General features: G+C 45.4%; 53 protein-coding genes and 1 tRNA gene (1 of these 54 running past the window's edge). 8 read left to right on the plus strand and 46 right to left on the minus strand.

Annotated features, from left to right (window positions below):
• Positions 1-84: 84 nt before the first annotated feature.
• The 3 genes from glmM to cdaA are packed head-to-tail and all read right to left on the minus strand — an operon-like array spanning position 85 to position 3130.
• Positions 85-1440, minus strand: a complete 1356-nt coding sequence (gene glmM, locus QOS07_RS02000) for a phosphoglucosamine mutase (RefSeq protein ID WP_283587337.1) — start codon at positions 1438-1440, stop codon at positions 85-87.
• Between the two features lie 12 nt (positions 1441-1452).
• Positions 1453-2292 carry a CdaR family protein gene (locus QOS07_RS02005; RefSeq protein WP_283587338.1) on the minus strand — a complete coding sequence of 280 codons (840 nt, stop codon included), beginning with the start codon at positions 2290-2292 and terminating at the stop codon, positions 1453-1455.
• Positions 2279-3130, minus strand: a complete 852-nt coding sequence (cdaA, locus tag QOS07_RS02010; RefSeq protein WP_283587339.1) for a diadenylate cyclase CdaA — start codon at positions 3128-3130, stop codon at positions 2279-2281. Before cdaA ends, QOS07_RS02005 begins: the two co-directional genes overlap by 14 nt.
• 103 nt (positions 3131-3233) lie before the next feature.
• Between cdaA and QOS07_RS02015 the strand changes: the two genes are divergently transcribed.
• Complete coding sequence (locus QOS07_RS02015; RefSeq protein WP_283587340.1) at positions 3234-3896, plus strand: DUF1361 domain-containing protein; 663 nt, start codon at positions 3234-3236, stop codon at positions 3894-3896.
• An 88-nt stretch (positions 3897-3984) separates the two neighbouring features.
• Here QOS07_RS02015 and rbsK read toward each other — a convergent pair whose 3' ends face one another.
• Together rbsK and murB are read right to left on the minus strand one after the other, a co-directional pair.
• On the minus strand, positions 3985-4905 hold the full coding sequence (gene rbsK, locus QOS07_RS02020) for a ribokinase (protein WP_283587341.1): 921 nt from the start codon (positions 4903-4905) through the stop codon (positions 3985-3987).
• Between the two features lie 189 nt (positions 4906-5094).
• Positions 5095-5991 carry a UDP-N-acetylmuramate dehydrogenase gene (murB, locus tag QOS07_RS02025; RefSeq protein WP_283587342.1) on the minus strand — a complete coding sequence of 299 codons (897 nt, stop codon included), beginning with the start codon at positions 5989-5991 and terminating at the stop codon, positions 5095-5097.
• Positions 5992-6114: 123 nt separating this feature from the next.
• Here murB and QOS07_RS02030 point away from each other — a divergent pair, with 123 nt between their 5' ends.
• Entirely contained in the window at positions 6115-6651 is a 537-nt protein-coding gene (locus QOS07_RS02030; RefSeq protein WP_283587343.1) for a 3'-5' exonuclease, read from the plus strand.
• 9 nt (positions 6652-6660) lie between these two features.
• Positions 6661-7080, plus strand: coding sequence for a PAS domain-containing protein (locus QOS07_RS02035; RefSeq protein WP_283587344.1), 420 nt, complete (start codon positions 6661-6663; stop codon positions 7078-7080).
• 97 nt (positions 7081-7177) lie between these two features.
• Here QOS07_RS02035 and QOS07_RS02040 read toward each other — a convergent pair whose 3' ends face one another.
• From QOS07_RS02040 to QOS07_RS02055, 4 genes are all read right to left on the minus strand, one after another.
• Positions 7178-7663 (minus strand): GNAT family N-acetyltransferase, encoded by a 486-nt coding sequence (locus tag QOS07_RS02040; RefSeq protein WP_283587345.1) that lies wholly within the window; start codon positions 7661-7663, stop codon positions 7178-7180.
• On the minus strand, positions 7664-8122 hold the full coding sequence (gene tsaE / locus QOS07_RS02045; RefSeq protein ID WP_283587423.1) for a tRNA (adenosine(37)-N6)-threonylcarbamoyltransferase complex ATPase subunit type 1 TsaE: 459 nt from the start codon (positions 8120-8122) through the stop codon (positions 7664-7666).
• Between the two features lie 138 nt (positions 8123-8260).
• Positions 8261-9232, minus strand: coding sequence for a phosphate acetyltransferase (gene pta / locus QOS07_RS02050; protein WP_283587346.1), 972 nt, complete (start codon positions 9230-9232; stop codon positions 8261-8263).
• 26 nt (positions 9233-9258) lie between these two features.
• Positions 9259-9981, minus strand: a complete 723-nt coding sequence (locus tag QOS07_RS02055) for a uracil-DNA glycosylase (protein ID WP_283587347.1) — start codon at positions 9979-9981, stop codon at positions 9259-9261.
• A gap of 151 nt (positions 9982-10132) precedes the next feature.
• Here QOS07_RS02055 and QOS07_RS02060 point away from each other — a divergent pair, with 151 nt between their 5' ends.
• Entirely contained in the window at positions 10133-10678 is a 546-nt protein-coding gene (locus tag QOS07_RS02060; protein WP_283587348.1) for an LURP-one-related/scramblase family protein, read from the plus strand.
• A 145-nt stretch (positions 10679-10823) separates the two neighbouring features.
• Here the strand turns inward: QOS07_RS02060 and QOS07_RS02065 are convergent, their stop codons facing one another.
• Positions 10824-11687 (minus strand): LysR family transcriptional regulator, encoded by an 864-nt coding sequence (locus QOS07_RS02065; protein ID WP_283587349.1) that lies wholly within the window; start codon positions 11685-11687, stop codon positions 10824-10826.
• Positions 11688-12042: 355 nt separating this feature from the next.
• Between QOS07_RS02065 and QOS07_RS02070 the strand changes: the two genes are divergently transcribed.
• Positions 12043-12891 carry an LCP family protein gene (locus tag QOS07_RS02070; protein ID WP_283587350.1) on the plus strand — a complete coding sequence of 283 codons (849 nt, stop codon included), beginning with the start codon at positions 12043-12045 and terminating at the stop codon, positions 12889-12891.
• 194 nt (positions 12892-13085) lie between these two features.
• On the opposite strand, the gene smpB is transcribed toward QOS07_RS02070, so the two are convergent.
• The 11 genes from smpB to gap form a co-directional block, all read right to left on the minus strand.
• Entirely contained in the window at positions 13086-13559 is a 474-nt protein-coding gene (smpB, locus tag QOS07_RS02075) for an SsrA-binding protein SmpB (protein ID WP_283587351.1), read from the minus strand.
• A 14-nt stretch (positions 13560-13573) separates the two neighbouring features.
• Positions 13574-15943 carry a ribonuclease R gene (rnr, locus tag QOS07_RS02080; protein WP_283587352.1) on the minus strand — a complete coding sequence of 790 codons (2370 nt, stop codon included), beginning with the start codon at positions 15941-15943 and terminating at the stop codon, positions 13574-13576.
• Between the two features lie 125 nt (positions 15944-16068).
• Positions 16069-16308, minus strand: coding sequence for a preprotein translocase subunit SecG (secG, locus tag QOS07_RS02085; RefSeq protein ID WP_283587353.1), 240 nt, complete (start codon positions 16306-16308; stop codon positions 16069-16071).
• A 65-nt stretch (positions 16309-16373) separates the two neighbouring features.
• Positions 16374-17915: a ClC family H(+)/Cl(-) exchange transporter gene (locus QOS07_RS02090; protein ID WP_283587354.1), complete on the minus strand. Its 1542-nt coding sequence runs from the start codon at positions 17913-17915 to the stop codon at positions 16374-16376.
• A gap of 251 nt (positions 17916-18166) precedes the next feature.
• Positions 18167-19549: an amino acid permease gene (locus QOS07_RS02095; protein ID WP_283587355.1), complete on the minus strand. Its 1383-nt coding sequence runs from the start codon at positions 19547-19549 to the stop codon at positions 18167-18169.
• 189 nt (positions 19550-19738) lie between these two features.
• Positions 19739-21460: a phosphoenolpyruvate--protein phosphotransferase gene (ptsP, locus tag QOS07_RS02100; protein WP_283587356.1), complete on the minus strand. Its 1722-nt coding sequence runs from the start codon at positions 21458-21460 to the stop codon at positions 19739-19741.
• A 346-nt stretch (positions 21461-21806) separates the two neighbouring features.
• Positions 21807-22424 (minus strand): hypothetical protein, encoded by a 618-nt coding sequence (locus tag QOS07_RS02105; protein WP_283587357.1) that lies wholly within the window; start codon positions 22422-22424, stop codon positions 21807-21809.
• A 163-nt stretch (positions 22425-22587) separates the two neighbouring features.
• Positions 22588-23910 (minus strand): phosphopyruvate hydratase, encoded by a 1323-nt coding sequence (eno, locus tag QOS07_RS02110; RefSeq protein WP_283587358.1) that lies wholly within the window; start codon positions 23908-23910, stop codon positions 22588-22590.
• A gap of 90 nt (positions 23911-24000) precedes the next feature.
• Entirely contained in the window at positions 24001-24753 is a 753-nt protein-coding gene (gene tpiA / locus QOS07_RS02115) for a triose-phosphate isomerase (RefSeq protein WP_283587359.1), read from the minus strand.
• A 59-nt stretch (positions 24754-24812) separates the two neighbouring features.
• A complete protein-coding gene (locus tag QOS07_RS02120) occupies positions 24813-26018 on the minus strand; it encodes a phosphoglycerate kinase (RefSeq protein WP_283587360.1) in 1206 nt (401 codons plus the stop codon).
• A gap of 84 nt (positions 26019-26102) precedes the next feature.
• Positions 26103-27116, minus strand: a complete 1014-nt coding sequence (gene gap, locus QOS07_RS02125) for a type I glyceraldehyde-3-phosphate dehydrogenase (protein WP_062814087.1) — start codon at positions 27114-27116, stop codon at positions 26103-26105.
• 241 nt (positions 27117-27357) lie between these two features.
• On the opposite strand from gap, the gene QOS07_RS02130 reads away from it, so the two are divergent.
• Positions 27358-27429: transfer RNA gene (locus tag QOS07_RS02130), tRNA-Arg, on the plus strand.
• Between the two features lie 108 nt (positions 27430-27537).
• Here QOS07_RS02130 and QOS07_RS02135 read toward each other — a convergent pair.
• Positions 27538-27669 carry a hypothetical protein gene (locus tag QOS07_RS02135; RefSeq protein ID WP_261313294.1) on the minus strand — a complete coding sequence of 44 codons (132 nt, stop codon included), beginning with the start codon at positions 27667-27669 and terminating at the stop codon, positions 27538-27540.
• Between the two features lie 701 nt (positions 27670-28370).
• Here QOS07_RS02135 and clpP point away from each other — a divergent pair.
• On the plus strand, positions 28371-28964 hold the full coding sequence (gene clpP, locus QOS07_RS02140; RefSeq protein WP_283587361.1) for an ATP-dependent Clp endopeptidase proteolytic subunit ClpP: 594 nt from the start codon (positions 28371-28373) through the stop codon (positions 28962-28964).
• A gap of 75 nt (positions 28965-29039) precedes the next feature.
• On the opposite strand, the gene whiA is transcribed toward clpP, so the two are convergent.
• The 19 genes from whiA to QOS07_RS02235 all read right to left on the minus strand — a co-directional run bounded on the left by whiA (position 29040) and on the right by QOS07_RS02235 (position 51878).
• On the minus strand, positions 29040-29978 hold the full coding sequence (gene whiA, locus QOS07_RS02145; protein ID WP_283587362.1) for a DNA-binding protein WhiA: 939 nt from the start codon (positions 29976-29978) through the stop codon (positions 29040-29042).
• A 14-nt stretch (positions 29979-29992) separates the two neighbouring features.
• Entirely contained in the window at positions 29993-30979 is a 987-nt protein-coding gene (locus tag QOS07_RS02150) for a gluconeogenesis factor YvcK family protein (RefSeq protein ID WP_283587363.1), read from the minus strand.
• Positions 30980-30993: 14 nt separating this feature from the next.
• Positions 30994-31869, minus strand: coding sequence for an RNase adapter RapZ (rapZ, locus tag QOS07_RS02155; protein ID WP_283587364.1), 876 nt, complete (start codon positions 31867-31869; stop codon positions 30994-30996).
• Between the two features lie 65 nt (positions 31870-31934).
• The gene (locus tag QOS07_RS02160; RefSeq protein WP_283587365.1) at positions 31935-32456 is read right to left on the minus strand and encodes a DUF523 domain-containing protein; all 522 of its coding nucleotides are present in this window, start codon (positions 32454-32456) and stop codon (positions 31935-31937) included.
• A 174-nt stretch (positions 32457-32630) separates the two neighbouring features.
• Positions 32631-35495, minus strand: a complete 2865-nt coding sequence (gene uvrA / locus QOS07_RS02165) for an excinuclease ABC subunit UvrA (RefSeq protein WP_283587366.1) — start codon at positions 35493-35495, stop codon at positions 32631-32633.
• A 15-nt stretch (positions 35496-35510) separates the two neighbouring features.
• On the minus strand, positions 35511-37556 hold the full coding sequence (uvrB, locus tag QOS07_RS02170; RefSeq protein ID WP_283587367.1) for an excinuclease ABC subunit UvrB: 2046 nt from the start codon (positions 37554-37556) through the stop codon (positions 35511-35513).
• A 257-nt stretch (positions 37557-37813) separates the two neighbouring features.
• Positions 37814-39541, minus strand: coding sequence for a phospho-sugar mutase (locus tag QOS07_RS02175; protein ID WP_283587368.1), 1728 nt, complete (start codon positions 39539-39541; stop codon positions 37814-37816).
• Positions 39542-39703: 162 nt separating this feature from the next.
• Positions 39704-40633, minus strand: coding sequence for a thioredoxin-disulfide reductase (gene trxB, locus QOS07_RS02180; protein WP_283587369.1), 930 nt, complete (start codon positions 40631-40633; stop codon positions 39704-39706).
• A 303-nt stretch (positions 40634-40936) separates the two neighbouring features.
• Positions 40937-41848, minus strand: a complete 912-nt coding sequence (gene galU, locus QOS07_RS02185) for a UTP--glucose-1-phosphate uridylyltransferase GalU (protein WP_283587370.1) — start codon at positions 41846-41848, stop codon at positions 40937-40939.
• Positions 41849-41900: 52 nt separating this feature from the next.
• On the minus strand, positions 41901-42917 hold the full coding sequence (locus tag QOS07_RS02190; protein WP_283587371.1) for an NAD(P)H-dependent glycerol-3-phosphate dehydrogenase: 1017 nt from the start codon (positions 42915-42917) through the stop codon (positions 41901-41903).
• A gap of 24 nt (positions 42918-42941) precedes the next feature.
• Positions 42942-43748, minus strand: a complete 807-nt coding sequence (gene lgt / locus QOS07_RS02195; RefSeq protein WP_283587372.1) for a prolipoprotein diacylglyceryl transferase — start codon at positions 43746-43748, stop codon at positions 42942-42944.
• The gene (gene hprK / locus QOS07_RS02200; protein WP_283587373.1) at positions 43748-44707 is read right to left on the minus strand and encodes an HPr(Ser) kinase/phosphatase; all 960 of its coding nucleotides are present in this window, start codon (positions 44705-44707) and stop codon (positions 43748-43750) included. Before hprK ends, lgt begins: the two co-directional genes overlap by 1 nt.
• A gap of 3 nt (positions 44708-44710) precedes the next feature.
• The gene (locus tag QOS07_RS02205; RefSeq protein ID WP_283587374.1) at positions 44711-45067 is read right to left on the minus strand and encodes a phage holin family protein; all 357 of its coding nucleotides are present in this window, start codon (positions 45065-45067) and stop codon (positions 44711-44713) included.
• Entirely contained in the window at positions 45067-45408 is a 342-nt protein-coding gene (locus tag QOS07_RS02210) for a PspC domain-containing protein (protein ID WP_283587375.1), read from the minus strand. The genes QOS07_RS02205 and QOS07_RS02210 overlap by 1 nt, the downstream gene beginning before the upstream one ends.
• Before the next feature lie 56 nt (positions 45409-45464).
• A protein-coding gene (gene prfB, locus QOS07_RS02215) for a peptide chain release factor 2 (protein ID WP_408613251.1) occupies positions 45465-46581 on the minus strand; the annotation gives its coding sequence in 2 pieces (ribosomal slippage) (positions 45465-46508 and positions 46510-46581; 1116 coding nt in all).
• Positions 46582-46669: 88 nt separating this feature from the next.
• A complete protein-coding gene (secA, locus tag QOS07_RS02220) occupies positions 46670-49033 on the minus strand; it encodes a preprotein translocase subunit SecA (protein WP_283587377.1) in 2364 nt (787 codons plus the stop codon).
• Positions 49034-49216: 183 nt separating this feature from the next.
• On the minus strand, positions 49217-49756 hold the full coding sequence (gene hpf, locus QOS07_RS02225) for a ribosome hibernation-promoting factor, HPF/YfiA family (RefSeq protein WP_283587378.1): 540 nt from the start codon (positions 49754-49756) through the stop codon (positions 49217-49219).
• Between the two features lie 132 nt (positions 49757-49888).
• Positions 49889-50566: a ComF family protein gene (locus QOS07_RS02230; RefSeq protein ID WP_283587379.1), complete on the minus strand. Its 678-nt coding sequence runs from the start codon at positions 50564-50566 to the stop codon at positions 49889-49891.
• The gene (locus tag QOS07_RS02235; RefSeq protein WP_283587424.1) at positions 50547-51878 is read right to left on the minus strand and encodes a DEAD/DEAH box helicase; all 1332 of its coding nucleotides are present in this window, start codon (positions 51876-51878) and stop codon (positions 50547-50549) included. The genes QOS07_RS02230 and QOS07_RS02235 overlap by 20 nt, the downstream gene beginning before the upstream one ends.
• 62 nt (positions 51879-51940) lie before the next feature.
• Here QOS07_RS02235 and QOS07_RS02240 point away from each other — a divergent pair, with 62 nt between their 5' ends.
• Positions 51941-52585 carry a YigZ family protein gene (locus tag QOS07_RS02240; RefSeq protein ID WP_283587380.1) on the plus strand — a complete coding sequence of 215 codons (645 nt, stop codon included), beginning with the start codon at positions 51941-51943 and terminating at the stop codon, positions 52583-52585.
• Between the two features lie 66 nt (positions 52586-52651).
• Here QOS07_RS02240 and QOS07_RS02245 read toward each other — a convergent pair whose 3' ends face one another.
• The 5 genes from QOS07_RS02245 to QOS07_RS02265 form a co-directional block, all read right to left on the minus strand.
• Positions 52652-52912 carry a hypothetical protein gene (locus QOS07_RS02245; protein WP_283587381.1) on the minus strand — a complete coding sequence of 87 codons (261 nt, stop codon included), beginning with the start codon at positions 52910-52912 and terminating at the stop codon, positions 52652-52654.
• 12 nt (positions 52913-52924) lie between these two features.
• Complete coding sequence (locus tag QOS07_RS02250) at positions 52925-54763, minus strand: APC family permease (RefSeq protein ID WP_283587382.1); 1839 nt, start codon at positions 54761-54763, stop codon at positions 52925-52927.
• Between the two features lie 403 nt (positions 54764-55166).
• Positions 55167-56789: a chaperonin GroEL gene (groL, locus tag QOS07_RS02255; protein WP_283587383.1), complete on the minus strand. Its 1623-nt coding sequence runs from the start codon at positions 56787-56789 to the stop codon at positions 55167-55169.
• Positions 56790-56847: 58 nt separating this feature from the next.
• Positions 56848-57132: a co-chaperone GroES gene (gene groES, locus QOS07_RS02260; RefSeq protein ID WP_265891344.1), complete on the minus strand. Its 285-nt coding sequence runs from the start codon at positions 57130-57132 to the stop codon at positions 56848-56850.
• Positions 57133-57435: 303 nt separating this feature from the next.
• On the minus strand, positions 57436-57671 hold the 3' end of the coding sequence (locus QOS07_RS02265; protein WP_283587384.1) for a redox-sensing transcriptional repressor Rex. It continues 406 nt past the right edge of the window; only the last 236 of its 642 coding nucleotides appear in the window; the start codon falls outside the window, past its right edge — the gene reads right to left on this strand; the stop codon is at positions 57436-57438.

Genomic DNA, 57671 nt, shown 5'->3' on the forward strand with positions numbered 1-57671 from the left:
ACTGGCGAACACCAATTGAAGTCTTTTTGCTTAATTTGCGTCACTAAATTTGTTCAAGTTATTTATTGCAATCTGCCATCTTAATTATTGAACCTCAAGTTCAGCGCGGGCAACGTCACCAATTTTTTCAACATACTGGTGGACCAGCTTCTCAGTTGGTGCTTCAGCCATGATCCGCAACAGTGGTTCCGTCCCACTTGGCCGAACGAGTACCCGTCCATTTCCGGCCATCTCATCTTCAACTTCGGCGATTACGGCCTTTAACTTTTCGTTATTCATTGCACTAGCCTTATCAGCCACCTTGATATTGAGCAATTCTTGTGGGTAGGTTGTAACGTCACTTGCTAGTTCTGCTAGTGACTTACCCGTTTCCTTAATTACTGATAGCAATTGCAATGAAGTAAGCATCCCGTCACCGGTGGTATTGTGGTCTAAGAAAATAATGTGACCGGATTGTTCACCACCAAGGTTGTAACCATTCTTCAACATTTCTTCAACAACATACCGGTCACCGACCTTGGTCTTGACACTCTTCATTCCATGAGCTTCCAGGGCCTTGTACATGCCAAGGTTACTCATTACCGTCGTTACAACTGTGTCCTTCTTCAGGATTCCCTTACTGTCCATGTACTTACCGCAAATGTACATAATCTTATCACCGTCGACGATGTTTCCATCCGCGTCAACCGCAATGCAACGGTCGCCATCACCATCAAAGGCAATCCCTAAGTCAGCACCATTATCAACTACGGCTTTTTGCAGGCTGGCAGGGTGGGTTGAACCACAGTCCAGGTTGGTGTTTAAGCCGTTTGGTTGAGCGTGAATTGGTACAAAGTCCACATTCATGTCGGCAAACAGGTTAGAAACAAAGCCGCTAGTAGCACCGTTGGCAGCATCAACAACTACCTTTAACCCGCTAAGGTCGGTAGAAACGGTTTGTTCCAGGAATGAAGTATACTTAAGCGCACCTTCGTGGTAATCAACAACGGTCCCTAATCCTTCATCGGATGGCCGGGGAAGCGTATCTTCCTTGGCATCCAGTAACTGTTCAATTTCATATTCAAGGTCATCGGAAAGCTTGAAGCCATCACCACCAAAATACTTAATCCCATTGTATTTGATTGGGTTATGACTGGCAGTAATCATTACCCCTGCATCAGCTTCCTGTGCCCGAACCAGGTAGGCAACACCGGGAGTAGTAACAACCCCCAGCCGGAGTACTTCGATTCCGACAGAAAGCAACCCAGCAACTAACGCGTTTTCCAGCATTTGCCCAGAGATCCGAGTATCACGGGAGACTAACACTTGTGGCCGCTTGCGGTCGGAGTGGCGGGTCAAAACATAACCACCAGCACGACCAACCCGGAAGGCCAACTCAGGACTGAGGTCTTGGTTTGCAACCCCACGAACACCATCTGTACCAAAATATTTAAGCTTCATTATTTTTCTCCTTTAATTACTTGATGAGTTTTCACTACTATCACTGATATAACTATCTGCAGTTTGACTATTTCGACTAGCGCTAGAAGACGAGCTAGACGAGGAGTCGGAATCATCGCTTGATGAATCACTATTACCACGGCCAATTGGAATCGTAACGTTAGTGGTCTTTGGCAGGATCACCACGTTCAACGTTTGCCCATTCTTATCAACGGCTTGTAACGTTACCTGACGCGTTAAGTCGCCCTTGGCGTCATTTGGAATAGCAACAAAGGCCACTACCCGACTAACGCGATTAACCTCCTCCTTTGATCCCGTAACTTGGACGATATCGGTATCAAGGCGTGGTCGACCGATCGTGTAGCCATTATCAAGATCATGTGTTGACAGCCGGACACTGACCCGCATGTTAATGGTCTTCCGCGGCTGGATATTTACATTAATATACCGTGGTGTTGTCACCGCATGCAATTCCGAGTTTAAGCCGCTAGTTTTTATCGGAACCCGGTGCTTACCAGGGCCAAGGCTATTCAGGTCGGCGTATACCCGGAAGTTCTGGGTGTTACTCGTCGTGGTGACTAGCGCTGACGGTCCACTGACTTGAACCTTCACATTTTGCGGGTAACCAGTAACCACATACTTTTCATTATCAATCGTAATGTTCAGTGGCATTTGAATATTAGCGGTCTTATTCGACATCAATGCACTATTCCGGCTGCTGTCACGGGTGTTTTGACGTAAGAAACCATCCTTACTCCCGTTAACATAAATAAATAGAAAAATTGCCAAAACCAGGGCTACTACCCGAAGAACCCATTTACGGCTAAAAAAGCCATCACTATTTTTGTTCATGACGACCACCTCCGCAACGCCCAAGTTTTGAAATAAACTCAGTTAGTAGGTTACCCCGTTGTTGTGGCTCGTGCTTGTAAAGCTGTGAACGGAGGAACTTTAAGTAGTCATTTTGTGACATGTTCCGGATTAATTCATTATCCTTCGTAATCGAAACTTCACCGGTTTCTTCAGAAATGACAATTGTTAATGCATCAGTCACTTCACTAATCCCAACGGCAGCCCGGTGCCGGGTCCCTAGTTCTTTTGGAATCAGTTTACTGTCTGACAGCGGCAAGTAGGCCGCAGCAACCGCAATCCGGTTATCCTTGATGATTACCGCCCCATCATGGAGTGGCGTATTGGGGATAAAGGTATTGATTAAAAGTGCTCCTGAAATATCAGCATCCAGTGGGATCCCAGTTTCGATGTACTCCTCGAGTCCCGTATTCATCTGGATACTAATTAAGGCCCCAATCCGTCGTTTCGACATGTATTGGATTGCCTGGTCAAGTTGTTTGATCATTTCCTCTTCCGTTTCATTCGCCGTCTGATGGGCCGTGAAGAACGAACCACGTCCTAAGTGCTCCAGTCCCCGCCGAATTTCTGGTTGGAAGATAACCACAATTGCAATTACCCCCCAGTTGATTACTTGGTCCATCAACCAGGAAACGGTGCTTAACCCGATGTACCAACTAACTACCTTTACCAGGATAATTATTAAGATACCACGGAAAAGTTGTACTGCCCGCGTCCCGCGAATTAAAATCAAGAGTTCATAAATTAAAAACCAGATAACGAGGATATCAATCAGGCGAATCAGGTTTTGCCACGTAAGAAGTGAAACAATAAACTGCATAGCATTCACCATCCTCTAAATTCACGTTCATATTATATCATTTTAAATAGTAAAAATCTGTTATCCTTGTAGTATCGACTATTTTTAAAGGAAGTTGGTATTCATGAATAACCGCTTATTCCGTTGGTTGATCCGCTTATACTTTTGGATTTTAATCTTGCTACTAGCTATTTTTGTCAAAGCACCATATGATTTTATGGCCTTTAATACCTTTCTTGGGTACCTACCAATTGAAATTGGTTTTCAACTACGACGGTTCAATGACCGCCGTGCGTTAGCTTTTTGGCTACTGTTATTGCTATGGCTCATTTTTTACCCTAATGCGCCATACGTTGTGACCGACCTAATGCACCTTTCATGGCTCCAACCGCACACAAGTGTCAATGGTATCTTGAAGTCTGATCCAGTCATTTGGCTGATATTTGCGATGATGATTATTTGTGCCTTTACCTGCTTAGTATTGGGAACGCTAAGTTTAGAACAGACGGCAAGGCAGCTAACCATGCTTACAACCCCTCACCATCCCTGGATAAAGAATTGTTGGATTGTTCTTTTTAGCTTAACGGTCGGAGTTGGCATTTACATCGGACGTTTCCTTCGTCTTCACTCAATCTACTTATTATTTACCCCGTCCTGGTTTTTCAACCAGCTTCTTGGAATCTGGTCAATTAAAATGATTGAATTTGTCTTAATCATGGCCGTCATGCAGCTTATTATTTACTTACTGTTAAAACTATTTCAACATGCTAGCACTGAGGTGTTGTAACACTAAAGAAGGGCCCGTGGCAAAACCGAGTTTTGTCACGGGCCCTTCTAACTTCGAATATTACAGAGATATCACGCGCCACCTTGCTTTATTCAGCTAATGCCGCTTTAACCTTTTCAGCAGTTGGGATTGATGGCATTGTCCCCATCTGCTGAACAGTTAAGCTGGAAGCACGTTGAGCATAAACCAAGGCATCAGCCACGTTGCTCAAGTCAACCTTCATTTGTGAACTTAATGTACCGATGAAAGTATCACCGGCAGCAGTGGTATCAACTGCTTTAACCTTGAACGCTGGCACTAATCCATGTGCAGTTGGTGTTGCGTAGAAGACCCCCTTGGAGCCAAGGGTGATCAGCAAGTGCTTTACCCCCCGTGAACGGAAGTATTCAGCACTCTTCAGCATTGACTCTTCATCCGCAATCTCGATTCCGGTCAGTAAGGCACATTCACTCTCGTTTGGCGTAATTACGTCAGTGTAGTGCAGTAATTCAGGGATAATATCATGTGCTGGAGCGGGGTTCAAAATGGTAGTTACATCATGTTCCTTTGCCATCTTAAATGCCTCAAGGGTAACTTCTTGTGGCGTTTCAAACTGGCTAATTAAGAAATCAGCATCATCCAACACATCATCAATTCCGTCTAATACATCAGTGGTCATTGCCTGGTTAGCACCACCATAAATCATGATGTCGTTTTGACCGCTTGCGTCAAGGGTAACTGCGGCAGTACCAGTACCATGGTACTGGTCAATCATAATGTGGTGAATATCAATGCCGTTTTCCTTCAGCGCTTCACGCATGTATTCACCTTCATTGTCAGAACCAACCGCACCAATAAAGGAAGTTTTAGCGCCAGAACGGGCTGCTGCAACTGCTTGGTTGGCACCCTTACCACCAGGAGCAGAACTCTTACTTTTGGCAGAAATCGTTTCACCTGGTTGTGCGAAACGTTCAACGTGGTATGTGGTATCGACATTAATACTACCTAAAACTACTACTTTATTACTCATGTTTGTTTCTCCTTAGTAAATCGGTTTATCTATAATTTTATTTTACCATATGATAAAAACGATTACAAAGCTTATTGTAGCAATAAGTAAAACGTTTTGATTAAATTTAAAAAATAAAAGTAGCCAGCATCTTAGTGGCTACTTTTATTTTGCTTAGCAATCAACGGAAAAGTCCCGCAATTACCAACTTTATTTATCCCGGCCAATAATTCGCACTTCAGTCTGCAGACTTACGCCAAACTTTTTCTTCACTGTCTCTTGAACATGGTGAATGACATTAACATAATCCGTTGCCGTCCCATGGTCAATATTAACAATAAAGCCCGCATGCTTAGTCGAAACCTGGGCTCCACCAGAAGTATAACCCTGCAGGCCAGCATCATGAATTAACTTTCCAGCATAATAGCCAGTAGGCCGCTTAAAGACACTCCCGCATGATGGCAAATCGAGCGGCTGCTTAGCTGCCCGGCGCGCATTCAACTCATCCATTTTTGCCGCAATTTCGTCCTGGTCGCCAGGCTGAAGACTAAAGGTTGCGTCAAGGACCACGCCATGATTTTCCTGAATACTGCTATGACGGTAACCAAAATCGAGTTCTTCGTTAGTAAACTCCTTAACTGTCCCATCGGGTAAAAGGACGGTCGCCTTACTAAGTGCAAACTTAGTCTCACCACCATATGCACCAGCATTCATAAAGACTGCTCCACCAATACTTCCCGGGATCCCGGCCGCAAATTCCAACCCTGTCAGGCCATGGTCACGAGCAACAATCGTTGTATTAATATAGGCAGCTCCTGCCTGGGCGGTCACATCGTTATCATTAACAGTAATTTGGTTCATCCGGGTTAAAATTAAGGTCAGTCCCGCAATTCCGCCATCACGAACAATTAAGTTACTAGCGTTGCCCAGAACTGTCAGTGGCAACTGGTTAGTTCCGGCAAAAGTCACCAACTGTTGCACCTCATTAACATTCTTTGGAAAGGCTAGCCAGTCAGCTGGACCACCAGTATGCGTATACGTATAGTTACTCAGCGGTTCATTTTGCTTAATTTCAATTTCAGGAAATTCTGTTATCAAGTTAACCATGTTGTCTTCCTCATCTTCTTAAACTTATTTTTACCTACCATGACATTGTATCATTTAATTGCAAAAGGCGGTGGCGATTTGTACAATAAAGCTATCGTAAACTATCAGAAGGTGGTGTCCTTAATGAATTTTGTCGCAATGGATTTTGAAACGGCTAGCGGTAAACGTTATAGTGCTTGTTCACTGGCACTTACAATTGTCAGGAACGGCCAAATTGCTGATGAATTCTACAGTCTGATTAATCCACAGACCGACTTTTTCTGGCGGAACATTCAAATCCATGGCATCCACGAAAGTGACGTTGCTAATGCGCCAACCTTTCCTGAGGTCTGGGAACACATCAAGCAGTTCTATACGCCAGACAAATTGGTAATTGCACATAACAACCGTTTTGACAACAGCGTTCTTAAAAATACGCTTGAACACTATGGAATTGAACCTCCAGCATACCAAACACTCGATACGCTGGCTAGTAGTCGCCGGCTTCTTCCGGGACTGACTAACTATAAGTTAAACACTGTTTGCGATGCTCTCCATATTGACCTTCACCACCACCATAATGCGCTTGATGACGCTCAGGCCTGTGCCAATATTCTTCTCTACCAGGACCAACGTTTTGGTAGTCAGCAACTCAAGCCTTTTATTAAGTTAGTCGGTTAGGAGGACAACATGGAAACTATCCCATTACACGGCGGTCAATTGACGCTTGAAGAATTAAACACTATTTTCACTACTATCCCCGTTGAGTTTGACTTTATTGACGCTGATGACATTATCCGCTGGTCATCAGCTAATCACCACCGCCTTTTTAAGCGTACTGATGCTGATCTCGGGAAACACGTTTTAGAAGTCCACCCCGGACACAGCCAGGGACGAGTTAAAAAGGTTCTCCAGGAGATGCATAGTGGTCAACGAAATTCCATTAAGATTCTCATTCACTACCACCAGCAACCAGTAAGCATCTGTTTTTACTCCCTGCACAATGACAAGGGTGAGTACATCGGCTGTATCGAAGTTACCCAGGCTGTGGCTGAGTTTCAGGAAAAAGGATCATTCTTACGAAATATTAAGCAAATTTTCCACCGGTGATAAGTAAGGGCCCGTGACAAAACCAAGTTTTATCACGAGCCCTTGTTTTTGCTCCGAATATTACACAGTAATTGTGAAAAAACGATTCCCGATTGCTTTATTGCTGATATTCCATTTCGAGCACCGTTCGACCATTTTCTTCTTGGCGGCCAGTTTCTACAAAGTCCAGCTTACGGTAAAGGTTAATTGCAGCAAAATTGGTATCAAAAACCGTCAGTACTAGTTTTTCCAGGCTACTATAATTCTCAAACCAGTACTCAGCTTCATCAACAAGCAGCTGACCGATTCCATTATGCCAGTATTTTTTGGCAACCACTACACCAAGTTCACCCACCGTTGGCTGTTTATCAAGCACCATTACCGTTACAATTCCTACCAGCTGATCCCCTAACATGGCCAACATGATTACACAGTCATCAAAGGCATTAATCATGTCAATATTACGCTGCTCCTGTTCCAGGGTTACCTCTGCCAAGTGGGGAATGAGGATTGCATCGCTTTCCGTGGCTGATTTACGCAGAAAAGTTAACACCTGGCTAGCATCATCGGCAGTTGCCAATTTAATCGTTACTTCGTCTGCCATTTAACCCACCACCGTGGAAACAAGCTGGTCAAAGTGGTCCCCATGAGGTTCAAACTCCAGCACCCGTTTGCTCTCATCATCTGTTCGCCGGAAGTGAATCGCTAAGAAGTCCGCCGGTAATTCATCAGCCACAAATTCTGCCCATTCAACTACGCTAACTCCATCACTGTCAAAGTACTCTTCAAGGCCCAAGTCCTCGGCACCACCGTTTTCCAACCGGTAAGCATCCATATGGTAAAGGGGCAAGCGGCCATCATGGTACTCATGAATAATAGTAAAGGTTGGGCTCTTGATAATGTCAGGAATTTCCAGCCCCTTGGCCAGTCCCTTCGTAAAGGTTGTTTTCCCCGCACCCAGGTCACCGTCAAGTACCAGTACATCACCGGCTGCTAATTGTTGGCCAATTTTTTGACCTAACGCAATCGTTGCATCCCGGCTGTCCATTTCAACCGTCTTCATTTCCATCGCAATCACCTCTGCAAATGTATTAGCTGTTTTTATTGTAGCCTATCTAATCCGGAAAACAAAGTAAGGGTAAAAGAGGGTCGCCAAACCTTCCTTTATCCTTACTCATTTAAAACGATCGTATCTTAAACGCTAAGCCCGTGCCGCCGTAATTAATGCGACATCGTAAACGTCATCTTCGTTGCATCCCCGCGACAGGTCAGCAATTGGAGCATTTAATCCTTGCAGAATTGGGCCAACTGCCGTGAAGCCGCCGAACCGTTGTGCAATCTTGTAACCAATGTTACCAGCTTCCAGGCTTGGGAAGACAAAGACATTTGCGTGACCAGCAACCTTGGAACCAGGGGCCTTTAATTCACCAACTTCTGGTACAAATGCTGCATCAAATTGCAATTCACCATCAGCGGCCAGGTCTGGTGCCAATTCATGAACCTTTTCTGCTGCGTCGGCAACCTTCGTTACCATGTCACCCTTGGCAGAACCCTTAGTTGAGAAGCTAAGCAATGCAACCTTTGGGTCAATCCCAAATAACTTAGCTGTTTCGGCACTTTGAACCGCAACTTCGGCCATCGTTGGCGCATCCAGCTCAATGTTAATCGCACAATCCGCAAAGATGTACCGTTGATCGCCCTTAATCATCAGGAAAGCGCCACTAATCCGGTGGGAACCCGGCTTGGTCTTTACAATTTGTAAGGCAGGACGAACCGTAGCCCCAGTAGAGTGGACCGCACCTGAAACCATCCCATCAGCCTTGCCCATGTAAACTAACATGGTACCGAAGTATGAAACATCCTTCAGCATTTCAGTTACTTGTTCAGGAGTATTCTTGCCCTTCCGCCGTTCGAGTAATGCGTCAAACATTGCCTTCTTATCTTCTTCCGGATATTCGGCTGGGTCGAGGATCGACAGGCTAGAAATGTCCCAGCCATTGTCGGTAGCGGTCTTTTCAATTTCAGCCCGCTTACCAAGTAAGATTGGCTTAATCAGGCCATCATTTTGCAGGCGAACCGCAGCACCGAGCACCCGTTTGTCTTCACCTTCTGGGAAAACAATCGTCTTGTTTTGTCCCTTTACCTTGGCAGCAATTTCGTCAAATAATTCCATAATGCAAGTACCTCCTCAATTGATCACTAAGCATTCTTTGGCAGCGCGTTAGCTGGACCTTCATCAGCTACCGGGTTTGCCGGTAGTTGCCAATCAATTGGCTGCTCTCCCATGGCGCGAAGTGCTTCGTTTGTCTTCGAAAATGGTCGTGAACCAAAGAAACCACGGTTAGCTGATAACGGGCTCGGGTGAGCTGATTCTAGGATAATATTTGTCTTAGTATTGATCAGCTTCTTTTTATCCCGGGCTGCCCGTCCCCAAAGGATAAAGACAACTGGTTTAGGACGTTCAGACAAGGCATGAATTGCCGCATCCGTTAACTGTTCCCAACCATGACCGCGGTGGGAAAATGCTTGCCCTGCCCGGACAGTAAGAACCGAGTTTAGCAAGAGAACTCCCTGGTCAGCCCAGTGCTTTAGGTAGCCGTGATTTACCGGTTTGAAGCCCACGTCGCTTTGCAATTCTTTATAAATATTTTGCAAAGATGGTGGTACCGCCACTCCTGGTAATACGGAGAAACTACATCCGTGTGCCTGTTGTGGACCATGGTATGGGTCCTGTCCTAAAATAACCACCTTTACTTCACTAAAGGGTGTCCACTCAAATGCTTCAAAAATATGATGCATCTCCGGATAAATTGTCCGGTGAGTATACTCTTCCTTTAAAAAATCATGAAGCTGTGAATAATAAGAACTTTCAAACTGGGGTTTTAAGACATCCCACCAGTCATTGTGGATTAATTGTTTCATCAGTATTATGCACCTCGTTTTTTATTTTATCATATCTACATTAGCGGTAACAGTAGATTTGAAAACGCTTTTTGGCAATAAGATAATTAGGCATTTAGTCTCCAAACTGGTAAAATGGTTTTAACATTAATTCGGGAATGGTGGTGAGTTCGTGCGTAAATTATACCTTCGTGATCATTCAACCGACCTGCATGGGACAACAGTCGTTCGTGATGAACAGGGGCGTTCCTGTTACCTGTTGGTTGGGAAGTGGGGAATGCATCATGATGTATTATCACTATATGCCATTAATGGTGACCTGCTAGCGGAGGTTAAACAGCTTTCGCTTGGTATTCTGCCCAAGTTTGCTCTGTACCAGCAGCGGCAACGTGTAGGAATTGTTGGTAAGTCATTTGGCTTTGTCCGCCAGGTTGTTTATATCCGGGGACTCAACTGGATTATTGTTGGCTCACCGCTAGGCAGCCGCTACCGGGTATTCGGTGCCGGCAAATTAGTCTTTGCGTTAAAGCCCGTCCAATTTTCAGGGTCATACTGTCATGAACTCCGGGTTACTAACAAGGACGATGAACCGTTGGCAATTCTGGTTGCTAGTGTTCTCGACCACTGGTCACGTAACGGCCAGATTGACAGTAGCAAGGTCCAGTTTAGGAACCGCTCGCTAGCAGATGACCTAGGGATGGGGTTTCGCGTTAAATAATTAATAATCGTGGGAGTTAAAACTTTGTAGCTTAATACGAAGCTAGCCTCCGTGAACCCCACGAATTCAAACAAGGTCCAGGGTTTGGCTGTTTGTCAGACTCTGGACCTTATTTATGTATCGCCGCCATTTGCCTTTGACTTGCTTATGCTTCTTTCGTTAACAGGTTAATAAAGCGCTTAGTGACCGGCTTTAACTTAGCCCCCTTTTGCCAAACCACCTGGATTGACGAATTCCACGCCTGGTAGTTAATGGGAGTGATTGGCAGCCGGGCATAACTCTTTGCAATTAAACGTGGAACAATTGCGATCCCCATCCCATTATTTGCCCACATCAGAGCAGTTCGGGCATCGTCACACTTCACACTGTAAAAGGGTTCCACCCCGTGCTGGGCAAATGTCTGGTTAAAGATGGATTCAAACCGCCGGTATAAGATTAGTGGCTGCTGGTCAAAGTCAGTGATTGAAAATTCATTATCGGGAAAATTAAACCGCTCGTGGTCGCCCACTGCAACCAACTTATCGTGGTACAGGGTACGGGCTGTCAGTCCCCGCATATTAAATGGTGTTCGAACAATCGCAATATCAATCAAGTTGCTATTGACCTGGTCAATTAGCTGCATGGTATTACCCTCGCTAATTTCAAAATTTACCCGGGGATAATCGGCAGTTAATTGACGAAGTGCTGGAGTAGGTACTAACGCCCCGGTAGATGAGATCAACCCTAAGTGAATCGTACCTAACCGGCCCGTTTTTTCCTGGTCCAGTGCTTCAATTGCTGCTTGCCGAGTCTTGACCATTTCTTGCGCATAGGCCTGAAAGGTTTTCCCTGCCGGTGTTAAGTCAATCCCGTATGAATTTCGCGTAAAAAGTTTAACCCCTAGTTCCTTTTCCAGTTGTTTCATCTGGTATGACAGTGGCGGTTGTGCCATGTAAAGGCGTTTTGCTGCTGATGTAATTTGACGTTCTTGGGCAACAACCAGGAACTCTTGTAATTGTTTAAGGTTCATTTTTTTACCAGATATCTAATTTTTTTATTTCTCCAATTATAAAATAGTATTTTCTTAATTACAAAGGTCCGGTTAGACTAGTTGTGTATCCCATAAAGATTGGAAGATTTTGATGAAAAAAGAAGTACAAAAGATTTTGATGAAAAAAGAAGTACAAACTCGTACTGGCCTTAACCACTAGCCACCTAAAATACATCTATGGCGTTATATTATCGCAGTTATCGTCTTAATAATTGCCTGCTTTCTTGGTCGCGAATACTACCTCTGGCATTCAACCGTTAAGCAAATTAGTAGTTCAACTAATCCCACTGCCGCTAAGCTGATCAACCAGCGCAAGCCGTTCAGCATTCTGGTAATGGGAACCGATGTCGGCGCCCTGGGGCGGGGAACTTCCTACGCCGGAAACACCGATACAATGGAGTTAATTACCGTTAACCCCCACCAGCAGAAAATTACCATGGTTGCCATCCCCCGTGACACTCTGGTTAAAGTAACCACTAAGGATGGGAGCCGTTTTGTTAAAATCAATGCCGCCTACGCAATCGCCGGATCACGGCAAGTTAAAAAGCAGGTCAGCGAACTTCTGGGCGTCCCGGTTACTTTTTATGCACTCACTAATATGGGAACCCTCCGGAAGGTTGTTAACGCGGTCGGCGGCGTCAATGTTAAAAATCCATTTGCCTTTACGTATGAAGGCCACCACTTTCGGAAAGGGTGGCAACACCTCGATGGTAATGAAGCACTGAAATACTCACGAATGCGTTACGATGACCCCAATAACGACTACGGGAGGCAAAAACGGGGGCAGCAGGTTATCCAGTCGGTTATCTCCTCCTTCAAGCAACGGGGGTCGGTTAAGGCGGCCAATGAAATCGTTGCTGCTGCAAAAGATGGTGTACGGACTGACCTCCCCCTTAATAACGTCACTACGATCTACCTTAACTACCATTCAGCGATGAATAAAACCGTTAAGGACCACCTTCAGGGTAAGGATGCTCAGATTGACGGAACCGATTTTCAAATTGCCACTGCTCCTGAGATCAACCGGGTTTCACGTGAACTACGACAATCACTTGGTTTAACGCCGGAAAAGGTTACCAACAATGAAACCAAGATGAATAAGCAGCAAACAAGCTGGAATGGTTATAATCACATTAACTACCAGCTGCCTGACGGTGCCCAATATAATGTTCTCGTAAAATAATCCCGATATTCTCAGGTAGACGCTCCCCCACTCGGCAGAAAATTTTTACAAAGGTATCGCGTGAGACGAATTGAGGCCCAGTGTTCGGCATTTATTTACCAGACACTGGGCCTCATTTTTTCTGCGGAAGCTGTCAGGGCTTACTTCACGTTGAATTACGAAGTTAAACTGCCTCTTATCTCCTGCTTATGTTTTTAATAATGTTTCATTACCCGTTCAATTTCACGGTTTTGTTCACGGCGCTTAATTGCTTCCCGCTTATCGTACTGGTGCTTCCCCTTTGCAACTCCCATTAAGACTTTGGCATAGCCATGCTTGATATACATTTTTAATGGAACTAAGGTCACACCCTTATCTTGCAGTGCGCCCGTCAACCGGTTAATTTCCTTTTTATGGAGTAGAAGTTTCCGGTTGCGTAAGGGATCCTGGTTGAAGATATTTCCATTATCGTATTCGCTAATATGGACGTTCATCAACCATGCTTCACCATTCCGAATCTGGGCAAAACCATCTTTTAAGTTTACCCGGTGGGCCCGTACCGACTTAATTTCTGTCCCCGTCAGTACCAGTCCAGCCTCCACCGTGTCCGTCACGAAATAATCGTGACGGGCCTTTTTATTTTGGGCAATTAAATTCTCGTTTTTCTTTTGTTGGGATTTCTTGGCCATTTTATCCCTCCATTTTAATGGCGACGACGGCGTCCCTCTGAGTGGTGGTCACGCGAATTATTATGGTGACGGGTTTGCCCACGGTTAATTTGCCGACTATTAACATGACCATTATGTTGGTTCCGGTCATGGCGCTTAACATGACCATGGTTCCCCTGCCGACGGTTGCCGCCACCATGACGCCGGTTATCATCATGTGGTACCCGGATCTTAGTTGTTGGTGCGTCTTCAGGGTTGACCATCTCAAAGTCAACTTCCCGCAGGTCCTTATCAACCCGCTTTAACCGTACCTTCACCGGTTGACCAATTTGGAAAATCCGGTGGGTCCGCCGACCGATTAAGGCCATGTGTTTTTCAGAGTATTCGTAGTAGTCATCATTCATCACGGAGATGTGAATCAACCCTTCACAGGTGTTCTCCAGTTGGACAAACAAGCCGAACTTCATGACTGAACTGACGACTGCATCAAAGGTTTCGCCAACATGGTCACTCATGTATTCCGCCTTCTTCATACTGTCAACGTCACGTTCCGTGTCGATCCCTCGCCGTTCAGTAACGGAAGTGTGTTCAGCAATTTCTGGCAGTTTTTTCCGCCAGGCAGCCTTAGCATGCTCTCCCTTACCGTTCTTGGCGTACCACTTAATTAAGCGGTGAACCGTATCATCAGGGTACCGCCGAATTGGTGAGGTGAAGTGGGTGTAGTACTTAGCACCCAGTCCAAAGTGCCCCAACTCCTCGTCAGAGTACTTTGCCTGTTGCATACTCCGCAGCATCATAACCTGCACCATTTGTTCTTCCGGCTTTCCGGCAACATCCTTGAGGACCTTTTGTAACATCTTCGGTTTTACATTATTAATATCACCATGGACGTCAATTCCAAAGACATTTAAGAAGTCAACAAAGGACTTAATCCGGTCTTTATCCGGTGTTTCGTGAATCCGGTAGAGGAATGGGACGTGTTCATTAAAGTAGTGTTCCGCCACCGTTTCGTTTGCTGCTAACATGAATGATTCAATCATCCGTTCAGCTGTTCCCCGTTCACGTAATTGAATGTCAATTGGGTGACCGGTATCATCAACAATAATCTTGGCCTCGGGTGCTTCAAAATCAATGGCCCCACGACGTTTCCGGCTCTTTAACAGGATTTTATGAAGTTCGCCCATGGTTTCAAACATTGGCACCAGGTCTTTATACTGGTTAATCGTCTTTTCATCATGAGCTTCCAAAATCCGGTTAACCGCCTTGTAGGTCATCCGTGCATGTGACTTCATCACACTAGGGAAGATAGCGTGCTTTACTACCCGCCCCTGTTCATCAATTTCCATCTCACAACTCATTGACAGCCGCTCTTCACCAGGGTTCAATGAACAGATACCGTTGGATAGCCGCTTTGGCAGCATTGGCACCACCCGGTCAGTCAGGTAAACGGAGGTGCCACGTTTAAATGCTTCCTTGTCTAATGGCGTTCCTGGTTGAACGTAGTGACTGACATCAGCAATGTGGACACCTAAGTGGTAATGACCGTTGTCCATCTTCCACGCAACAACCGCGTCATCAAGGTCCTTGGACTCGATGGCATCAATCGTTACCAGGGGTTGGTTGGTAATATCCTTTCGTCCCTTCTTTTCTTCGGGAAGGACGTGCAACGGAATCTTATTTGCTTGGTCCATTACTTCCTTAGGGAATTCATGTGGCACATCATGGGCATAGATCACCGAAAGAATATCAATTCCCGGTTCGTCCTTGTTTCCGATTACCTCTGTCACAGCCCCCGTCATCGCTTCAGGTGAGTCATCACTTGGGTAACTTTCTACGGTTGCCGTCACTACTTCTCCGTCAAGTGGCTTTAACCCTTTGCCAGTAACAAAGAAGCGGTACTTGGCGAGCTTCTTATCTTTTAGAAGGACCTCACCGATGTAGTTGCCAACCGTTTCCTGCTTGAATTCACCGACTACTCGGTCATAATTATGCTCAATAATTTTGGTAACTTGTGCTTCGGGGCCCTGTCCCGCTGCTGGATCCCCAGCTCGTAGCACCTTAACTTCAACCTGGTCCCCATTCAGTGCGTGCATCGTGTGGTCCGGATTGACATACATATCTGGAAGGTCTGGGTCGTATTCAACGAAGCCGAAGCCCTTATCATTACCATGGAAAGTACCAGTAATTGGCGCTTGCTCAATGATCGCCTCGAATTCACCCTTATCGGTTACCCGCACCTTTTTGTCACGCTCTAGCTGGGCAAGCACCTGGATAATTGGTGTAAATTGATCTGCATTGTCCATCCCTAGAGAGTAGGCAATCCGTTCTGCAGAATAGCTGACGCCAGCATTTTTAGTTAAAAATTCTAATACCTTATCTTGTAATTTTGATCTATCAGTTGTCATTTCCTACCTCAAATCAGTTACTTAATTATTAATTTAACCCCACATTTTTAGTTAAGCAGCCTAAAATAAACCACTTAATAAAAATGCCCCCTGCTAGCTTCGCTTCAGGGGGCAAACTTAAAACTCTAATGTGATGATACATAAACTAACGCTAATGCCAAAATGAAGAACAGCGCCCCACAGATTGTCGTAACAATTTGCATGACTGCTTCAAAGCCACGGGCCTTGCGCCGGGAGAACAAGTCACCAGCACCACCAGTTAAGGCAGACATCGCGTCATTATCGTTCTTGGCTGGTTGCATCATTACGCACGCAATCAGCACAACACATACTATTAGAAAGATTGTCATTAAAGTATTATACAAGGAAATTTCCTCCTAATTTATACCCGCTATATCTTTAATATCATATCATAGATAAGCACTGATTTCTATATATCTGCATAATGTGCGGCCGTCATTAGCTCCGACTGGATTTGTGACGTTTTCGGTTTGCATGCCTGAATTACTAGCGTATCACCAGCACTGAGCACTGTCTTACCATTTGGGATAATCCGTTGTTCTCCCCGATAAATGGTAGTCACAATGCTGTTATCCGGCCACTGGAAATCAGCAATTTTCATCCCGTCCAGTTTGGAACCAGCATAGATGGTCACTAAAATTTCAATATCATTCTGGTGCGACACCTTTCGCTTACCAATGAAATTGTTAAACATTGCAGTATAGACCGGCTCACCATGAAGGCCATCCACCACTAGGTAGGCAACCATCGCGACGATCGCTAACGGCATTAAGTGAGCCAGTGAGCCAACCATCTCCGTAATTAGCAAAATTGCCGTAAAGGGAGCCTTACTAATGCAGGCGAAATAACCTGCCATGGAGTAAATGATAAAGTTTGGTAAATAACGGGCTGGAAGTAAGCCGAGCTTAACCATCAGTGCGCAGTAAACAGCACCAAAGGCCGCCCCTAACGTGAGAATTGGCAGGAAAATCCCCCCTGGCAGTTGTGAGCTATAACTGACCATCGAAAAAACAAACCGCAGGATAAATACACCCGCAAAAATTGTCAGTGAAAATGGCAAACTAGTCAGGTGGGTAATTAAAATGTTCCCACCACCCAGGGTAATCGGCCAGTACCATGCGATTGGTATTACTAGCAAGAACGGCAGGACCGGATAGGCAAAGGCCGGGAGCCACTTAATTTTGGCCGTCCAACTATCCAAGTGCAAGATCACAATTTGGTACAAGCGACCGAGCAAACCCAGAAGCAAACCCAACAGCAACAAGTGCCAGTACAAGTTTGTCGGTAACATGTGCTGGTAGTGGACACCCAACACCGGATGCAGGCCGAAGAAGGTCAAGGAAACCATGTTTGAGCAGAGAGCACTGACGAAGGTTGCCAACCAGATCACTGGTGAGAAATTATGGTAGACTTCCTCCAGAATGAAAATCGTGCTGGCAATGGGGGCATTAAAAGCAGCAGATAAGCCCGCGGCTGCCCCACTGGCAATTCCTATCCGACGGTTTAACTGGCCAGCGTGAAAGGTTTCGGCCACCCCCTGGCCAACTGTTGCTCCTAACTGAATGGAAGGTCCTTCACGACCAAGGTACAAGCCAGAACCAATTGCTAGAATCCCGCCAAAGAACTTCCGCCACAGGACCGGCCACCATTTTTCCTCAAACTGGCCGGTCAGTTGTCCTTCAACCTGTGGAATCCCAGACCCCTTGATGTTGGGGTAACTTTGCGTTAGCCACCCAAGGGCCAGTGCTAAAATTACCGAACCGATTGCCCACCAAATCAAACCGGTCGGGTGCTGGTGAAAGTACCGAAAGCAAGCCGTAACTAGGGTAAGTGAATGCTGGATTGCTAGTCGGAATAGACTAACCACTAACCCTGTTAGTAACCCAATTAAGATTGCCCTTAGGACTTGAACAAGCTGGTTGTGCTGGTAGGTAAAACTATCCTTGCGCATAAGAAAAAATCCTTTCAAATAATCTAAAGCTATGAGCAATTGTACTACAAAAATAATTTGGACACACATTTGAAGGATCAAATCCAAAAGGAACTGGACGTTGCAGAATACTGGTTAAATAAGTGAAAAAATTGATCTTTCCCGCATATCTTCTAAAAAACAAGGGCTCGTGACAAAACTAAGTTTCATCACGAGTCCTTGTTTCAGTTCCGAATATTACAGAAATATCGCGTGCCACAATCCCTTGGCAGTTAGGCCCGTTCACGGCTGAAACCGTGGCGGATTAAGTAAATAATTACCGCTAAAATTAATACCACTGCACCAACAATAACAGATACACGGGTGTCAGGGTTAATAAACATAAAGATAACAATGACAATCAACATAATGAATGCAAAGTAGTTAGAGAACGGATAGAGCGGCAATTTAAATGGGTGCTTAGCCATCAAGTCAGGATTGTTGTGCCGGAAACGCAATTCGGCCATCAGGATAACAAACCATGGAATCATCCCCGGTAAAACAGAGGAACTGAAGACAATCACAAACATGTTTGCCGTTGACTTGCTGTAAACTGAAGCAATAATATCAATGATAAACCCGATGAGGATCCCGCCAGAGATACCAAGAATCGCGGCATGAGGGACAACCCGCTTTGACAGGCGCCCAAAGATACTTGGTGCATCCCCTTCATGAGCCAGCTTAAACAGCATCCGACTTGAACTGTAAATTCCAGAATTGGCACCAGATAGGGCTGCTGTCAAAACAACAAAATTAATAATTGATGCCGCAGCTGTAATCCCGACCTTGGCAAATGTCGAAACAAATGGTGAACCAACACTGCTAAGCTTGTTCCATGGATAGATAGTCACAATAACAAAAATTGCACCGATGTAGAAAATTAAGATCCGGAATAATACCGACTTAACGGATTTAACAATTGCTTGCTGTGGGTTGGCAACTTCACCAGCAGAAATCCCCAGCAACTCAATTCCTTCGTATGAACCAACAATAATGGACATCGAGAAGAAGAAACCGGAAACGCCACCGGTAAAGAACCCACCATGGGCCCAGAGGTTGCTAAAGCCGGTCGGGTGACCACCATTCCCAAAGCCAAAGAAGATCACCATAAAGCCTAAAATGATCATAAAGATAATCGTAATAACCTTAATCATCGCAAACCAGAATTCCAATGACCCGTAAGCCTTGGCACTTGCTAAGTTGGCAAGAACAAGGAAGGCAATAATTACTAGTCCGGCAATCCATGTCTGCATATGTGGCCACCAATACTTAAGGTATTCAGTAGCCGCTACCACTTCTGACATTCCAACAACAATGTATTCAAAAACATTTGCCCACTTGGCAAGGTACCCAGCCAGTGGGTGAACATACTCGGTTGCATAGTCCGCAAACGACCCTGTTCCCGGGTTAACGTAAATCATTTCCCCCAGGGCCCGCATGACAATGTACAAAATTAACCCTACAAATGCATAGGCAAGTAAGACAGATGGACCAGTCCACTTAATTGTTGAGGTTGCCCCCATAAAGAGTCCAACCCCAATTGCGCCACCAAGCGAAATCATTTCCATTTGTCCGGCTGTCATCGAACGCCGTAACGCTGGTGCTGACTTCTTCATAACTAATCAGATTCCCTTCTCTTTATCTTTTATCAGTTTCAAAGTATATTATAAAAATGCAAATTTTTCCATATATTTTCTAATCTTTTTTTAATTTTGCGGTTAATTAACTGCTGATACTTAATATTTTTAATATAAAAAAGCTAGTCACATCAGATAATCCGTGACTAGCTAAATAATAATTATTAACTATTTAATTTTTAGCTTATCTCTTACTAAGTCCTGAACTTCTTCGACGGTAACGCAGTCATTAATTGCAGTTGCAGCTAATTGTGCACACTTACTGGTATCTAGCTTTCCCATCAGTGAACGGGTGCGAAGAATTGATGAAGCCGACATTGAATATTCATCGAGCCCCATCCCCATTAAAAGCGGAAGTGCCAATTTGTCACCAGCCATTTCACCACACATGGCAACCTTAGTGTGGTGACGGTGTCCAGCATCAATAACATGCTTGATCAAGCTGAGAAAGGCCGGATTGAGGGGCTGATAAAGGTAAGAAACCTCATCGTTCCCCCGATCGGCCGCAAAATTGTACTGAATGAGGTCGTTAGTGCCAATACTAAAGAAATCAACTTCTTTAGCCAGTTGGTCGGCATTGATTGCTGCCAGGGGAACCTCAATCATCATTCCTAACTTAATGCCGTCACCAAGGCCAGGACGCTCTTTTTGTAGTTCTGCCTTGCAATCATTAAAAATCTTCTTGGCGGCCCTTAATTCTGCTACCGTCCCAATCATTGGGAACATAATCGACAGCGGTCCATATTCCGACGCCCTAATCAACGCTCGCAACTGGACCCGGAAAATTTCTGGATGCTTTAAGCAGATCCGAATAGCACGGTAACCAAGGAAGGGGTTCATTTCACGGGGAAGTGGTAGGTATGGCAAAGGCTTGTCGCCGCCGATATCCAATGTCCGCACCACTACCGGCTTTCCTTGCATCCCAACTAATGCCTGCCGGTAAGCACGGTACTGCTCATCCTCGGTTGGCATATGGTCACTACCCATGTACAGAAATTCTGACCGAAAGAGGCCCACTCCATCGGCGCCCTGCCTTACCGCATCAGTAACATCACTTGGATTCCCGATGTTAGCACAGATTTCGAACCGCTGACCATCCTTTGAAATCGATGGTGCGTTAACCTTTTTCGACCATTCCTGCCGGGCCTGTTCCAGCTGCTTCGCTTTAGTAGTGAAAGCGGTAACTTCCTCTTGTGAGGGTTCAATTATAACGTTGCCATGCAGCCCATCAGCAACGATTAACTGGCCATCCTGCGTACTGTTCGTGATGTGATCAGTACCGACAACTGCGGGGATGCGCAAGGTCCGGGCCATAATTGCTGCGTGACTAGTCCGTCCACCAAGGTCTGTCACAATCCCCTTAATATACCGTACATCCATCTGAGACGTGTCTGACGGCGTAACTTCGTGGGCAACCAAAATTACTGGCCGGTCAATCGCTGCAATATCAGGCAGCTTTTTCCCTAATAGGTGGGCCATTGCACGCTTTGCAACATCCCGAACATCCCCTGCCCGTTCCTGGATGTAAGGATCAGCAACCTGGGAAAGCGTCCGGGCAAAGCGCCCCGTTACCCGGTCAACCGCTTCTTCAGCACAAACTTGTTGTTCAATTAACTGCTTCACTTGTTTTAATAATTCTGGATCAGAAAGAATCGTTATGTGGGCATCAAAGATTGCTAACTCATCCGTCGATAAACGTGTTTGCGCCCGCTTCTTTAACTTTTGTAGTTCATCAATTGACTCGTCAAAGGCCTGCATTACCCGCTTGTACTCAGTTAATGAGTTTGTTACCCGTCGTTTTTGATATGAAAGGTCGGGTTCTACTAGTCGGTATGCGGGAGCAATCCCGATTCCCTCACTAGCGGCAATTCCCTTGATCTCTTTTGCCATTCTTTTTCCTCCTTGGTACCGCCAATGATAAATATCACCAGCCATTCCATACTATTATAGCGCAGGTCGAATAAAAGCGAAGCGGTTTCATTAAGTTATGCGCGACAAAGAAGGCAGAAGGAGCTGTGACACAACCACGGTTAGGGCCTGCGACACGCAGTTAGTCTATTTAGTATGGCTTTCGTTAGCACGGAACGGGCTAGCGACTGTCCGTACCTAGACACTAAGGCCCTGGGTTGTGGCACGCGATATCTCTGTAATATTCGGAGCTAAAACAAGGGCCCATCGTCCGGTGATTTTACCGAACGGTGGACCGTTTTTTGATAGTTGTGAAAATTTTTTCGGCTTACTGCTGATTAATTGCACGATCAAATTGCTGGATCCACTGGCTACTATCTTGGGTAGTGAACTGGTAATCCTTGTATGCATATAGGGTTGCACCATCAGGCAGGGCATCATACCAGTCCGCGTGTTGGACGGTCGTGCTGTCCTTGCTGGTAATCCAATCCGAGCCATCCCAGTTAACATGGTGGGTCTGCCCCTGCGCATCTGTCCATACCGCGATGTGTTCGAGATCAACAGTTACCTGCTGGTTAACCGGTGTCTCAACCGGTGCACTAACCGGCTGGCTGATAACTGGAGCCGGATTAGTAGCAGGAACCGTCGTCGTGTTTGTTGCTGCATTAGCTGAGCTGGATGGTGCACTAGCCTCATTAGTATTTACCGCTGCATATTCATTAGTCGAATTAGCGGTCGCTGGCGCCGGTGTTTCGTTTTTAGCCTCTTCTTTAACTTGCTTATTTGCCTGCTTGTTGACCTTTTTATGGGTGTCCTTAACTACCTGGGTACTTGGTGTCTGGTGTGTCCGCTGGGTGGTCGTTGAATTGTTAGTGGCACAACCAGCCAGCCCACAAGCCATCAGGATTACCAATGCTCCATTTAAGTACTTGTTTGCTAACTTCATAATTGCCACGCCCCTCTCGCGTTTCACGTCCATTGTTAGCCTTATTTCTATTTCAATTGTAACATATTTGTAATCATTTTGTAATTATCTAGCTGCTATTTAAAATATAAAAAGCCCTAGTAGGAGGATTTCCCACTAGGGTTTTGTTTATCTAATTACCAAATTAACGGTTTTCGATGTCTTGACGAGCTTGTTCACTCAAGTTGTAGAATGAGTGGATACCCTTGTATTGGGCAACATCGCCAAGGTTGTCTTCGATCCGCATTAATTGGTTGTACTTAGCAAGACGGTCAGTCCGGCTCATTGAACCAGTCTTAATTTGACCGGCGTTAGTAGCAACAACCAAGTCAGCAATCGTCGTATCTTCAGTTTCACCAGAACGGTGTGAAACGATGGCAGTGTAGCCAGCTTCCTTAGCCATTTCGATGGCTTCAACAGTTTCAGTCAAAGTACCGATTTGGTTAAGCTTGATCAGGATAGAGTTAGCAGCACCCATCTTGATACCCTTCTTCAGGTAGTCAGTGTTGGTTACAAAGAAGTCATCACCAACAAGTTGAACCTTCTTACCAAGTTCCTTGGTAAGGGTTACCCAGTCATCCCAGTTGTTTTCGTCAATTGGGTCTTCAACGGAAACGATTGGGTACTTTTCAATAATGCCTGACAGGTACTTGATCCATTCGTCAGTGGTGTATTCTTCACCAGTTGACCAACGAAGCTTGTACTTCTTAGCGTCGTCGTCCCACAATTCGGAAGCAGCAACGTCAAAGGCAATGGCAATATCCTTACCTGGCTTGTAACCAGCATCCTTGATAGCCTTGATCAGGTATTCGAATGGTTCAGCGTTGTTAGCAAAGTCAGGAGCAAATCCACCTTCGTCACCAACAGAGGTTACCTTACCAGCGTCTTCCAATTCCTTCTTCAGGGCGTGGAAAGTTTCTGAACCCCAACGAATAGCTTCACGAACAGTTGGTGCACCAACTGGCATGATCATGAATTCTTGGAAGTCAACCTTGTTATCAGAGTGGGCACCACCGTTGATAACGTTCATCATTGGTGTTGGCAATACGTGAGCATTGAACCCACCAAGGTAGTTGTAAAGAGGTACTTGCAATTCATCAGCAGCAGCCCGAGCAGCAGCTAATGAAACGGCCAAGATAGCGTTGGCACCAAGCTTACCCTTGTTAGGAGTACCGTCTAACTTGATCATTGCCTTATCGATGGCGATTTGGTCAGTAACTTCCATCCCAACGATTTCCTTAGCAATAACATCGTTAACATTAGCAACGGCCTTTAATACGCCCTTGCCGCCAAAACGGTCCTTGTCACCGTCACGCAATTCAACGGCTTCGTGTTCACCAGTTGAAGCACCTGATGGGACGATCCCACGGCCAACACCGCCAGCTTCAGTGTAAACTTCTGCTTCAACGGTTGGGTTACCACGTGAATCAAGAACTTCACGTGCATAAATATCTGTAATAAGTGACATTTTGATGAATCTCTCCTCTGTCTTAATTTCGATAGCGATCGCGCTACTTCAAGTAACATTGTATTATTTTGCACAACTAAAAACAAGCATTTAATGGTTAACTATTTCTAAAAAAGTATTGGCATCAAGGCTGTCAACACCGACCAGCACCCCATCAATATCCTCGCGGGCCATCAAGCTGCTTGTATTTTCAGGGGTAACGCTTCCGCCATAAAGGATCCGTACATCGTCAGCAACGGCATCCCCATACATATCACTAATCGTTTGGCGGATTAGGTAACAACCTTCTTCAGCTTGGTCCGGATCGGCACTCTGCCCGCTGCCAATCGCCCAGTCTGGCTCATACGCAACTGTTACTTTACGAATATCGTCTTTACTAAGCCCCTTAAGGTCAGCTAATATCCGGCCGACAACCCAGTGTACCTTATCGTCTTTTGCTATCCGGCGACCCATTGTGTCATCACAGCAGACGATCGGACAGAGGCCGTTCTTTAGGGCCGCGGCAACCTTTTTATTAATTAACTGGTCGTCTTCGTGAAAGTAATTACGCCGTTCAGAATGGCCGAGGATAACATGGTGAATCCCTGCCTGGTACAGTGCATACGGGCTTGTTTCGCCAGTAAAAGCCCCCGCATCCTTGTAGTAGCAATTTTCGGCCATTAATTTTAATGGTGAGTTACCGGCAGCCCGCATCATTGGCATTAAACAGAGTGTTGGTGCTGCTAATGCTGTTTGGAGCTGGTCAGCAGGCGGTAATTGGTCTTTAATTTGGTCAACAAAAGCAACTGCCTCGTCAACCGTTTTATTCATTTTCCAATTACCCGCAATAATTGGAATCCGCATTTAAATGCCTCCTAAAAAAGGCGGAACCGCACCCGCAGTTACCGCCTTTTAATGATTAATTACTTTTCAGAAATTGCAGCAATTCCTGGTAATTCCTTACCTTCAAGGTAGGTTAAGGAAGCACCACCACCAGTTGAGATGTGGGTCAGCTTGTCAGCAACCCCTAATTGCTTAACAGCGGCAGTTGAGTCACCACCACCAACAATGGTTGTTGCATCAGTTAAAGTACCAAGGAACTTACCGATTTCAAGGGTACCCTTAGCAAAGTTTGGCATTTCGAAGACACCCATTGGGCCGTTCCAAACAACCGTCTTAGCATCCTTCAAAACGTCTTCGTATTGCTTGATGGTCTTAGGACCGATATCAAGGGCCATCCAGCCATCATCAATGTCGCCTTCAACAACCTTGGTGTCGGCATCGTTGTTAAACTTGTCAGCAACCACGTTATCGATTGGCAGAACCAGCTTATCGCCAGCCTTGTCCAAGATGTCCTTGGCAACATCAATCTTGTCCTTTTCAACTAAGGAGTTACCAATCTTGATACCCTTAGCAGCGTAGAAGGTGTAGGCCATCCCACCACCAATGATGATCTTGTCGGCCTTGTCTAACAGGTGGTCAATAACACCGATCTTGTCAGAAACCTTAGCACCACCAAGGATAGCAACGAATGGACGTTGTGGGTTATCAACGGCATCACCCAAGAACTTGATTTCCTTTTCCATCAGGTAGCCGGCAGCAGCCTTGCCTTCCATGTTAGTAGCAATACCAACGTTGGAAGCATGCTTACGGTGGGCAGTACCGAAGGCATCGTTAACAAAGACGTCACCAAGTGAAGCCCAGTACTTACCTAATTCAGGATCATTACCAGATTCACGCTTGACGTATTCGCCGTCCTTAACATCTTCGTAACGGGTGTTTTGAACTAACAGAACGTCACCATTGTTCATGTTATCAATGGCATCTTCTAATTGCTTGCCTTCCGTTACTGGAACAAACGTTACTGGCTTGTTCAGCAAGTTAGAAAGACGTTCAGCAACTGGACGCATTGACAGACCTGGCTTGTCTTCTTCCTTCTTAACCCGACCTAAGTGGGAGAAGAGGATTGCACGACCACCATGGTCAATTACGTACTTGATCGTTGGTAAAGCAGCCACGATCCGGTTATCATCGCCAACAACACCGTCCTTAATTGGAACGTTGAAGTCAACACGCATTAAAACTTTCTTACCTTCTAAGGGAAGGTCTTCAACAGTTAATTTAGCCATGTAAGTATTTAACCTCCTTGATAAAAAAGGCGGGCGGAGTTTCCTCCTCCCACCTTAAATTCATACCTTAAGCTTAGCTATGAATTACAGATTTGCAAAGTGAAGCAGAGTCCGGATCATGTTGCTGGTGAAACCGTATTCGTTGTCGTACCAAGCAACAGTCTTAACTAATTGTGAACCGTCGTCGCCTTCCATGATTTCAGTTTGTGAAGGGTCGAAGACAGAACCAAAGGTAGAACCAATGATATCAGTTGAAACGATTGGGTCTTCAGTGTAACCAAAGGCTTCGTTGCCTTCAGTAGCCTTCTTCATTGCATCGTTGATTTGGTCAACAGTAACCTTCTTGTCTAAGATAGAAACAAGTTCAGTTAATGAGCCATCAACAACACCAACACGTTGTGCGTGACCTGACAGCTTACCGTTCAATTCTGGGATAACCAGACCGATAGCCTTGGCAGCACCAGATGAGTGAGGAATAGTGTTGATGCTTGCAGTACGGTTGTTACGCATCTTCTTACCACGAGGGCCATCAAGGATAGCTTGAGTAGAAGTGAATGCGTGGATAGTAGTCATAGTACCAACCTTGATACCGAAGTTCTTGTTAAGGAAGTAAGCCATTGGAGCAAGGCAGCTAGTGGTGCAAGAACCAGCTGAAACGATCTTGTCGTCAGCCTTAAGAGTATCCAAGTTAACACCTGGTACAACAGTAGGAATGTTACCAGCAGGTGCAGAAATCAGAACACGCTTTGCGCCGGCGTCCAAGTGAGCTTGTGACTTTTCTGCTGAAGTGTAGAAACCAGTACATTCAAGTACGAAGTCAACACCGTCGTTCTTAACCCAAGGAATGTTCCGAGCATCGCGTTCTGCGTATACAGGGTATTCCTTACCGTCAACAACGATTCCCTTGTCAGTTGATGAAACTTCACCAGGGAACTTACCATGAGTTGAGTCGTACTTCAGTAAGTAAGCAAGCATTGAAGGAGTAGTCAAATCGTTGATAGCTACAACTTCGATGTCGTCAGTGTTAAGTTCGTGAATACGACGGAATGCCAAACGACCAATACGGCCGAAACCGTTAATACCAATTTTTACAGTCATACTGCAAATTCCTCCTTTAGGAAAAACATAATAAGTGTCCTTATCTGGCAAGCCGGATAAGACGGACTTGTTAAACAAGGTACAAAACTTTACGTTCTTAATAATACTCATCTTATTCTTAATTGTCTATTCAATCGCCTTATATTTTTGGATTTTTTCTATTGAAAACGTTATCTTGATTAAAAAATTCAAATAATGCTTGCAATTCATAAAATTATACGATAATATACTATTTGTTGACGCGCCCTTAGTGTAATGGATCGCACGTGAGATTCCGGTTCTCGAGATCCGAGTTCGACTCTCGGGGGGCGCATTTTTTTATTAAACAGCTGCTTGCTTCGGCTTAGCAGCTGTTTTTGTTTTTAAATGTTATTTAAACTAAAAAACCGCCTGCCAGTGCAGAACGGTCTTAATTATTGAATTACTTTTCTTCAGCTGGCTTTTCCTTTGCCCACTTACGAATAGCTTCAATCTTCTTTTCTTTTAATGCTCGCTTGTACTTAGGAGCAACTGGGCGACGGCCTTGTACGCCGTATGGGTGTGCTTTACGCATAAGTCATATGCCTCCTTATTCTGTACGTAAATTAATTAACGTTCCAATTATACCGGGCTCTGAAATAAAAAGCAACCCTTGCCAGAATTTGCCACAATATATTTCAACTCACCCTAGTAAAAAAATATTTTTTTGCTTTTTACTGCCGAAATTTTACCGGCCATAAACCCCTTCATGACGCGCAACTAGACATTTAGACTAGACCAATTAACGATTATTGATCAAAAATATTGATATATCAGGAATTGCAAAGTAGACCAGTTAGTTGTACCATTCATTATGTAATCAAAAAGATATTAAATATTGAATGATAAAAAGCACCGGGAGGAAGAAAATTATGACTAACACTAACAAATTAAACGTCTTTTTAACTAACACTGACTGGAAGGCACTGGACCAACAAATCGCTGATGTTGAGATGGACCTGCTTTGCGAAGACATCAACAAATAATAGGTTTATTAAAGAAAGACTGTGAGGAAGTTTATTTTCTCACAGTCTTTTTTTCTCCCTTAATTACGGCCCCTTCTGGCTGACTTCTGTAAAGCTTTTTTCTTTCCAATCATTATTAAGTCGGTATAATACCATTAGTGGTTAAATTTTTGCTTGCAAATTATTTGACCTTTTTTGACCAATCGAGTATAGTAATAATATCAGTTAGCAATTGCTGCTAACGAGTGCTAATTAACTAAGGAGGCTAATCATGAACTTAGTTCCAACTGTCATTGAGCAATCATCACGTGGCGAACGTGCTTATGATATCTACTCACGGCTCCTCAAGGACCGGATCATCATGTTATCAGGTCCAATTGAAGACGACATGGCAAACTCTATTGTTGCGCAACTGCTTTTCCTAGATGCGCAAGATTCAACTAAAGACATTTACTTATACATTAACTCACCTGGTGGTGTTGTTACCTCAGGGATGGCAATTTACGATACAATGAACTTCATCAAGTCTGATGTCCAAACCATCGTTATTGGGATGGCCGCATCAATGGCTAGTGTCCTTGTATCATCTGGGACAAAGGGTAAGCGGTTTGGCTTACCTCACTCTCAAGTCCTTATTCACCAACCATCTGGTGGTGCACAAGGTCAACAAACTGAAATTGAAATTGCCGCAACTGAAATTCTGAAGACCCGGAAGATGATCAATGAAATCCTGGCAAAGAATTCAGGTCAGCCAATCGAGAAGATCAACCAAGATACCGAACGTGACCACTACTTAACTGCCCAAGAAGCGGTTGATTACGGTCTGCTTGATGGGATCATGGAAAACAACTCTAGTTTGAAGTAATTTCAGTCAATAAAAAAGGGATCAGGAATTTCCTGGTCCCTTTTTTATTCCTAATATTTCAGTGCTGCTTTTAGTTTAAACTGTTTTAGCCGAACGCAACTCATCAGCATAAGCATTTAGTTTCCGCAGTCGGTGGTTAACTCCCGACTTAGAAATTGGCCCACCCGGAACAAGCTGTCCCAGCTCCTTTAAGCTAACTTCCTGGTGGTTCAACCGGGTTTGGGCAATTTCCCGCAGCTTATCTGGCAAACTGGCGAGTCCCACCGTATCCTCAATCAATTTAATATTTTCAATTTGGCGGGTAGAAGCATTAGCAATCTTGTTCATATTAGCGTTCTCACAATTAACCAACCGGTTCACCGAATTCCGCATGTCACGAACAATTCGGACATTCTCAAACTGGAGCATTGAATTAGTGGCCCCAATCAGTGACATAAAATCAGCAATTTTTTCCGCTTCTTTTAGGTAAACAATGAAGCCACTGCGGCGAGCCGTTGTCTGAGCGTTTAGGCCAAACTTATTCATCATCTGCGCAATCATCTCATTGTGTTCCTGGTAAAGGGAATAAATTTCCAGGTGGTAACGGGACGTCTCCGGATTATTAACTGAGCCCCCTGCTAAAAAGGCACCACGGAGGTAAGAGCGAACCATCCATTCATCCTTTAACATATCCAGTGGTACCTTTTCCTTAATTTGGAAATTCTGTAAAATTCCCAGGTCATCTAGTACCTGCCGGGCGGAATAACGAAGGCGTACAATGTATTGGTTATTCTTTTTTAGCTTCATCTTACGACGGACGACAATTTCACTTTCTACATGGTAGAATTCCTTCAAAAGAGAGTAAATTCGCCGGGCAATCGCTGGGTTCTCTGTCTGAATATTAAGAACTAGTTGACGGTTGGCAATGGCAATGCTCCCGTTCATCCGGATCAAGGCCATTAGTTCTGCCTGAGCGTTCTTCTGGTGAACCTTAATTGAAGTCAGTTCTTTTTTTACGTCACTTGCGTAAGACAAGCTAATCTCCTCCTTTAGTCGTGTACCTGGTGGAGCCGGTTTAACAACTCAGCCACCACGCGGTCGCGGTCGTGGAAGGCACCGTTGTCCCTCAACCGCAAGAAGTTGGAACTAATTACCCGGCAGCCCAGGTCACGGAGCCCTTGGAAGTCATGCCCAACCGGCTGTGAGATTTCGTTCCACTGTTTAAAGTCTAGGTAATTCTTTGGTACCGGCTGAATGTTAACCAGGACGGTATCAATAAAGTTTTGACTAAGGTGGCTATTTAAGACCCGCACATGGTCAGCGTCAGTAAAGTGATCCGTTTCACCCTTTTGCGTCATGATGTTGCAGATGTAAACGACCTCCGCCTTGCTCTTGCAAACGGCCGCACCCACTTCTTTAATCATTAGGTTAGGCAGGATACTCGTAAATAAGCTACCCGGGCCAATCACAATTTGGTCGGCCTCCTTAATAGCTTGGAGTACTTCCGGAACAGGTTTAATGGCGTGACCATCTTCATCATTCGATGGGGTGACCCAGACCCGCTTGATCTGCTTATGGGCCGCCGTAATTTCTGATTCCCCACTCAATGTGGTACCATCGGTAAATTCCGCGTTTAACGTTAGTGGTTCATTTGCTACCGGATAAATATGACCACGAATCTTCATCATCTCGGACAGTTCCTGAACTGCGGGAAAGATCCCGCCCTTCATTTCTGATAGCGCCGAGATAATTAAATTGCCGATCGCGTGTCCCGCGAAGAATTGGTCCGAACTATTAAAACGGTACTGGAATACATCTAACTCTAGTGATGGCAGCTCCGATAGCGCAACCAGTACGTTCCGGATATCACCAGGCGGAACCACGTTAATGTAGTCCCGGAGGATTCCCGAGGACCCACCATCATCAGCAACGGTGACAACCGCAGTAACATCAGCATTCTGATCCCGCAATCCACGAAGGACAACTGGCAAGCCAGTCCCCCCACCAATCACAACAATCTTTGGCTTATGGAACATTCTATCCCTCCTTCCTATTTTTTATTTGCCTTAGCAACATCCCGGTGGTAGAGGTTTACCCGGTAACCATCCTTTTTGAGGTCTTCGGCTAGCCGGTTAGCAATCGTTACTGACCGGTGTTGGCCCCCAGTGCAGCCGATTGCCACAGTTAAACTGCTCTTACCCTCCCGGATATATCCTGGCATCGCATTGCGAAGTAACGACAAGAGGTGGGCATAAAACTCCTGTGCCGTCTTTCCCTTCATCACGTAGTCTTGAACCGCCTTATCGTTACCAGTCAGGTGCTTTAATTCTGGAATGTAGAACGGATTCGGCAAGAATCGGGCATCCATCACAATGTCTGCATCAAGTGGTAAACCGTATTTAAACCCAAACGACATGATTTCGATAAAGAAGTTCGTCCCTTCACCATGACCAAACAATTTGTTAATCCGCAGCTTTAAATTGCGGGGAGTTAGGTCAGTGGTATCGATAATCACATCCGCATGGCTCTTCAGGTCACTCAACAATTGTCGCTCCATCTCGACCCCATCAAGGATCCGTCCCTGCCGTGCTAAGGGGTGTAGTCGACGAGTTTCCTTATACCGTGATACCAGTTTGACATTGTTTGCATCAAGAAAGAGAAGTTTTACCGCCAAGTCTGACCGCTTCTTCAGTTCATAGAGGGTTGGCAATACCTTGTCATAGAAGCCACGGGACCGCAAGTCCATCACCATTGCTAACTTGGTAAATTCGCCTGATTCCTGGATTACATCCACAAACTTTTCTGCCAGGCTTGGTAGCATATTATCAATTACAAAATAACCAAGGTCTTCAAAACTGTGGACAGCTAATGTCTTTCCGGCACCGCTCATCCCCGTGATAATTACCACTTTCATTTTCTCAGTCATTGCCAACTTCTCCTCTTCTTTTACAAGTACTTACCAATTGTACCACATCAACCCGGGCGTGTCTTTTAATGACAATTATTCAAGTTATTATTTTCCAGTAAGCTAATCGTTTTTTGATCAACAAACTGCTGAAGGTTGTCAATTGTCAGGTCTTCCTCGTCCTTAACCGCAATACCATGTTCCGCCAACAGGGCCGCAGTGACCCCCATTCCAGCAACCTTATTTCCGGAAAAGTGGCCATTATACACAATCCGCGTCCCACAAGCGGGACTTTTTTGTTTTAAAAAGGCAACTGTAATGTGGTTTCCCTGGGCAATTTTGAGTGCCATCTTTGCGGCCGCAAGGTATTGGTCCGTAACATCAACACCACGGCGGTTTACTACCCGGGCCTTACCAGCTAATACGTCTTTCCCGGTTCCACCAGCTATTTCTGCCGGTTCACGCGGTGTTGAAAAGCCGGCCATGATTTCAGGGCAAACCGTGATTGCCTTCCCAAGAGCGACTAGCTTTACCGCCAGGTCCTGCTGCACATTGCCGCCATCATAGCGGACATTGAAGCCCGCAAGGCACGCACTTACCAATATCATCCTGCTTCCTCCTTTTTTATTGATCTTAACATAAACGACACATGACGACGTGACATATATATCAAATGCAGTATACAAATAGGCCCACAGCCCGACAAAATACCGAACTCTGGACCTTATTTATACTCGCAGGACTGCCAAAGGCAACCACCTTCTGGTTAACTCCTGCTTCTTTTACTTTTTCTTTTTGACAGACCGTTCTTCAGCCCACTTTTTATCCCGGTCAAGCATCTTCTTAAGGTACTGACCAGTATAGCTTTCCTTAACCTTCGCCACATCTTCGGGTGTCCCCGTTGCAACGACGTACCCCCCTGCTTCGCCGCCTTCTGGTCCCAGGTCAATTAGCCAGTCGGCCGACTTAACAACATCTAAGTCGTGTTCAATTACTAAAACCGTATTGCCGGCATCAACCAACCGCTGGAGCACACTGAGCAGACGGTTAATATCGTCCATGTGCAACCCGGTTGTTGGTTCATCGAGGATATAGAAAGTTTTACCGTGGGATTGCCGGTGGAGTTCGGCTGCCAGCTTCATCCGCTGTGCCTCACCACCAGAAAGCGTCGTAGCAGGCTGTCCTAAGGTAACATACCCTAAACCAACGTCCTCAATAGTTTGTAGCTTCCGCCGGATTTTTGGAATCGCACTAAAAAACTTCAACGCCTCTGAGACCGTCATGTTTAATACCTGGGCAATATTTTTCCCCTTGTATTCGACTTCTAGTGTTTCGGAGTTATACCGGCTCCCGTGGCATACACTGCAAGGTACATAGACGTCCGGTAAAAAGTTCATCTCTATTTTCAGAATACCATCACCATGGCAGGCTTCACAACGACCGCCCTTCACATTAAAGCTAAAACGACCCTTCGTATAGCCACGAACCTTTGCCTGGTTGGTTTGGGCAAATAGTTCCCGAATATCGTCAAAGACACCGGTATACGTAGCCGGGTTGCTCCGTGGTGTCCGGCCAATCGGTGACTGGTCAATGTCAATTACCTTTTCAATATTCTTAATCCCACTAATTGAGCCATACTTACCAGGCTTAGCTGAGTTATGGTTCAACTTCTGGGCTAAGATCCGCTTCAGAATTAGGTTAACCAGGGTGGACTTACCAGAACCAGATACACCGGTCACACAAATAAACTTCCCCAGTGGAAAGTCAACATCGATCTGCTTGAGGTTGTTGGCAGCGGCCCCTTTCAGAACCAGGTGCTTACCATTACCGGCCCGCCGTTCTTCGGGAACCGGAATAAACTTCTTCCCCGATAAGTATTGACCGGTTAGTGACTTACGCGACCGCATAATCTGCTTTGGCGTTCCGGCCGCCATGACCTGGCCACCATTTTCACCGGCTCCCGGGCCAATATCAATGATGTAGTCAGCGGCCCGCATCGTATCTTCATCGTGCTCAACCACAATCAGGGTATTACCAAGGTCCCGCATTGCTTTTAATGAAGAAATTAGGCGGTCATTATCCCGCTGGTGAAGCCCGATTGATGGTTCATCCAGGACGTACATTACACCAGAAAGGTTAGAACCGATTTGCGTGGCCAACCGGATCCGCTGTGCTTCACCACCAGAAAGTGTCCGCGCAGAACGACTTAACGTTAAGTATTCCACACCAACATTCTTCATGAAGGTTAGCCGGTCGAGAATCTCTTTTAAGATCGGCCGTGCAATCTTTTCCTTTTGTTCTGAGAGCTTAATTCCCTTAAAGAAGTCAATCGACTTACTAATTGGCAGGTCTGAAATCTGACCAATATTTTGTCCATCGATCTTTACCGCCAATGCCCGCTGGTTAAGGCGGTAACCGTGACAGGTTGGACATGGCAACTCAGTCATGTACTTCCGCATCTGCTCACGGGTAAAGTCCGAATTGGTTTCCTTATAACGCCGGCCAACATTATTAATGACCCCTTCGAATGGGACATCAACGTCCCGGACTCCACCGAAGTCGTTTTCGTAGTGGAAGTGGAATAATTGGTCGCCATTACCATACAGGACCTGCTTTTGTTGCTTCTTTGGCAGTTTATTAAAGGGCGTATCCATGTCAATTCCTGCTGATTTACAGAATTGCTCCAGCAAAGCCGGGTAATACTGCGAAGAAATTGGGTTCCACGGTACCATTGCGCCCTCATTTAGGGTTTTCGTCCGGTCAGGAACAACTAAATCAACGTCAACTTCCAACTTTGAGCCGAGCCCTTCACAGTCAGGGCAGGCGCCCATTGGTGCATTGAAGGAGAACAGCCGTGGTTCCAGTTCGCCAACCGTAAAACCACAGACCGGGCAAGCATACTTTTCAGAGAATGGAATTGGGTCTCCACCAATCACATCAGCAATTGCATAACCACTGCTCAAGCGCAGGGCAGCCTCAAAAGAGTCAAAAAGGCGGGAACGGATCCCATCTTTAACAATGATCCGGTCGATGACAACATTAATGGTGTGGTTCTGGTTCTTATTCAATTCGGGAACCTCATCCAGGTCATAAGTTTCACCATCGACCTGTACCCGGACAAAGCCTTCCCGTTTAATTGTTGCTAGGACTTTCTTCTGGGTCCCTTTTTTAGCACGAACAACCGGTGATAATATCTGCAAACGGGTCCGTTCAGGCAACTCCAGCACCCGGTCCACCATCTGTTCAGCAGACTGGCTTGTAATTGGAATATTATCATTCGGACAGATTGGTGTCCCAACCCGGGCCCATAATAGCCGGAGAAAGTCATTGATTTCCGTTACCGTTCCAACCGTTGAACGGGGATTGTGGGAGGTCGTCTTCTGGTCAATCGAAATTGCCGGAGAAAGGCCATCAATGGAATCAACATCTGGTTTATCCATTTGCCCCAAGAACTGCCGGGCATATGCCGACAAGCTTTCTACATACCGCCGTTGTCCTTCGGCATAAAGCGTGTCAAAGGCCAGTGAACTCTTGCCAGAACCAGATAGCCCTGTTACCACGACCAGCTTATTCTTTGGGATCTTTACATCAATGTTTTTTAAATTATGGGCACGTGCACCATGAATAATGATTTTATCGTTTGCCAACGGGCACTTCCTCCTCTACTTAACCTTACGACCGGGTTTAGTCTTCTTCCCCGTCATCTGAGCCTTTAATTCCATTACCGTATCACGTAACGTGGCCGCCTGTTCGAAGTCAAGCCGCTTGGCCGCAGCCTGCATCTGCTCCGTCAATTCGGCCACCATCTTTGCCTGAGCATCCTTAGACAACTTAGCGAAGTCCTTCGTCGTAAACTCGCTGCTATCCTCTTTTTCACCAGTATCGTCAGTCTTCTTCGTTGCCGTAATTGCTTCCTGAATTGGTTTAACAATTGTGTGCGGCGTAATGTGGTGCTCTTCGTTGTATTTCATCTGGATAGAGCGCCGCCGCTTGGTTTCATCAATTGCCTTTTGCATGGATTCGGTTACCGTATCCGCGTACATGATAACCGCCCCATGTTCATTCCGGGCCGCCCGACCAATCGTCTGAATCAACGAACGTTCATTACGGAGGAAGCCTTCCTTATCGGCATCCAGAATAGCAACCAGTGAAACTTCCGGCACATCTAGACCTTCCCGCAAAAGGTTAATCCCCACAAGGACATCAAACTTACCGAGACGGAGGTCACGAATAATCTGGGTCCGCTCCAGGGTCTTAATATCACTGTGGAGGTATTTAACCTTCAGGCCGAGATCCTTCAGGTAGTCAGTCAAGTCCTCTGACATTTTCTTGGTCAGGGTAGTAACAAAGACCCGTTCGTGACGTTCAATCCGCTTATTGATCTCACCAACTAAGTTATCAATCTGCCCCATCACCGGCCGGACCTCAATTGTTGGATCTAGCAAGCCGGTTGGCCGAATAATCTGCTGGGCAATGTGGTCCGTTTGGTTCAGCTCATACGGTCCCGGTGTTGCAGACATATAAACCACCTGGTTGACCCGTTGCTCAAATTCATTCAGCTTTAATGGCCGGTTATCAAGGGCACTTGGCAACCGGAAACCGTAGTCAATCAGCATCTGCTTCCGAGCACGGTCACCATTATACATTCCCCGCACCTGGGGCATCGTTTGGTGGGACTCATCAACCACTAGCAAGAAATCCTTCGGGAAGAAGTCCAACAGGGTAAATGGCGGCTCACCAGGTTGGCGACCATCCATGTAGCGTGAATAGTTTTCAATCCCGTTGGTATAACCCATTTCCCGCATCATTTCAATATCATAAGTTGTCCGCTGCTGAAGCCGTTCTGCTTCCAAGAGTTTTCCTTCATCGGTAAACTTTTTAACCTGCTTTTTCATATCTGCTTCAATCTGTGGCAATGCCCGGTCCATCACCTCGTCACTGGTCATGAAGTGGGTAGCCGGGAAGATTGAAACCCGGTCACTGTCACCCAGTACCTCACCAGTCAGTGCGTCAACCTCCCGGATCCGGTCAATCTCATCACCGAAGAATTCGATTCGTAATGCCCGTTCGTCACGCGAAGCAGGGAAAATCTCTACCACATCACCGTGAACCCGGAAGCGACCACGTTGAAAGTCAATATCATTGCGGTCAAACTGAATATTAACCAGGTCACGAAGAAGCTTATCCCGCTCAATCTCTTGACCAACGTGGAGTGAAATAACAGAATTTTGGTACTCACGGGGGTCCCCTAAACCAAAGATACTAGAGACAGAGGCCACCACAATAACATCATTTCTTTCCAGAAGTGAGGTCGTTGCCGCATGACGGAGCTTATCAATCTCATCATTAATTGATGCATCCTTTTCAATGTAGGTATCACTGGAGGGAACGTACGCCTCAGGCTGGTAATAATCATAGTAGGAGACGAAGTATTCCACCGCATTGTGGGGGAAGAACTTCTTCATTTCCCCGTATAGTTGTCCGGCCAGAGTCTTGTTGTGCGACAGGATTAACGTTGGCTTATTGACGTTTGCAATTACATTTGAAATGGTAAAAGTTTTCCCGGTCCCCGTTGCCCCCAACAAGATCTGGGCCTTATCACCATCCTTGATTCCCTGCGTCAATTGCTTAATTGCTTCAGGTTGGTCCCCGGTTGGCTGGTAGTCAGAAACCAAGTCAAATTTCTTATCTGGCTGACGATAAATCACAAGTCGTTCCTCCCCAGTTTTATTTACTTTCCGTGATTGCTAATTAGCGCTAAAGCTTTGCTGCTAGTGCTATTAGCAACTCTTCATAAGACACATTTTAGTGTATCATGCAAACATGCATTCGTCTATTAATCTGAACCTTTGCTAAATGTCATTAACGCAAAAAAGGGAACGCAGCAAAAGCGATCACCGCTTCTGTCGCGCCCCCCATTATTAAACAGTTTCAAGAGCTCATTTCTCGTTTCTGTTATTAAATTTTATTCTTCGGCAAAGACTTGCAATGCCTTTTCAAATTCGGCTAACTTAGCGTTGGCTTTGTCAAGTGAATCAGCGCTAGTTCCAATGTAGAACTTCAACTTTGGTTCAGTCCCTGATGGACGAATAGCAATCCAGGTTTCATCATCCAGTACATACCGCAAAACATTGGATTCTGGAATTCCTAGCTCACTAACTTGACCATCAGCGATTGTCTTCGTTCCCTTAGAGAAGTCTTCAGTCACAACTACCTGGTGCCCAGCAAAGTCTGCCGGTGCTTCTTCACGGAACTTCTTCATCAGGCCTTGAATCTTAGCGGGGCCATCAACCCCGGCATAGGTATTAGCAATCGTCTTTTCGCGGAAGTAACCATACTTCTTAAAGAGTTCTTGCAGGCCATCATACAGGGTCATGTTCCGGCTCCGGTAGTAAGCGGCAACTTCGGCCAAGAGGGTCAGTGATTGGATAGCATCCTTATCACGAACGAATGGCTTGATCAGGTAACCGTAACTTTCTTCGAAACCAAACATGAAGGTGTGGTCAGCCTTCCCTGTTTCATATTGGTGGATTTGATCAGCAATCCACTTGAAACCAGTCAGGACATTGATCATTGAAACGCCGTAACTTTCGGCAATCTTTGCTGCAAAGTTTGTTGAAACGATCGACTTAACAGCAGCCGCATTCTTTGGCAAGGTACCAGCCTGCTTGTGAGCTTCGAGAATGTAGGCCAGCATGATTGAAGCAATTTGGTTACCAGTCAACAGTTGGTACTCACCATTTGGTTGACGGACAGCACACCCCAGCCGGTCGGCATCAGGGTCGGTTGCAATTAAAACGTCAGCGTCAATCTTCTTACCGAGGGCAATGGAGCGAACGAAGGCTTCAGGGAATTCTGGGTTAGGGTGTTTCAAACCAGGGAAGTCACCATTTGGCTGAGCTTCGGTTGGTTCAATCGTAAAGTTGGTGAAACCAGCTTGACGAAGGGCCCGTTCACCAAGCATCCGGCCAGTACCACAGAGTGGCGTGAAGACAAACTTCATGTCCTTACCGTATTCCTTAGCCAGCTCAGGGTTAACCGTGACTTCCTTAGCAAGCTGCAGGTAAGCGTGGTCAACATCTTCACCCATGATAACTTCTAAGCCATTGTCGAGCATTTCTTGTTCGTCAGCCAGCTTGATGTCAAAGATATCGGCGATTTTACGAATGTAGCCAGTCATCATGTCAGATTCCTTTGGTGGCATTTGGCCCCCATCCTCGCCGTAAATCTTGTAGCCATTGTATTCCATTGGGTTGTGACTAGCAGTAATCATGATCCCCGCATAGGTCTTATTGTGACGAACGGCAAATGATAATTCGGGTGTTGGCCGAACATTATCGTAGATGTATACCTTAATGCCATGGGCACCCAATACCCGGGCAGAGTCGTGGGCAAATTTGTATGAGTTGTGACGGGAGTCGAAACCAATTGCAACCCCCCGTTGCTTGACTTCATCGCCAAGCGAATCCATCAAGGTAGCCAGTCCTTCAGTTGCTTGACGAACCGTGTAGACGTTCATCCGGTTGATACCAGGACCCATCAAGCCCCGCATACCAGCAGTACCAAATGACAATGGGCCATAAAAGGCATCTTCAATTTCCTTCTCATCGCTCATTGCGTCTAATTCTTGCTTCAGCTTTGGATCGAGGTCAGTCCGCTCTTTCCATACTTGGTATGTGTCTCTCCAGCTCACAATAAAGTCTCCTTTGCTTCTTTAATCTGTAACCAGTATACCGCATCTCATTGCTCCTGCGTAGCTTTACTATCAATTTTACTAAAATTTTACTAGAAGATTAAAAAGAAGCAAGACAGAAAGTTATTAGGAAACCACCTGTCTCGCCTCTGTAGCAAATTTTTAATTTAAGCCCTTAATATATTGGTAAACTTCTTGGCCGGCAATCGCACCATCACCCACCGCAGTCGCAATTTGACGGAGCGGCGTTTCACGAACATCACCAATGGCGAAGATACCAGGAATACTGGTCTTCATCTCATTATCGGTTTTAACCCAGCCCTGGTCATCAAGCACGCCGAGGCCCTTGAAAGGAGCCGTCATTGGAACCGTGCCGACATAAATGAAGGCACCTGCGGCGGAAATTTTACCATCTTCACCGGTCTTATTGTTATGTGTCTTCACACCGGTTACCTTAACATCGTCACCTAAGATTTCCGTCACGTTGGTGTTAAACACAAATTCCATCTTCTCGTTCTTTTCAGCTTCATCCTGGAGCATTGGCTGAGCACGGAGAACGTCACGACGGACCACCACCGTTACCTTTGAAGCAAATTGGGTCAGGTAGATTCCTTCTTCAACTGCGGAATCACCACCACCAACTACGACCAGGTGCTTGCCCTTAAAGAAGGCTCCATCACAGACGGCACAGTAGGAAACGCCACGACCACTAAACTCTTCCTCACCTGGTACGCCAAGCTTGCGGTGGTCAGACCCGGTCGCAATAACTACCACTGGTGCAATGAAGGTGTCACCCATATCAGTAGTCACCTTCTTTTGCTGACCATCAGCCTCAATCTTTGTCACGGTCCCGTAAGCATATTCCGCACCAAACTGGGTAGCACCCTGGTACATCTTCTCGGCTAATTCTGGCCCTTGAATATCTTTAAAGCCAGAGTAATTAACAATTGACGCGGTATTATTAAGGTTTCCACCAAAAGAACCCCGGTCTAACATTACTACTTTTAAATTAGCACGCGATGCGTAAAGCGCGGTGGTCATCCCACCAGGGCCGGCACCGATGATAACCACATCGTACTTCTTTTCTGCCATGATCTGTTCCTCCTCACGGTTTTAGTTACTAATTATGATAATAATAACTTCCCGGTTTGTCTATTCCTTTGCTCCCCACAAAGATTGATTATTGGTTCAAACACTGCCAAAACTTTAAGCTGAAAAAAAGGGACCGTGACATAGTCCTTTTATATAGATGAAAATCGAACAGCGCGGTACACAAATGAGGTCTAGAGCCCGTCAAAAGACGAACTCTAGACCTCTATTTGTGCTCGCGGGGGCTCGAAAACGAAGTCGTAAACGACTTCTGTCTCGCGCCCTCTCAGTCTCCTAAAAATATCACTACTTTTTACTACTCTTCTTGTCCTCAGCGGCTAACTTTGCGCCAAGTTCCTTAATGTAGTCACGTAGTTCATCCTTAACTTGTGGATGTTGCAAACCATATTCAATGTTGGTCTTAACCCAGCCAAACTTGTTACCAACATCATAACGGTCACCCTTGTATTCACGGGCAAAGACACGCTGCGTTTGGTTTAAGGTGTCAATGGCATCAGTCAGTTGAATTTCATTACCCTTACCTGGCTTTGTCTTTGCTAAAACATCAAAAATTTCAGGGGTAAAGACATACCGGCCGATAATTGCCAAGTCACTAGGTGCATCCTTTGGGGCAGGCTTTTCAACAAAGCTAGTAACATTGTAAAGACCCGGAGTGACTTCCTTACTTGGGTTGATTACACCATACTTAGCGGTATCTTCGTGTGGTACCCGCATTACCGCTAAGGTTGAAGCACCTGTTTGGTGGTAACTATCGATTAATTGCTTAGTCAGTGGTTCACCATTGTTGTTAATGTTGTTCAGGTCGTCACCGAGCATTACAACGAATGGTTCATCACCGATAAAGTCACGCGCCGTCAAAACAGCATCCCCTAAGCCACGCGGGTGGGATTGACGAATAAAGTAAATGTTAATGTCCGTTGTTTCTTCAACCAACTTCAACATTTCATCCTTGTGCTTTGACCGTAAGTTATCTTCCAATTCAGGGTTGGAATCAAAGTGGTCTTCAATTGAGCGCTTATTCTTCCCGTCAACAACCACGATGTCTTCGATACCTGACTTACGGGCTTCTTCAACAATAAACTGAATTGTTGGCTTATCAACAATCGGCAACATTTCCTTAGCTAATGCCTTTGTTGCGGGCAGAAAACGGGTTCCTAAACCAGCAGCAGGGATAATTGCCTTTCTAACACGTTTCATAACCATAAATCCTTTCGTTACTTCAGTTTCTCTCTATGGTATTTTACCATACTTATTCAATCTCTGATGTTAAGTCCCGGTTCATCAGCTGGGAAATTGCATCCTTGATCCCTTTACCCTCGTAAAGTACTTCGTAAAGTGATTCGGTGATCGGCATCTTCACTTGCCGCTTCCGGCTTAATTCGTAGGCCGCCTTGGTAGTGTAGACCCCTTCAATCACCATTCCCATGTTCTTAATTACGTCATCAAGTTTTTGGCCTTGACCAAGCTGGTAACCAGCCCGCCAATTACGAGAATTCTTACTTGTAGCGGTTACCACTAAGTCACCGACACCAGAAAGGCCGATAAAGGTCATTGGGTTAGCACCAAATGCAACCCCCAACCGGCGGATTTCTGCAAGGCCCCGGGTAATAAGTGCCGCGCGAGCATTATCATGGTAGCCAAGTCCCTGGAGAGCTCCAGCACCAATTGCGATAATGTTCTTCAAAGCGGCACCAAACTCGGCACCGATCACGTCATCATTGGTATAAACCCGGAAGTATGAATTACTGAAAAGCTGTTGAACCTGCTTAGCTAGTTCAATATCTTCACAGGCCGCCGTTACCGCAGTCATATCCTTAATTGCAACATCTTCCGCATGACTAGGTCCTGATAGGACAACAATCCCTGCCCGGTGTTCAGGGGCAATTTCTTCCGCCAGCATTTCTGATGGCCGCTTGTAGGTATTTTGCTCCAGGCCCTTCGTTGCGTGAATAAGCAGTGGCTTTTGGTCTAGTTCACCAAGAATTTGGTTCAGCTTGCTAGCAACCTGCCGTAAGCCCTTGGTTGGGATAACAATCAAGATAAAGGCTGCCCCAGCAACTGCCTCCTTCATATCAGTTGTTGCAACCAACTTATCAGAGTAAACCAGGTTCTTCATGTAAGCCGGGTTAACGTGCTCAGTGTTTAATTGATCCACCTGCTGTTGGTTACGTGCCCATAGAGTCACAGAATGACCATTTTCGACCAACATGTTTGCTAACGTGCTACCCCAGGAGCCAGCACCTAATACCGCAATTTTTTCTGCCATAACTATTCTCCTCAAAATCAAAATTTAGTTACTAGTCCAGTACCATGGTAACGTTTTTGACCGCCGACGAGCAACCATTATTACCAACGCACTGACAAAAAAGATTACTGACAAAAATTGTGAAACCCGGATTGACCCTAACATCAGGCTGTCAGTCCGCATTCCTTCAATCACGAACCGTCCAGCCGCATACCACATTACGTAAGTGAGGAAAACTTCCCCCTGCTTAAATAAGTGGTGACGGTGGCGCAATAACATTAGGAGTACAAAACCGGTCAAATCCCACAACGACTCATACAAAAAGGTCGGCACACGGTAATTACCACCAATGTACATTTGGTTAATAATCCAATTAGGGATATGCTGACCAACCAAAGCTGCCCGGCTCGTAATTCGGCCAAACGCTTCCTGGTTCATGAAGTTACCCCACCGGCCAATTCCCTGTGCCATGATTAATGTCGGTGCAATCACATCGACCATCGTCCACATCGACAAATGACGAGCACGACAAAAGAAATACAAGGTTAAAAAGCCACCAATAATTGAGCCGTAAATGGCAATTCCACCATCCCAAATTGCAATTATTTCTCCAGGATGGTTAGCGTAATACGACCACTGAAAGGCAACGTAATAAAGCCGCGCACAGATAATTGCCACGGGAATCGCCCATAGTAAGTAATCATAAAAGTAGTCTTCATCAATGCCCAGCCGCTTTCCCTCCGCAACCGAAAGGATAAGGGCCAGCACAACGCCACTAGCAATGATAATTCCATACCAGTGGACTTCAATTGCGCCAAGTTGAAACGCAATCGGGTTTAATGCCGCTACCATTACTTATCTTGCTCCTTGCTGTCCCGGGCTGAATTTTGCTTAATCAACCGGTTTAGGTTTTCATCAAAGGTCTTCGTGGCGTCATACCCCATCGTCTCGGCACGGTAATTCATTGCCGCCGATTCAATGATAATGGCCAGGTTACGACCGGTCTTAACTGGTACGGATACCTTTGGAATAATTACCCCTTGAACAGTTTGCGTATCGCCACGGTCACCCAGGCGGTCAAACTTAGTATCCGGCGTCCACGTTTCCAGGTGCACAATCAAGTTAATGTTGTCTTCAGGCATTATTGCACCGGTCCCATACAGGGTTGAAACGTCAATGATTCCAATCCCCCGAATTTCCATCAGGTGTTGCAGGATGGCAGGAGCGGTACCAATTAATGTTTGTTCATCACGCGCGTACACTTCAACCCGGTCATCGGCGACCAGACGGTGTCCCCGCCGGACCAGCTCCAGCGCCGTTTCACTCTTACCAACACCAGAGTCACCAGTAATTAGCACACCGACCCCACTAATATCAACCAGGACACCGTGCATTGACTTCCGCGGTGCTAGCCGGCCAAGGAGGTAGGAAGTCATGTTACTTAAAATCTGTGATGAAGTTAAGTGAGTTCCCAGAATCGGAATTTGGGCATCCTCCGCCGCCTTCTTTAACTCTTCGGGAATGGGTAAGTTGGTTGAAATTACAAAGCAAGGCGTTTGCGGCGTACACATCCGGGTCATGTATTCGGTCATTTGATCATGTGTTAAATCCTTTGAGAAGGAGATTTCCGTAATCCCTAACAATTGGATCCGCATTGCTGGATAGTGCTTAAAATAACCCGCAAATTCCAAGGCTGGTCGTGAAATATCACTAGTGGTAATTGTCCGTCCTAAGTAATTTTCACCCTGTAATACCTTCAGACGAACTTTATCTACTAATTCTTGAACCGTAACATGTGTCAACTTACTCACTCCTTAATAATCAGACTGGTGACTGGTAATAACTGTATTGCAGATCGACATAATAATCGCAATTAACATCGCTGCCCAAAACGAAGAAAAGCTAAAGTATAGCGAGCCAATTAGCATTGAAGTTAATTCAAGCATGGCGCCATTTATTACAATACTAAAGAGTCCTAATGTCAGAATGTTTACTGGTAAAGTCAGTACCACCAAAATTGGTTTAACTAGGACATTTAAGATGGCAAGGACAAACGCTGCCAGCAAGGCAACCCATGCGTGGCTAACATAGATCAAGCCAGTACCAGCGAATAAACCGGCAAGCGCAATAAATAAAATTGTATCAACTAGCACTTTCTTCCAAAAAGTCATTATGATCTTCCATTTCTTTTAATATCTTTTTCTTCAACGTCTGTAAGTGTCCGCCGCGTCCGTGGCTGCTCACTCGTTGACGTCATATTTTGCTGAATATCGTTAACGGCCTTAAAGAAGCCTAAGATTCCCGGGTGTTGGGGGTCAGGCGGCATGATGAGCATCATAATGATATAGATGATTATTCCGGGAACAATTCCGGTTAGGATACTCAAAACCACGTAAAAAACCCGGAAAATATTTGGTGAGCAGTTAAAATATTGGCCGAGGCCACCAAAAACACCAGCTAAAATCCGGTCACTACCAGACCGCGTTAACTTTTTACGTTGACTTTCCCTCATCAAAACACCTCTTTTTCTTAAATATTACCTGCTTTTACTAGCAACTGCAATTACAGTTACTGGGGATTCTTTTGACTCAGCTTCCATTGAAGGTAAGCGTTGATAAAGGGATCTAATTCGCCATCCATCACCGCCTGCCCATTATGGGTTTCGTAGTTGCTCCGGTTATCTTTCACCAAGGTATACGGGTGGAAAACATAGGAACGAATTTGCGAACCCCATCCAATGTCCAGTTGTTCACCTTCGATTTCAGCCCGCTTCTTGGCTTTTTTCTCTTCTTCAAGTTCATAGAGTTTAGATTTCAACATGTTCATTGCAGTAACCCGGTTCTGCAGTTGGGAACGTTCCGCTTGCGAGGAAGTAACAATCCCGGTTGGCAAGTGGGTAATCCGAACGGCTGATTCAGTCTTGTTAATGTGCTGACCACCGGCACCACTCGACCGGAAAGTATCAACTCGTAAGTCAGACGGATCGATTTCAATATTCACGCTCTCATCCAACTCTGGCATAACATCAACCGATGCAAAGGAAGTATGACGACGACCAGCAGCATCAAATGGTGAAATCCGGACAAGACGGTGGACCCCCTTTTCGCTACGGAGGTAGCCAAAAGCATTGTGCCCCTTAATCAACAGGGTAACACTCTTAATTCCGGCAGTTTCACCAGCTTCATAGTTTGCCGTTTCAACCGTAAAACCATGCTGTTCACCCCACCGGGTATACATCCGAAAAAGCATCTCACCCCAGTCCTGTGCTTCTGTACCACCAGCACCTGGGTGGATTTCCAAGATTGCATTGTGGCTATCATACTTTTCGTTAAGGAGCTGGCTAAGTCGGTACTGCTGAAGTGATTTTTCAGTTGTAGTGAAGGATTTATCCAGTTCCGCAGCGAGGTCCGGATCTGGCTCTATCTCTAACAGTTCCACATTTGTTTCCAGGTCAGCAATCTTTTCCCTTAGTTCAACAAAAGTATCCCGTTTTTCTTTCAATGCGTTATTATCATTGATTAACTTCTGGGCCTTGGTATTGTCATCCCAAAAGCCAGGTTGCGCCATCTCATGTTCATTTTCCGCAATCTGTTCATCTAATGCATCAAGGTCAAAGAGACCTCCCGAAGCGTGCAACCTCTGCTTGCATTGCTTCTATTTTTTTCTTTGCTTCACTTAATTCCACCAGTAATTCCTCCATATACAAACATACGGCAGCGGTACCGTCATGGGTGACCTTACTGCCGTACCTTATTGTAATTTCTTAATTCGCTTTACCGCGTAACATTTTGCCGAATTTCGGACTTCATGAAGAGGCGCGTTGTTTCATACTCAATGTCGGCAACCATTTGCTCAAACATGTGGTAACCAGCCGTCTGGTATTCAACCAGTGGGTTTAATTGCCCGTAACCACGCAGACCAACTGATTGACGGAACTGGTCCATCACGTCAATGTGGTCCGTCCAGTGTGAGTCAACTACCCGCAACAGGACAACCTTTTCAAACTCAAGCATTTGTGACGGGTCGGATAAGATTTGCTTCTTTTCGTCGTAAACCTTTTCGGCAAAGCCCATCAGGAAATCAACGATCTGATCCTGACTCTTGCCATCAAGGTCGGCAACTGAAATTGTTCCCGGCTTAACTAGGACTTCTTCAGTAAAGTCAACGATTCCTTGCAAATCCCATTCCTTTTGGTCACCAAGCGTGTGCTGCTCAACTTCCCGTTGAATGGTCCGCTTGAAGATCGGCATCAGCACCCACTTAAGGGACTTGGTTTCGGTAATGATCTGCTGCCGTTCCTTATAGATGATTTCACGTTGTTCACGCATTACGTCATCATATTGCAAGACGTTCTTCCGGGAGTCGTAGTTGTTACCTTCAACCCGTTTTTGGGCTGATTCAACTTGACGCGTCAAGAACCGACTCTTGATAACGGCATCGTCACCTTGCACCTTCATCCGGTCCAAGAATGCCTTAATCCGTTCACCACCGAACCGCTTCATCAAGTCATCCTCAAGCGATAAGTAGAATTGTGATAAACCAGGGTCACCCTGACGACCGGAACGACCACGAAGCTGGTTATCAATCCGCCGTGATTCATGTCGTTCCGTACCAATCACTGCCAGGCCACCTAGTTCACGAACACCAGGGCCAAGCTTAATATCAGTACCACGACCAGCCATGTTGGTGGCAATCGTGACTGCACCACGTTGTCCGGCATTCTTGATAATATCGGCTTCCTTAGCGTGGTTCTTCGCGTTCAAGACAACATGTGGAATGTGTTCTTGATCTAGCAAGTGGGACAGGTATTCAGATGTTTCAACCGCCACGGTACCAACTAGAATTGGTTGCCCCTTAGCATGCAGGCTCTTAATCCGCTTAACAACGGCCGCAAACTTGCTCTGCAATGTTGGGTACAAGAGGTCCGGCTCATCTTTCCGGGCAACTGGCCGGTTAGTCGGAATCGTGATTGTCTCCATGTTGTAAATTTCACGAAATTCTTCTTGTTCGGTCTTGGCCGTCCCGGTCATCCCAGACAGCTTGTTGTACATCCGGAACAAGTTCTGGTAGGTAATGTTGGCCATTGTCTTGTTTTCTTCCTGAATCTTAACGCCTTCCTTGGCTTCAATTGCCTGGTGAAGACCATCAGAGAACCGCCGACCTTGCATAACACGACCAGTGAATGAGTCAACGATTAAAACTTCCCCATCTGAAACCACGTAGTCCTTATCAAGGTGCATGATGTAGTTAGCACGGAGAGCTTGGTCTAAGTGGTGCGTTAATGCCGTATTTTCTGGATCATACAGGTTCTTAAGGTTGAAGTACTTTTCAGCCTTCTTAATTCCCTCATCAGTTAAGGAAACCGTCTTGGATTCAAGGTCGACCTTATAGTCAACTTCATTCTTCAGTTGCTTAACAAAACGGTCAGTCTGCTTGTAAAGCTTTGATGTTCCCGTCCCTGGTCCAGAAATAATCAGCGGCGTCCGGGCTTCATCAATCAGGATCGAGTCAACTTCATCGACAATCGCATAATTTAACCCCCGCTGAACTTGGTCTTCCTTGTAGACCGCCATGTTATCCCGCAAGTAGTCAAACCCAATTTCACTGTTTGTCGAATACATGATATCCGCCTGGTAAGCCTGCCGCTTTTCATCAGGACTCTTTTCAGAGTTGTTAACACCAACGCTGCAACCCAACCAGTTGTACAATTGGCCCATTTCAGTGGCATCACGCTTAGAAAGGTATTCGTTAACCGTAATAACGTGAACACCCTTACCAGAAATAGCGTTCAAATAAACTGGCATCGTGGCCGTTAAAGTCTTCCCTTCACCGGTCTTCATTTCCGCAATGTTACCTTCATGGAGAACAATTCCCCCCATGATCTGAACGTGGAACGGGTAAAGTCCTAAGACCCGCTTAGCACCTTCCCGGGCAACCGCAAATGCTTCGGGTAACATGTGATCAAGTGATTCACCCTTTTGGTAGCGTTGACGGAATTCATCCGTCTTGGCCTTCAACTGGTCATCACTTAATTCTTCCATTGGTTTAGCATAGGTTTCAACCTTATTAGCTATTTTATTAATCCGCCGTAACTCACGACGATCGCTTTCAATCCATTTTCTTAAAATGTTGGCCATAAAAGCGTCCTTCCTAATTTCTCGCTTGAGTAATAGTGATAAAAGGTGCTACTCAAGCCAATTATATTTTATCTTAACTGCAATATTTTAACACGTTGACAGTCGATTGAAAACTATCTAGGCCTCCCCGCGCAGAATCCATAAAAAAAGAGCTGTGAACTTAATCACAGCTCCTGACTGATTTTATTCCGCTTCAATTAAGCCATAACGGCCATCACGACGGCGGTAAACGATGCTGGTTCCATTAGTTTCTGCATCTTGGAAGACAAAGAAATCATGGCCAAGCATATCCATTTGCAGTACCGCTTCTTCAGGGTCCATTGGCTTCAATGAAACTTGCTTAGTACGAACGATCTTTAAGTCGTCATCACTAGTTTCATTGTCTGATGGAACAAATTCAAGGTTCTTAAAGCCCTTTTCACGAGACTTGCGGTTAACCTTAGTCTTGTACTTACGAATTTGCCGTTCCAGCTTGTCCGTAACTAAATCAACACTACCATACATATCATTTGAGGTTTCTTCTGCCCGCAAAGTGAGGTATGGGAGCGGGATAGTAACTTCAACTTTGTAGGTACGGTTTGGGTAAACCTTTAAGTTCACGTGGGCAGTTGCTTCGACGCTATCTTCGAAGAACTTTTGCAGCTTAGTAATCCGCTTCACCACGTAGTCCCGAATTGCATCTGTAACTTCAACATTTTCACCACGAATATTGAACTTTAACATTGTACTTCTCTCCTTTCAGTCCAAGCAATTGCTTGATCTGATATCAGAAGGACCACTCTTCTCATATCCTACTTATATTATAGTTTACTTGTGAGCTTTTAACAAATCTATTCGGCTATCCTTTAAAATAAATTAACGAGCTAAAGAAATACTTATAACAGTGGCAGCACCAGCTTGATAAAGTAAGTCTGCCGCATGGTAAAGAGTTCGCCCAGTAGTATAAATATCATCAACGAGCAGGATCCTCTTTCCCCGAACTGCTGCCTCATTGGTCAGTATAAATGGCTGCTTGCTCGCTAACCGTTCTCGCCGGTTCTTCTTTGACTGGGCCATTTTCTCTTTATCACGACATTTCAAAAGGCGATTTACCGGTAAATCACTAATTAACCCTTCTACCTGGTTAAAGCCACGGGTTCTCATCGTCTGTTCCGTCACCGGGATGGGCACCACCATATCCACTTGGGATTTACTAATGGCTGAAACAAATTCGGAAATAAAGATTTGCCGTAACCGATAATCGCCCGCGAATTTATAGCGTTGGATAAACTCTTTCATCGCGTCATCGTAGCGGTAAAGCGCGTGATGGGTTAACTGCCACGGGTAAGCATTACGCCACTTATTGCATTCCAAACAAAGTACGCTTTTTTCCTGGGGACGGCTGCAACCGGGACACGTTGTTTGCCCAGTAAGCGGGGTAAAACTTTGCTGACAATCGTCACAGATTAGCGGTTTGACAATCTTTGTTGGGAGTAACAGGTCACGGATTGTTAGCTCAAATCGTAACTGACGGTTACAAAGCAGACATTGCATTCTGACACTGCCTCCCCTTGTTATTCATGTACCGAACTTGGTTTACCGCCGCATTAACTACTCTTGAGTGACCAGCTACCCAAAAACCGACATGCCCAACCGGACGGCTAAGTGAGCGTCCAGCACGGCCAGCAATTTGAACAAGAGCAGCAGTTGAAAAGACACCATCATCGGCCCCGAGAACAAATACATCTATTTCCGGAAAGGTAACTCCCCGTTCCAATATCGAGGTGGTGATTAAGAACTGATAATCATTATCCCGCATTGCTTGTACTTTCGCTAACCGCTCTTCATCACTAGCATGAACGGTCGTGAACTTTGCCTCACAAAAGTAATGGTGGCACGCTCGCGCCACTACTGGGAGGTCTGCAACATGTGGCACAAACAACAAGAAGCGGTGGTTAGCAGCAAGCGTTTGCCGCATCATCCGCACCAGACTCGGCGGGAGAAGTACTTTTCCTAACTTTTTTCGCCATTTTCTTGCTAGGTGTAGCTTAATTCCCGGCAGGAGGTGCCCATGATAGCGGAGTGGCAAATAGGTCACCATCAGTCGCTGCTGCCGCATCTCTTTAAGCAGGTACTTGCCAGGGGTTGCAGTCAAGAAAAGCTGTCCGCCATCCCCTTTTGTTGCTTGTTGTGCTGCGTAAAAAAGTGCGGAGTTAGCAGCAAAAGGGAAAGCATCAACCTCATCGATTACTAGGTTGTCAAAGGCATGGTAGAAGCGCAGCAACTGGTGAGTCGTACAAATCGTCAATTGCGCATAATGGTAAGGCAGCTCCTGTCGCCCGTGGAGCAATACAATGTCTGTATTCGCAAATGCAGCTTTAAAGCGGGGGTACAGCTCTAAGCAGACATCAACCCGGGGTGAAGCAATTGCTACCCGTTCGCCCCGTTTAAGACAGGCTGCAATCCCGCTAAACATCATCTCAGTCTTCCCTGCACCGGTTACTGCCCAGAGCAGTTGCCGTCGATGGTTAAGCATTCCTTCCTTTACCTGCTTAGCCGCGGAAGCCTGAAGCGGCGATAATTTCCCCGACCAGGTCAAAAGTGGCGAAGTTACTTCAAATTGATTTGGTTCTGGAACATGATAAAATTTGCATAGAGTCGATACCCGGCCCAGGTTAATACAACGGGGGCAATAAAACTCGCCATTCGGGAGGGCCGCACTTTCCTTTGGGGTGACCTGACCACAACGCAGGCAATAAATTTCACTTGTTTGCTGTTTAATTGTCGCCAGTACCTGTACCCCGGCTGGCGCTACTTGATCCCGCCTGACAAGTACCCGGCGGCCATAATATTCCGAAATCATAATCATTTCACCTCTACCTAATAACTACGTAAAGTAAAAGTAAATTGACGAAAGAAGAATTTAAAATGAACCAACCTTTTTTAATGATCGCTAAGCCAACCCAGTTTGAACTTGTAATAAAGAAGTCGCGCTTTATTTGCTCACTCCACCGGGCAACAAGTGAGGATGAAGCACAGGCGTTTATCAAGCAGGTTCAAGATAGTAACCGTAAGGCAAACCACAACTGCTTTGCCTACATGGTCGGTGATAATGACCAAGTGCAGCGTGAAAGTGACAATGGTGAGCCAAGTGGAACCGCTGGTGTGCCCATCTTAGAGTCGCTTCAACTCGCTAAATTGCATAATGTGGTTGCCGTCGTAACCCGTTACTTTGGTGGAATCAAACTTGGTGCTGGAGGGTTAATCCGGGCATACAGCAATGTCACCACTGAAGCAATTCACCATGCTGGAATTATCCAACGCCTCCAGCAACTAAAGCTAGAAGTAACTGTCTCCTACCGTCAACACGACGCCTTTCTTTACTACCTGAAAGAACAACAACTGGCACTTGACGGTGAACAGTACGGGGTTAATGTAGTAACTACGGTCTTCGTAAATGAAGAAGATGCCGATAAGGAAATTAATGCAATGACAACTCGTTTCAACGGTCAATTAACAATTAAGAAGGCCGGAACCCATTTCCATGAAATACCATTTACGACAAATAATTAGGGTGCACTAATAACAAATAGCCCGCTAGCATTCGTTATCTGACGAACACTAGCGGGCTATTTTAATTTAGGCAAGAGCTGCCTCAACGATATCCAAAATAATAATTAATGCCAGCAGGCAACCTAAAAAATATGCGAGGTGGCGAGAATGTTTGTCGCCATTCTTTATCTTTGACCAGGAAAAGCCACAATAAGATCCTAGCAACAAGACGCAACCAATAATCCCGTATATTCCAGAATGGAAGCCACGATTATCAATTGAATATCCCGCAACGAAAAATAGGCCAAGGGCAAATGCCAGTCCCAGGAAAAATTGTTTTTTCTTCACGATGTAAACACCTTACTCATGTAAGTGGTAGTTGTAACTTGCAACAATAATATTTTCCCGGGAGTTTAATACTGCCCGCAGACGAACACTGGTCTGGTTATGGAGTGCCAGTTGCCACGGGTGCTTTGGAATGAACTGCGGTACCAGAACTGTTGTTGAGTAGTTCCGTGCCTCCGCCCGTTTAGCAATCACATCAACGAACCGCAACGTTGGTTTGGCAATCGACCGGTATGATGAGTGAATATCAACAAATCGTACATCAGGATATTCCGCCTTAAATTCATTTGCCGTCTTATGTTCCTTGCCAGGATTTTCATCGAAGGAAACGTGCATCGCAATTACGTAATCACCAATTGACCGTGCATAGTTAATTGCTCCCCGGGTTACCCGTGTTACGTTACCAACCAGGACAATCACCGTTGCCCCATCATAGTCGTGCAGTTGAACCTTCGTCTTTTCAGCCACCCGTAACTGCGCAGCAACCTTAATGTAGTGGGTATGAATTTTATGGAACATGTACAGCAAGAGCGGCATGATGATCAAGTATGGCCAAACATTGCCAAAGTGCTGCCAGAATAAGAAGACAACCAGTGATAGTGAAATTACCGCACCAACTAAGTTAATGAAGGCTTTACCAATCCACAGTCCCTCCTTTTTCCGGAACCAGTGGATGATCATCCCTGATTGGGAAAGCGTAAATGGGACGAAAACCCCGACAGCATAAAGTGGAATCAGGTTATTAGTTTGCCCATGGAAAATCAAGATTAGGATAATCGCACCAATTGCGAGTGAAATAATCCCATTTGAATATCCCAGCCGGTCACCACGGTCCATGAAGGCATGTGGCATGTACTTATCCTTTGCCATGTTAAAGGCAAGAATTGGGAAAGCCGAGAAACCGGTATTAGCAGCAACCGCCAGGATCATCGCCGTCGACAGTTGTAACAGGTAAAAGCCGAGACCATGTCCGCCAAAAATCTTAAGAGCGATTTGCGAAAGAATCGTTGTCCGCCCGTTTGGCACAACGCCGATAAAGAAGCTAAAGAAGATAATTGCGATGAAGAAGAATGCAAGGATGGCACTCATAATTGCCAGTGTAGTTGCCGCATTTTTCTCCTTTGGCTTGTTAAAGTTTGGAACGGCATTACTTACCGCTTCAACACCAGTCAGCGAGGAAGAACCAGCCGAGAAAGCCCGGATAAAGAGGACGTAGGACATTCCAGCAACTGGTGTCCCATAGTCTGCCGGAGCCTGGTAATGGATATTCCCCGTTATGATGTTATATATTCCCCAAATAATCATGATAAAAATCATCACTACGAAGAAATAGACTGGGACTGTTAAGAAATTAGCACTCTCACTCATTCCCCGCAGGTTCATAAACATAATTAAAAGGACAATAATGATTGCAATGGGGATTGAGAACCTGTACAGCGCTGGAACAGCCGAAGTAATCGCCTCAACACCAGAAGTGGTTGAAACCGCCACGGTTAACATGTAGTCAACAAGCAGCGAACCACCGGCAAAAAGGCCACCATTACTCCCCCAGTTCTGGGTAGCAACAACGTAGGCACCACCACCGCTTGGGTAGGCACGAATAATTTGTTGGTAGGATAAGGTAATTGCCAACAGTAAAATTAAAACGATTGCCGCAATTGGAATTGAATACCAAAGGGCCGCTGCCGATAAGGTGACCAAGACAGTGGTAATCTGTTCAGGGCCATATGCAACTGATGAAATTGCGTCTGAAGAGAGCATTGCCAACGCCTTAAACTTGGTTAAGTGTGACTGCCCTTCATCCAGGGTCTTTAATGGCTTACCGATCAGCACCCGTTTAAGATAACGCCACATAGCTATCCTCCTACTTAAATAAAATTGATTCTTTTTTATTTTTTGTTCTATGACTGGACAATGTTACAACTTATTATCCTACTTTTCAATTAGCATGGCGAAATAAAATTTGCTAAAAGCAGTAAAATATTTTATTTCCCGGGAAATTTAATAATAAAGTTAGGCTATTACCTTCGGGGTAACTAACAAAACCGGTGGAAAGACTTTTTAAATCCCAGCTAAGTCACCAGGGACCACCATTATTACTAACCAGCTTAAAGGAACCAACTTTTTCAATACCATCTAAAGGTAAAACATCACGGTATATAAAGAGGGCCCAAGATCCAGCAATTTACTGGACCCGGGCCCTCCAGAGGCAGTTGTAACAACCCCTGTTAATTATTTTTATCGTTAAAAGCCTAAATTACATCATGGCTGGGCCTGGTTGGCCAGCAGCAGGTGCTTGTGGCTTGTCATCTTCAGGCTTGTCAGCAACAACCGCTTCAGTAGTTAACAGCAATGCTGATACAGAAGCAGCATTTTGCAGTGCAGAACGGGTTACCATTGTTGGGTCAACAATCCCGGCATCAACCATGTCTTCGAACTTGTCGTCAGCAGCGTTGTAACCAATGCCTTCCTTTTGACTCTTTAATTCGTTAACAATAACTGATCCTTCAACACCAGCGTTTTCAGCTATTTGACGTACAGGAGCTTCCAAAGCATCCTTAACGATGTTAACACCGGTTAATTCGTCACCAGTTGCGTCAATCTTTTCAAGAGCAGGAATAACGTTTACCAAGGCAGTACCACCACCAGGAACGAAACCTTCTTGAACGGCAGCACGGGTAGCGTTCAAGGCATCTTCAATCCGGTACTTCTTTTCCTTCAATTCGGTTTCAGTTGCGGCACCAACCTTAACAACGGCAACACCACCAGAAAGCTTTGCCAAACGTTCTTGCAGCTTGTCCTTGTCAAAGTCAGAAGTGGTCTTAGCAATTGCTTGCTTGATTTGGTCAACCCGTTCAGCAATTGCTTCCTTAGCACCAGAGCCGTCAACAATGGTCGTTGCGTCCTTCGTAACAGTTACCTTGTTAGCTTGACCTAATTGGTCAACAGTAACGTCCTTCAGGTTCATGCCAAGGTCATCAGAAATGACAGTTCCGCCGGTCAATACGGCGATATCTTGTAATTGAGCCTTCCGACGGTCACCAAAGCCAGGAGCCTTAACAGCACATACGTTGAAGGTACCACGAATCTTGTTCAAAACAAGAGTTGGCAATGCTTCACCAGTGATGTCATCAGCGATGATCAAGAGTGCCCGGCCTTGTTGAACAACACTTTGCAGTAACGGCAAGATGTCTTGAATGTTACTGATCTTCTTATCGGTAATCAGGATGTATGGGTTGTCCAGGTCAGCTTCCATCTTATCGTTGTCAGTTACCATGTATTGTGACATGTAACCACGGTCGAAGCTCATCCCTTCAACAACGTCAACACTAGTGTCAACACCACGGGAGTCTTCAATGGTGATAACACCATCGTGGCCAACCTTTTCCATTGCGTCGGCAATTAACTTACCAACTTCTGGGTTAGCAGCAGAAATAGAAGCAATTTGAGCGATATCACTCTTCGTCTTTACTTCGTGTGACATCTTCTTTAATGCTTCAACAGCAGCCTTGGTAGCCTTGTCAATACCACGACGGATACCAACTGGGTTAGCACCGGAAGTAACGTTCTTCATCCCGGCGTTAACAATTGCTTGGGCTAAAACGGTAGCAGTAGTAGTACCATCACCAGCAATATCGTTAGTCTTAGATGCTACTTCAGCAACCAGCTTGGCACCCATGTTTTCAAATGGGTTTTCCAAGTCAATACTCTTCGCAATCGTAACACCATCGTTAGTGATTGTTGGGTTACCGTACTTTTGACCTAAAACAACGTTCCGACCCTTTGGACCCATGGTTGTCTTAACAGTGTCAGCCAGCTTGTCAACACCGGCAAGCATGGCACTACGAGCATCTTCAGCAAACTTAATGTCTTTTGCCATTATATTGTCACCTCAAAAATTTTAGTTTAATTTCGTCTTTACTTACGTAATTAATAAATTAGTCGATTACAGCAACTAAGTCCTTTTCGTGAACAACTAAGTACTTTTCGCCGTTGTATTCAACTTCATTGCCGGCGTACTTGTCAAAGAGTACCCGGTCGCCTTCCTTAACAGCTGGAGTAAGCTTTTGACCGTTATCAAGGGTCCGACCCTCACCGACGGCAATAACTTTACCAGTAGTTGGCTTTTCCTTTACGTTGGAAGCAAGGACAATTCCGCCAACTGTCTTTTCTTCTTCAGTTTCAGCTTTAAGAACAACGCGGTCTCCTAATGGTTTTAACACGTTAATCCCTCCATCTTGTTAATCTTAATTTTTAGTTTTAGCACTCACACGTCTTAAGTGCTAACCACAGTTACTACTATACCATCTTCACCTTAAAAAGCAATATAAAAGTTTGACTAATTTTGACTTTTATTTTGTCACCACTTTTAAACCACTAAGTAATCGACGACGCCACAACTGGATAATACGTAATTACCGTAAAAAGATAAAGGCTGGAAGAAAATACCAAGCATGGCTTTCTTCCAGTCTCTTGTTCTTCAAATATTAAACAGTAATCGCAGAAAACTTCTTTAATTATCTCTACTACTTTTTACTAGGTGCATAGTTCTTAATAAAGTAGATTAAGGTTTGGAGCTCATTCGTCAGGTCAATGTTTTGAACCTGGACACCCTTCGGTACTGATAAACGAACTGGGGAGAAGTTTAAGATCCCCCGCACGCCTGCATCAACTAATTGATCTGCTACCTGTTGGGCATGTTCACCAGGAACAGTTAAAATAACAATATCAATTTGTTGCTCTTTCAACTGTTTCTTAATAT

The organism is Limosilactobacillus viscerum (assembly GCF_947387525.1).
GTDB lineage: Bacteria > Bacillota > Bacilli > Lactobacillales > Lactobacillaceae > Limosilactobacillus > Limosilactobacillus viscerum.

Excerpts from the sequence above, each read along its gene's own strand:
- glmM (WP_283587337.1), bottom strand. The coding sequence starts at position 1,440 with ATGAAGCTTAAATATTTTGGTACAGATGGTGTTCGTGGGGTTGCAAAC.
- QOS07_RS02005 (WP_283587338.1), bottom strand. The coding sequence starts at position 2,292 with ATGAACAAAAATAGTGATGGCTTTTTTAGCCGTAAATGGGTTCTTCGG.
- cdaA (WP_283587339.1), bottom strand. The coding sequence starts at position 3,130 with ATGCAGTTTATTGTTTCACTTCTTACGTGGCAAAACCTGATTCGCCTG.
- QOS07_RS02015 (WP_283587340.1), top strand. The coding sequence starts at position 3,234 with ATGAATAACCGCTTATTCCGTTGGTTGATCCGCTTATACTTTTGGATT.
- rbsK (WP_283587341.1), bottom strand. The coding sequence starts at position 4,905 with ATGAGTAATAAAGTAGTAGTTTTAGGTAGTATTAATGTCGATACCACA.
- murB (WP_283587342.1), bottom strand. The coding sequence starts at position 5,991 with ATGGTTAACTTGATAACAGAATTTCCTGAAATTGAAATTAAGCAAAAT.
- QOS07_RS02030 (WP_283587343.1), top strand. The coding sequence starts at position 6,115 with ATGAATTTTGTCGCAATGGATTTTGAAACGGCTAGCGGTAAACGTTAT.
- QOS07_RS02035 (WP_283587344.1), top strand. The coding sequence starts at position 6,661 with ATGGAAACTATCCCATTACACGGCGGTCAATTGACGCTTGAAGAATTA.
- QOS07_RS02040 (WP_283587345.1), bottom strand. The coding sequence starts at position 7,663 with ATGGCAGACGAAGTAACGATTAAATTGGCAACTGCCGATGATGCTAGC.
- tsaE (WP_283587423.1), bottom strand. The coding sequence starts at position 8,122 with ATGAAGACGGTTGAAATGGACAGCCGGGATGCAACGATTGCGTTAGGT.
- pta (WP_283587346.1), bottom strand. The coding sequence starts at position 9,232 with ATGGAATTATTTGACGAAATTGCTGCCAAGGTAAAGGGACAAAACAAG.
- QOS07_RS02055 (WP_283587347.1), bottom strand. The coding sequence starts at position 9,981 with ATGAAACAATTAATCCACAATGACTGGTGGGATGTCTTAAAACCCCAG.
- QOS07_RS02065 (WP_283587349.1), bottom strand. The coding sequence starts at position 11,687 with ATGAACCTTAAACAATTACAAGAGTTCCTGGTTGTTGCCCAAGAACGT.
- QOS07_RS02070 (WP_283587350.1), top strand. The coding sequence starts at position 12,043 with ATGGGAACCGATGTCGGCGCCCTGGGGCGGGGAACTTCCTACGCCGGA.
- smpB (WP_283587351.1), bottom strand. The coding sequence starts at position 13,559 with ATGGCCAAGAAATCCCAACAAAAGAAAAACGAGAATTTAATTGCCCAA.
- rnr (WP_283587352.1), bottom strand. The coding sequence starts at position 15,943 with ATGACAACTGATAGATCAAAATTACAAGATAAGGTATTAGAATTTTTA.
- QOS07_RS02090 (WP_283587354.1), bottom strand. The coding sequence starts at position 17,915 with ATGCGCAAGGATAGTTTTACCTACCAGCACAACCAGCTTGTTCAAGTC.
- QOS07_RS02095 (WP_283587355.1), bottom strand. The coding sequence starts at position 19,549 with ATGAAGAAGTCAGCACCAGCGTTACGGCGTTCGATGACAGCCGGACAA.
- ptsP (WP_283587356.1), bottom strand. The coding sequence starts at position 21,460 with ATGGCAAAAGAGATCAAGGGAATTGCCGCTAGTGAGGGAATCGGGATT.
- QOS07_RS02105 (WP_283587357.1), bottom strand. The coding sequence starts at position 22,424 with ATGAAGTTAGCAAACAAGTACTTAAATGGAGCATTGGTAATCCTGATG.
- eno (WP_283587358.1), bottom strand. The coding sequence starts at position 23,910 with ATGTCACTTATTACAGATATTTATGCACGTGAAGTTCTTGATTCACGT.
- tpiA (WP_283587359.1), bottom strand. The coding sequence starts at position 24,753 with ATGCGGATTCCAATTATTGCGGGTAATTGGAAAATGAATAAAACGGTT.
- QOS07_RS02120 (WP_283587360.1), bottom strand. The coding sequence starts at position 26,018 with ATGGCTAAATTAACTGTTGAAGACCTTCCCTTAGAAGGTAAGAAAGTT.
- gap (WP_062814087.1), bottom strand. The coding sequence starts at position 27,116 with ATGACTGTAAAAATTGGTATTAACGGTTTCGGCCGTATTGGTCGTTTG.
- QOS07_RS02135 (WP_261313294.1), bottom strand. The coding sequence starts at position 27,669 with ATGCGTAAAGCACACCCATACGGCGTACAAGGCCGTCGCCCAGTTGCT.
- clpP (WP_283587361.1), top strand. The coding sequence starts at position 28,371 with ATGAACTTAGTTCCAACTGTCATTGAGCAATCATCACGTGGCGAACGT.
- QOS07_RS02150 (WP_283587363.1), bottom strand. The coding sequence starts at position 30,979 with ATGTTCCATAAGCCAAAGATTGTTGTGATTGGTGGGGGGACTGGCTTG.
- rapZ (WP_283587364.1), bottom strand. The coding sequence starts at position 31,869 with ATGACTGAGAAAATGAAAGTGGTAATTATCACGGGGATGAGCGGTGCC.
- QOS07_RS02160 (WP_283587365.1), bottom strand. The coding sequence starts at position 32,456 with ATGATATTGGTAAGTGCGTGCCTTGCGGGCTTCAATGTCCGCTATGAT.
- trxB (WP_283587369.1), bottom strand. The coding sequence starts at position 40,633 with ATGGCAGAAAAGAAGTACGATGTGGTTATCATCGGTGCCGGCCCTGGT.
- galU (WP_283587370.1), bottom strand. The coding sequence starts at position 41,848 with ATGAAACGTGTTAGAAAGGCAATTATCCCTGCTGCTGGTTTAGGAACC.
- QOS07_RS02190 (WP_283587371.1), bottom strand. The coding sequence starts at position 42,917 with ATGGCAGAAAAAATTGCGGTATTAGGTGCTGGCTCCTGGGGTAGCACG.
- lgt (WP_283587372.1), bottom strand. The coding sequence starts at position 43,748 with ATGGTAGCGGCATTAAACCCGATTGCGTTTCAACTTGGCGCAATTGAA.
- QOS07_RS02205 (WP_283587374.1), bottom strand. The coding sequence starts at position 45,067 with ATGACTTTTTGGAAGAAAGTGCTAGTTGATACAATTTTATTTATTGCG.
- QOS07_RS02210 (WP_283587375.1), bottom strand. The coding sequence starts at position 45,408 with ATGAGGGAAAGTCAACGTAAAAAGTTAACGCGGTCTGGTAGTGACCGG.
- secA (WP_283587377.1), bottom strand. The coding sequence starts at position 49,033 with ATGGCCAACATTTTAAGAAAATGGATTGAAAGCGATCGTCGTGAGTTA.
- hpf (WP_283587378.1), bottom strand. The coding sequence starts at position 49,756 with ATGTTAAAGTTCAATATTCGTGGTGAAAATGTTGAAGTTACAGATGCA.
- QOS07_RS02230 (WP_283587379.1), bottom strand. The coding sequence starts at position 50,566 with ATGCAATGTCTGCTTTGTAACCGTCAGTTACGATTTGAGCTAACAATC.
- QOS07_RS02240 (WP_283587380.1), top strand. The coding sequence starts at position 51,941 with ATGAACCAACCTTTTTTAATGATCGCTAAGCCAACCCAGTTTGAACTT.
- QOS07_RS02250 (WP_283587382.1), bottom strand. The coding sequence starts at position 54,763 with ATGTGGCGTTATCTTAAACGGGTGCTGATCGGTAAGCCATTAAAGACC.
- groL (WP_283587383.1), bottom strand. The coding sequence starts at position 56,789 with ATGGCAAAAGACATTAAGTTTGCTGAAGATGCTCGTAGTGCCATGCTT.